The organism is Streptomyces chiangmaiensis (assembly GCF_036281785.1).
GTDB lineage: Bacteria > Actinomycetota > Actinomycetes > Streptomycetales > Streptomycetaceae > Streptomyces > Streptomyces chiangmaiensis.
Window position 1 is genome coordinate 1 of sequence record NZ_JAYWVC010000031.1, and the last position, 57,671, is coordinate 57,671.

At 70.2% G+C, this 57,671-nt stretch carries 46 protein-coding genes, 1 tRNA gene and 1 pseudogene (1 of these 48 running past the window's edge); 12 read left to right on the plus strand and 36 right to left on the minus strand.

Going from position 1 to position 57,671, the window contains the following annotated elements:
* Positions 1 to 21: 21 nt before the first annotated feature.
* The 6 genes from folE to dacB all read right to left on the minus strand — a co-directional run bounded on the left by folE (position 22) and on the right by dacB (position 7,871).
* Complete coding sequence (gene folE / locus VXC91_RS12825; RefSeq protein ID WP_329507276.1) at positions 22 to 627, minus strand: GTP cyclohydrolase I FolE; 606 nt, start codon at positions 625 to 627, stop codon at positions 22 to 24.
* A 145-nt stretch (positions 628 to 772) separates the two neighbouring features.
* Positions 773 to 2,797, minus strand: a complete 2,025-nt coding sequence (gene ftsH, locus VXC91_RS12830) for an ATP-dependent zinc metalloprotease FtsH (RefSeq protein WP_329507277.1) — start codon at positions 2,795 to 2,797, stop codon at positions 773 to 775.
* 222 nt (positions 2,798 to 3,019) lie between these two features.
* Positions 3,020 to 3,580, minus strand: a complete 561-nt coding sequence (gene hpt, locus VXC91_RS12835; protein ID WP_329507278.1) for a hypoxanthine phosphoribosyltransferase — start codon at positions 3,578 to 3,580, stop codon at positions 3,020 to 3,022.
* 228 nt (positions 3,581 to 3,808) lie between these two features.
* Entirely contained in the window at positions 3,809 to 4,840 is a 1,032-nt protein-coding gene (gene tilS / locus VXC91_RS12840; protein WP_329507279.1) for a tRNA lysidine(34) synthetase TilS, read from the minus strand.
* A gap of 190 nt (positions 4,841 to 5,030) precedes the next feature.
* Positions 5,031 to 6,155, minus strand: a complete 1,125-nt coding sequence (locus VXC91_RS12845; RefSeq protein ID WP_329507280.1) for a zinc-dependent metalloprotease — start codon at positions 6,153 to 6,155, stop codon at positions 5,031 to 5,033.
* Positions 6,156 to 6,248: 93 nt separating this feature from the next.
* Positions 6,249 to 7,871 carry a D-alanyl-D-alanine carboxypeptidase/D-alanyl-D-alanine endopeptidase gene (gene dacB, locus VXC91_RS12850; protein ID WP_329507281.1) on the minus strand — a complete coding sequence of 541 codons (1,623 nt, stop codon included), beginning with the start codon at positions 7,869 to 7,871 and terminating at the stop codon, positions 6,249 to 6,251.
* A gap of 79 nt (positions 7,872 to 7,950) precedes the next feature.
* On the opposite strand from dacB, the gene VXC91_RS12855 reads away from it, so the two are divergent.
* Both VXC91_RS12855 and VXC91_RS12860 read left to right on the plus strand, forming a co-directional pair.
* Positions 7,951 to 8,442, plus strand: a complete 492-nt coding sequence (locus VXC91_RS12855; RefSeq protein WP_329507282.1) for an inorganic diphosphatase — start codon at positions 7,951 to 7,953, stop codon at positions 8,440 to 8,442.
* A gap of 128 nt (positions 8,443 to 8,570) precedes the next feature.
* Positions 8,571 to 10,295 carry a threonine/serine exporter family protein gene (locus VXC91_RS12860; RefSeq protein WP_329507283.1) on the plus strand — a complete coding sequence of 575 codons (1,725 nt, stop codon included), beginning with the start codon at positions 8,571 to 8,573 and terminating at the stop codon, positions 10,293 to 10,295.
* Between the two features lie 46 nt (positions 10,296 to 10,341).
* Here VXC91_RS12860 and VXC91_RS12865 read toward each other — a convergent pair whose 3' ends face one another.
* Positions 10,342 to 11,364, minus strand: coding sequence for a DedA family protein (locus VXC91_RS12865; RefSeq protein ID WP_329507284.1), 1,023 nt, complete (start codon positions 11,362 to 11,364; stop codon positions 10,342 to 10,344).
* A gap of 260 nt (positions 11,365 to 11,624) precedes the next feature.
* A complete protein-coding gene (locus VXC91_RS12870; protein WP_329507285.1) occupies positions 11,625 to 12,383 on the minus strand; it encodes a MerR family transcriptional regulator in 759 nt (252 codons plus the stop codon).
* Positions 12,384 to 13,097: 714 nt separating this feature from the next.
* Between VXC91_RS12870 and VXC91_RS12875 the strand changes: the two genes are divergently transcribed.
* Positions 13,098 to 14,510, plus strand: a complete 1,413-nt coding sequence (locus tag VXC91_RS12875) for a glutamate decarboxylase (protein ID WP_329507286.1) — start codon at positions 13,098 to 13,100, stop codon at positions 14,508 to 14,510.
* Between the two features lie 67 nt (positions 14,511 to 14,577).
* On the opposite strand, the gene VXC91_RS12880 is transcribed toward VXC91_RS12875, so the two are convergent.
* The 6 genes from VXC91_RS12880 to VXC91_RS12905 form a co-directional block, all read right to left on the minus strand.
* Positions 14,578 to 15,306, minus strand: coding sequence for an ABC transporter permease (locus VXC91_RS12880; protein ID WP_329507319.1), 729 nt, complete (start codon positions 15,304 to 15,306; stop codon positions 14,578 to 14,580).
* Positions 15,307 to 15,383: 77 nt separating this feature from the next.
* Positions 15,384 to 16,340, minus strand: coding sequence for an ATP-binding cassette domain-containing protein (locus tag VXC91_RS12885; protein WP_329507287.1), 957 nt, complete (start codon positions 16,338 to 16,340; stop codon positions 15,384 to 15,386).
* Between the two features lie 73 nt (positions 16,341 to 16,413).
* Complete coding sequence (locus VXC91_RS12890; RefSeq protein WP_329507288.1) at positions 16,414 to 17,055, minus strand: PadR family transcriptional regulator; 642 nt, start codon at positions 17,053 to 17,055, stop codon at positions 16,414 to 16,416.
* 25 nt (positions 17,056 to 17,080) lie between these two features.
* The gene (locus VXC91_RS12895; protein WP_329507289.1) at positions 17,081 to 17,629 is read right to left on the minus strand and encodes a DinB family protein; all 549 of its coding nucleotides are present in this window, start codon (positions 17,627 to 17,629) and stop codon (positions 17,081 to 17,083) included.
* A gap of 130 nt (positions 17,630 to 17,759) precedes the next feature.
* Positions 17,760 to 19,220: an aldehyde dehydrogenase family protein gene (locus tag VXC91_RS12900; RefSeq protein ID WP_329507290.1), complete on the minus strand. Its 1,461-nt coding sequence runs from the start codon at positions 19,218 to 19,220 to the stop codon at positions 17,760 to 17,762.
* Between the two features lie 135 nt (positions 19,221 to 19,355).
* Positions 19,356 to 20,192 carry a helix-turn-helix domain-containing protein gene (locus VXC91_RS12905; RefSeq protein ID WP_329507320.1) on the minus strand — a complete coding sequence of 279 codons (837 nt, stop codon included), beginning with the start codon at positions 20,190 to 20,192 and terminating at the stop codon, positions 19,356 to 19,358.
* A 346-nt stretch (positions 20,193 to 20,538) separates the two neighbouring features.
* On the opposite strand from VXC91_RS12905, the gene VXC91_RS12910 reads away from it, so the two are divergent.
* On the plus strand, positions 20,539 to 21,027 hold the full coding sequence (locus tag VXC91_RS12910) for an ATP-binding protein (RefSeq protein ID WP_329507291.1): 489 nt from the start codon (positions 20,539 to 20,541) through the stop codon (positions 21,025 to 21,027).
* A 125-nt stretch (positions 21,028 to 21,152) separates the two neighbouring features.
* Here VXC91_RS12910 and VXC91_RS12915 read toward each other — a convergent pair whose 3' ends face one another.
* The 4 genes from VXC91_RS12915 to VXC91_RS12930 all read right to left on the minus strand — a co-directional run bounded on the left by VXC91_RS12915 (position 21,153) and on the right by VXC91_RS12930 (position 22,773).
* Positions 21,153 to 21,401 carry a DUF397 domain-containing protein gene (locus VXC91_RS12915; protein ID WP_059133632.1) on the minus strand — a complete coding sequence of 83 codons (249 nt, stop codon included), beginning with the start codon at positions 21,399 to 21,401 and terminating at the stop codon, positions 21,153 to 21,155.
* 172 nt (positions 21,402 to 21,573) lie between these two features.
* Complete coding sequence (locus tag VXC91_RS12920; RefSeq protein ID WP_329507292.1) at positions 21,574 to 22,035, minus strand: SRPBCC family protein; 462 nt, start codon at positions 22,033 to 22,035, stop codon at positions 21,574 to 21,576.
* The gene (locus VXC91_RS12925; RefSeq protein WP_329507293.1) at positions 22,032 to 22,391 is read right to left on the minus strand and encodes an ArsR/SmtB family transcription factor; all 360 of its coding nucleotides are present in this window, start codon (positions 22,389 to 22,391) and stop codon (positions 22,032 to 22,034) included. The genes VXC91_RS12920 and VXC91_RS12925 overlap by 4 nt, the downstream gene beginning before the upstream one ends.
* A gap of 10 nt (positions 22,392 to 22,401) precedes the next feature.
* Positions 22,402 to 22,773 (minus strand): VOC family protein, encoded by a 372-nt coding sequence (locus tag VXC91_RS12930; protein WP_329507294.1) that lies wholly within the window; start codon positions 22,771 to 22,773, stop codon positions 22,402 to 22,404.
* A 168-nt stretch (positions 22,774 to 22,941) separates the two neighbouring features.
* On the opposite strand from VXC91_RS12930, the pseudogene VXC91_RS12935 reads away from it, so the two are divergent.
* From VXC91_RS12935 to VXC91_RS12945, 3 genes and pseudogenes are all read left to right on the plus strand, one after another.
* Positions 22,942 to 23,239: pseudogene (locus VXC91_RS12935) on the plus strand (30S ribosomal protein S14).
* 49 nt (positions 23,240 to 23,288) lie between these two features.
* Positions 23,289 to 23,804 (plus strand): hypothetical protein, encoded by a 516-nt coding sequence (locus VXC91_RS12940; RefSeq protein ID WP_329507295.1) that lies wholly within the window; start codon positions 23,289 to 23,291, stop codon positions 23,802 to 23,804.
* Between the two features lie 128 nt (positions 23,805 to 23,932).
* A complete protein-coding gene (locus tag VXC91_RS12945; protein ID WP_329507296.1) occupies positions 23,933 to 24,439 on the plus strand; it encodes a DUF4232 domain-containing protein in 507 nt (168 codons plus the stop codon).
* A gap of 7 nt (positions 24,440 to 24,446) precedes the next feature.
* Here the strand turns inward: VXC91_RS12945 and VXC91_RS12950 are convergent, their stop codons facing one another.
* Positions 24,447 to 25,565 carry a DUF2786 domain-containing protein gene (locus tag VXC91_RS12950; protein WP_329507297.1) on the minus strand — a complete coding sequence of 373 codons (1,119 nt, stop codon included), beginning with the start codon at positions 25,563 to 25,565 and terminating at the stop codon, positions 24,447 to 24,449.
* Positions 25,566 to 25,713: 148 nt separating this feature from the next.
* Here VXC91_RS12950 and VXC91_RS12955 point away from each other — a divergent pair, with 148 nt between their 5' ends.
* A complete protein-coding gene (locus VXC91_RS12955; protein ID WP_329507298.1) occupies positions 25,714 to 26,448 on the plus strand; it encodes a Clp protease N-terminal domain-containing protein in 735 nt (244 codons plus the stop codon).
* 56 nt (positions 26,449 to 26,504) lie between these two features.
* Positions 26,505 to 28,202: a bifunctional 3'-5' exonuclease/DNA polymerase gene (locus VXC91_RS12960; protein WP_329507299.1), complete on the plus strand. Its 1,698-nt coding sequence runs from the start codon at positions 26,505 to 26,507 to the stop codon at positions 28,200 to 28,202.
* Between the two features lie 57 nt (positions 28,203 to 28,259).
* Here the strand turns inward: VXC91_RS12960 and VXC91_RS12965 are convergent, their stop codons facing one another.
* Complete coding sequence (locus tag VXC91_RS12965; protein ID WP_329507300.1) at positions 28,260 to 29,651, minus strand: tetratricopeptide repeat protein; 1,392 nt, start codon at positions 29,649 to 29,651, stop codon at positions 28,260 to 28,262.
* A gap of 275 nt (positions 29,652 to 29,926) precedes the next feature.
* Entirely contained in the window at positions 29,927 to 30,838 is a 912-nt protein-coding gene (locus VXC91_RS12970; RefSeq protein WP_329507301.1) for a glycosyltransferase family 2 protein, read from the minus strand.
* Between the two features lie 672 nt (positions 30,839 to 31,510).
* On the opposite strand from VXC91_RS12970, the gene VXC91_RS12975 reads away from it, so the two are divergent.
* Positions 31,511 to 32,341 carry an RNA methyltransferase gene (locus VXC91_RS12975; protein ID WP_408057377.1) on the plus strand — a complete coding sequence of 277 codons (831 nt, stop codon included), beginning with the start codon at positions 31,511 to 31,513 and terminating at the stop codon, positions 32,339 to 32,341.
* A gap of 504 nt (positions 32,342 to 32,845) precedes the next feature.
* Here the strand turns inward: VXC91_RS12975 and VXC91_RS12980 are convergent.
* Both VXC91_RS12980 and VXC91_RS12985 read right to left on the minus strand, forming a co-directional pair.
* Positions 32,846 to 33,331 (minus strand): MarR family winged helix-turn-helix transcriptional regulator, encoded by a 486-nt coding sequence (locus VXC91_RS12980; RefSeq protein WP_329507303.1) that lies wholly within the window; start codon positions 33,329 to 33,331, stop codon positions 32,846 to 32,848.
* Positions 33,332 to 33,603: 272 nt separating this feature from the next.
* Positions 33,604 to 34,815 carry a hypothetical protein gene (locus VXC91_RS12985; protein WP_329507304.1) on the minus strand — a complete coding sequence of 404 codons (1,212 nt, stop codon included), beginning with the start codon at positions 34,813 to 34,815 and terminating at the stop codon, positions 33,604 to 33,606.
* A gap of 168 nt (positions 34,816 to 34,983) precedes the next feature.
* Here VXC91_RS12985 and VXC91_RS12990 point away from each other — a divergent pair, with 168 nt between their 5' ends.
* Positions 34,984 to 35,643: an NADPH-dependent FMN reductase gene (locus tag VXC91_RS12990; RefSeq protein ID WP_329507305.1), complete on the plus strand. Its 660-nt coding sequence runs from the start codon at positions 34,984 to 34,986 to the stop codon at positions 35,641 to 35,643.
* A gap of 59 nt (positions 35,644 to 35,702) precedes the next feature.
* Here VXC91_RS12990 and VXC91_RS12995 read toward each other — a convergent pair whose 3' ends face one another.
* From VXC91_RS12995 to bldG, 13 genes are all read right to left on the minus strand, one after another.
* Positions 35,703 to 36,299 carry a hypothetical protein gene (locus VXC91_RS12995; protein ID WP_329507306.1) on the minus strand — a complete coding sequence of 199 codons (597 nt, stop codon included), beginning with the start codon at positions 36,297 to 36,299 and terminating at the stop codon, positions 35,703 to 35,705.
* Positions 36,300 to 36,350: 51 nt separating this feature from the next.
* A complete protein-coding gene (locus VXC91_RS13000) occupies positions 36,351 to 39,158 on the minus strand; it encodes an AfsR/SARP family transcriptional regulator (protein ID WP_329507307.1) in 2,808 nt (935 codons plus the stop codon).
* Between the two features lie 479 nt (positions 39,159 to 39,637).
* Positions 39,638 to 39,714: transfer RNA gene (locus VXC91_RS13005), tRNA-Thr, on the minus strand.
* A gap of 107 nt (positions 39,715 to 39,821) precedes the next feature.
* The gene (locus VXC91_RS13010) at positions 39,822 to 41,444 is read right to left on the minus strand and encodes an alpha/beta hydrolase (RefSeq protein ID WP_329507308.1); all 1,623 of its coding nucleotides are present in this window, start codon (positions 41,442 to 41,444) and stop codon (positions 39,822 to 39,824) included.
* A gap of 150 nt (positions 41,445 to 41,594) precedes the next feature.
* Positions 41,595 to 42,800 carry a DNA polymerase III subunit delta' gene (locus tag VXC91_RS13015; protein ID WP_329507309.1) on the minus strand — a complete coding sequence of 402 codons (1,206 nt, stop codon included), beginning with the start codon at positions 42,798 to 42,800 and terminating at the stop codon, positions 41,595 to 41,597.
* 188 nt (positions 42,801 to 42,988) lie between these two features.
* Positions 42,989 to 46,159, minus strand: coding sequence for a dTMP kinase (tmk, locus tag VXC91_RS13020; protein ID WP_329507310.1), 3,171 nt, complete (start codon positions 46,157 to 46,159; stop codon positions 42,989 to 42,991).
* A 144-nt stretch (positions 46,160 to 46,303) separates the two neighbouring features.
* The gene (gene topA / locus VXC91_RS13025; protein WP_329507311.1) at positions 46,304 to 49,162 is read right to left on the minus strand and encodes a type I DNA topoisomerase; all 2,859 of its coding nucleotides are present in this window, start codon (positions 49,160 to 49,162) and stop codon (positions 46,304 to 46,306) included.
* Positions 49,163 to 49,539: 377 nt separating this feature from the next.
* Positions 49,540 to 49,737: a hypothetical protein gene (locus tag VXC91_RS13030; RefSeq protein ID WP_329507321.1), complete on the minus strand. Its 198-nt coding sequence runs from the start codon at positions 49,735 to 49,737 to the stop codon at positions 49,540 to 49,542.
* Positions 49,738 to 50,109: 372 nt separating this feature from the next.
* On the minus strand, positions 50,110 to 51,639 hold the full coding sequence (locus VXC91_RS13035; protein ID WP_329507312.1) for a class I SAM-dependent methyltransferase: 1,530 nt from the start codon (positions 51,637 to 51,639) through the stop codon (positions 50,110 to 50,112).
* Between the two features lie 30 nt (positions 51,640 to 51,669).
* Positions 51,670 to 52,266 (minus strand): small secreted protein, encoded by a 597-nt coding sequence (locus VXC91_RS13040; RefSeq protein WP_329507313.1) that lies wholly within the window; start codon positions 52,264 to 52,266, stop codon positions 51,670 to 51,672.
* Positions 52,267 to 52,484: 218 nt separating this feature from the next.
* On the minus strand, positions 52,485 to 54,887 hold the full coding sequence (locus tag VXC91_RS13045; protein WP_329507314.1) for a sodium-translocating pyrophosphatase: 2,403 nt from the start codon (positions 54,885 to 54,887) through the stop codon (positions 52,485 to 52,487).
* 312 nt (positions 54,888 to 55,199) lie between these two features.
* The gene (locus VXC91_RS13050) at positions 55,200 to 55,640 is read right to left on the minus strand and encodes an ATP-binding protein (protein WP_329507315.1); all 441 of its coding nucleotides are present in this window, start codon (positions 55,638 to 55,640) and stop codon (positions 55,200 to 55,202) included.
* 105 nt (positions 55,641 to 55,745) lie between these two features.
* Positions 55,746 to 56,087 carry an anti-sigma factor antagonist BldG gene (gene bldG / locus VXC91_RS13055; protein WP_010986038.1) on the minus strand — a complete coding sequence of 114 codons (342 nt, stop codon included), beginning with the start codon at positions 56,085 to 56,087 and terminating at the stop codon, positions 55,746 to 55,748.
* Between the two features lie 79 nt (positions 56,088 to 56,166).
* On the opposite strand from bldG, the gene VXC91_RS13060 reads away from it, so the two are divergent.
* Positions 56,167 to 57,671, plus strand: partial view of a DEAD/DEAH box helicase gene (locus VXC91_RS13060; RefSeq protein ID WP_329507316.1) — the 5' portion only. It continues 1,108 nt past the right edge of the window; only the first 1,505 of its 2,613 coding nucleotides appear in the window; its start codon is at positions 56,167 to 56,169; the stop codon falls past the right edge of the window.

A 57,671-nucleotide genomic window follows, 5' to 3' on the forward strand; every position in this document is an offset into this window, starting at 1 on the left:
CGGCGGCGCCGGGTACGGGGCTCAGCGCGCCATGATGAGGCTCATCGCCTCGTTGCGCGTGGCCGCGTCCCGCAGCTGACCGCGCACGGCGGAGGTGAGAGTCTTCGCACCGGGCTTGCGGATGCCCCGCATCGACATGCACATGTGCTCGCACTCGACCACGACGATCACACCGCGCGGCTCCAGTATCTCCATCAGCGAGTCCGCGATCTGCGTCGTCAGCCGCTCCTGCACCTGCGGCCGGCGCGCGAACACGTCCACGAGCCGGGCCAGCTTCGACAGGCCCGTGATCTTGCCGCTGGTGGCGGGGATGTAGCCGACGTGCGCGACGCCCCTGAACGGCACGAGGTGATGCTCACAGGTCGAGAACACCTCGATGTCCTTCACGAGCACCATCTCGTCGTGACCGAGGTCGAACGTCGTCGTCAGGACGTCCTCCGGCTTCTGCCACAGCCCCCCGAATATCTCCCGGTACGCCCGGGCCACTCGCCCCGGGGTCTCCCGGAGCCCCTCTCGGTCCGGGTCCTCTCCGACCGCGATGAGCAGTTCCCTTACGGCGTTCTCCGCACGCTTCTCGTCGAACTCGCCGAAAGTGCCTTCGCCGTCCAGCGTCACCGGGTCGGTCATCTGGTGCCTCGTTCCTGCGCCTGTGACGCGCACGGATCACGCGTCTCATGTGCGGCTCTACGGAAACGCCGCGCCCCCCAGGCTAGAACCCTGGGGGGCGCGGCTGAAATTCCGGGCCTCATGAGGCCCTCGGGAAAGCGGTGGTTCAGCTCTCCCGGCGGTCCTCCGGAGTCTTCTCCGTGGAGACGGTCTCCGTAGCGTTGGCGATCGCCGGGGTCGCGCCGTTCGCGCCGTTCGTCAGTGCGAGCTCCTTGGGGGAGAGCACCGGCGGGCGGGTGGACGGCGTACGGCGCGAGGAACCGGTCCACGCGGGCCGCGGCGGGCGCTTGACGATGGGGGCGAAGATCTCGGCGATCTCCTCCTTGCCCAGCGTCTCCTTCTCCAGGAGGGCCAGGACGAGGTTGTCGAGGACGTCGCGGTTCTCGACCAGGATCTCCCAGGCTTCGTTGTGCGCGTTCTCGATGAGCTTTTTGACTTCCTCGTCGACGAGCGCGGCGACCTCTTCCGAGTAGTCGCGCTGGTGAGCCATCTCACGTCCGAGGAACGGCTCGGTGTTGTCGCCGCCGAACTTGATCGCGCCGAGACGCTCGGTCATGCCGTACTGCGTGACCATCGCGCGCGCCGTGGTCGTGGCCTTCTCGATGTCGTTCGCGGCACCCGTCGTCGGGTCGTGGAAGACGAGCTCCTCGGCCGCGCGGCCGCCCAGCATGTAGGCCAGCTGGTCCAGCATCTCGTTGCGGGTCGTGGAGTACTTGTCCTCGTCCGGGAGCACCATCGTGTAGCCGAGGGCACGGCCGCGGGACAGGATCGTGATCTTGTGGACCGGGTCGGAGTTCGGCGAGGCCGCGGCGACCAGGGCGTGGCCGCCCTCGTGGTACGCCGTGATCTTCTTCTCCTTGTCCGACATGATTCGGGTCCGCTTCTGCGGGCCCGCGACCACACGGTCGATCGCCTCGTCCAGCATCTGGTTGTCGATGAGCTTGCGGTCGCTGCGGGCCGTGAGCAGCGCCGCCTCGTTCAGCACGTTCGACAGGTCCGCGCCGGTGAAGCCCGGGGTACGGCGGGCGACGGCCGACAGGTCGACGTCCGGAGCGACCGGCTTGCCCTTCTGGTGGACCTTGAGGATCTCCAGACGGCCCTGCATGTCCGGACGGTCGACCGCGATCTGGCGGTCGAAGCGGCCGGGGCGCAGAAGGGCGGGGTCGAGGATGTCGGGGCGGTTCGTGGCGGCGATGAGGATCACGCCGCCCTTCACGTCGAAGCCGTCCATCTCGACGAGCAGCTGGTTCAGGGTCTGCTCGCGCTCGTCGTGACCGCCGCCGAGGCCGGCGCCGCGGTGACGGCCGACCGCGTCGATCTCGTCGACGAAGACGATCGCCGGGGCGTTCGCCTTGGCCTGCTCGAACAGGTCACGGACTCGGGAGGCACCGACACCGACGAACATCTCGACGAAGTCGGAACCCGAGATCGAGTAGAAGGGGACGCCCGCCTCGCCGGCCACGGCACGCGCGAGCAGCGTCTTGCCCGTACCGGGAGGCCCGTACAGCAGCACGCCCTTGGGGATCTTGGCGCCCACGGCCTGGAACTTGGCCGGCTCCTGCAGGAACTCCTTGATCTCCTGGAGCTCCTCGACGGCCTCGTCCGCACCCGCGACGTCCGCGAAGGTCGTCTTCGGGGTGTCCTTGGTGATGAGCTTCGCCTTGGACTTCCCGAAGTTCATGACCCGGGAGCCGCCGCCTTGCATCTGGTTCATCAGGAACAGGAAGACGACCACGATGAGGACGAAGGGCAGCAGGGAGAGCAGGATCCCGACGAAGGGGTTCTGCTTGGACGGCGAGACCGTGTAGCCGTCCGGGATCTGCTTGTTCTGGAACTTGTCCTGCAGGGTGTTGGCCAGGGACGCGCCCTGGTCGCCGATGTAGCTCGCCTGGATCTTGGAGCTGCCATCGACCTTCACGCCGCCCTTGAGCGAGACCTTGATGGTCTGCTCGTCGCCTGTGGTCAGCTTGGCCGACTGGACCCTGTTGTCATTGATCGCCGCCACGACCTGGCCGGTGTCCACCGTCTTGTAGCCGCCGGAAGAGCCGACGACCTGCATCAACACGACCACGGCAAGGACGGCCAGCACGATCCACATGACCGGCCCACGGAAGTATCGCTTCACGTCCATCCATACGGAGCGGAGCCGCCCCGTCCCTCCTGCCATAGTGAGTTTGATAAAGACAGTTCTTCTGACGGTACCCCAGGATTGTCACCCGAAGCCGCAGGGGACTGCGGGTATACCGTCCACGCATGCTCCAACGCCGAGAGACCCCCTGGGGTTCCCGCACCTCACGAAAGGCCCGCGACCTCGGGGTTCGCCCGCTGTGGAGCACGGCCGAACCCCGGAAGGTCAGCCGCCGTAGACGTGGGGGGCGAGCGTACCGACGAACGGAAGGTTGCGGTACTTCTCGGCGTAGTCGAGGCCGTAGCCCACGACGAACTCGTTCGGAATGTCGAAGCCGACCCACTGGACGTCGATGGCGACCTTGGCGGCCTCGGGCTTGCGCAGCAGCGTGCACACCTTGAGGGAGGCGGGCTCGCGGGAGCCCAGGTTGGAGATCAGCCAGGACAGCGTCAGACCGGAGTCGATGATGTCCTCGACGATCAGGACGTGCTTGCCCTTGATGTCGGTGTCGAGGTCCTTGAGGATCCGGACGACGCCGGAGGACTGGGTGCCCGCGCCGTAGGAGGACACGGCCATCCAGTCCATGGTGAGGGGGGTGGACAGCGCCCGGGCGAGGTCGGCCATGACCATCACCGCGCCCTTGAGGACACCGACGATCAGCAGGTCCTTGCCCGCGTACTCAGCGTCGATCTTCGCGGCCAGCTCGGCGAGCTTCGCGTCGATCTCTTCCTTGGTGATGAGCACCTTCTCGAGGTCGGCACCCATGTCTTTCGCGTCCACCTGCATCACTTTCGGTCGTCCCGCACTTGTCGCCCGCTCGCCTCCGGTATGCCGCCGCCGTCGGCGGCCGGCCCCACCCGGTCGTCCGCGCCGCGGCGGCAGCGATTCGGCTGCGCCCCGCGCGGCGTGAGCGCGCTCTCCCTTCGGCAGCGACGTGCCCTTTCGGCTCGCTCGCACGGCTGACCGATCCTTCCCCGATGGGGCGACCGGGCGCCTCCCGCAGGCGGCGCGATTTCAGCCTTGCCGAATCACCAGTCTGCCACCCTGGCGCTGGGCCACCACTTTGCCCGGGAGATTGATGACCCCCTGGCCGCGCCAGCCGGTGATCAGGCGGTCGACTTCCTCGATGTGGCGGGCGAAGAGCGAGCCGGCCGGAGCGCCCGCCTCGATGGCGGCGCGGCGCAGGACCCGGCGGCGCACGGCCGGGGGCAGCGCGTAGAGCTTGGCGCATTCCAGGAGGCCGGAGGCGTCGCGCACGGAGGTCTCCACCTGGCGGGCCCAGGCGTCGAGGGCGTCGGCGTCGTCGCGGGAGAGTTGCGCCGTACGGGCGAGGGCTTCGACGACGCCCTTGCCGAGCGCCTTCTCGAGGGCGGGCAGGCCCTCGTGCCGGAGCCGGGAGCGCGTGAAGGCGGGGTCGGTGTTGTGCGGGTCGTCCCAGACGGGCAGCGACTGCTCCATGCATGCCTTGCGGGCGGTGTGCCGGTCCAGGTGCAGGAAGGGGCGGCGGTAACGGCCGCCGGCCCCCGAGACCGCGGCCATCCCCGACAGGGAGCGGATCCCGGAACCGCGGGCGAGACCGAGCAGGACGGTTTCGGCTTGGTCGTCGCGGGTGTGCCCGAGGAGGATCGCGGCGGCGCCGTGGCGTTCGGCGGCGTCGTCCAGGGCGGCGTAGCGCGCGTCCCGGGCGGCTGCTTCCGGTCCGCCGTCGCGGCCGACGCTCACGGCGATGGACTCGATCGGAGCCAGACCGAGCTCGCGCAGGCGCAGGACGACTTCCTCCGCGCGCAGGTCGGATCCGGGCTGCAGACCGTGGTCGACGGTGATGCCGCCGGCGCGGATGCCGAGCTTGGGCGCCTCGAAGGCGAGGGCGGAGGCGAGCGCCATGGAGTCGGCGCCGCCCGAGCACGCCACGAATACGAGCGGCGCGAACGCGCGCTCGTGGGGGTTCCGAGCTCTGGTGTGCTCAGCGGTCTGCTCGGTGAGGATGTCGTGGAGGACGCGGCGCACCGCCAGGCGTATCGCCGCGACCGCAGGATGGGGACCCATGTCCGGTTCCCTTCTGAAGTTTTCGGGGGTGAGCCCGATGCCGGTCACTCAGAGTGTGTTGATGGTGACAGAAACGGGGCGTTCCCCGAGCATCGCACGCCTACCCATGCCTCACGGTCCCTCGGACGAGTGATTGGCGAGGCGTTCACCTGCCGAAGGCCGGATTCGTTTCCCTACGCACGCGCGGGTCTCACGACTCCGGCTTGCCGTGCACCCGTGCGACCCAGTCAGCCGGTGTGGCGATCTCCGCCTTGGTCGGCAGGGTGTTCGGGGAGGTCCACACCCGGTTGAAACCGTCCATGCCCACCTGCTCGACGACCGACCGCACGAACCGCTCGCCGTCGCGGTACTGCCTGAGTTTGGCATCCAGGCCCAGCAGTTTGCGCAGGGCGAGGTCGAGGCGGGAGGCGCCCTTGGCGCGCCGCTGCTGGAACTTCTCGCGGATCTCCGCGACGGACGGGACGGCATCGGGGCCGACGCCGTCCATCACGAAGTCGGCGTGGCCCTCCAGGAGGGACATCACCGCGGTCAGCCGGCCGAGGATCTCCCGCTGGGCGGGCGTCTGGACGAGTTCCACGAAGGAGTGCCCGTCGTCGTCCTGCTCGCCCTCGGGGCGGCCGCCCGCGAGCGACTGGGCCGCCTCCCTGATGCGCTCCAGGACCGTCATGGGGTCGATCTCGGTCTCCGCGAGGAAAGACTGGATCTCACCCTCCAGGTGGTCGCGCAACCAGGGCACCGCGGTGAACTGCGTGCGGTGCGTCTCCTCGTGCAGACAGACCCAGAGGCGGAAGTCGTGGGGGCGTACGTCCAGCTCGCGCTCGACGTGCACGATGTTCGGCGCGACCAGCAGGAGCCGACCGCCGCCGTTCTCACCCGCGGGCAGCTCGCGGGTGGCGGGGGCGAAGGTCTCGTACTGACCGAGGACCCGGGAGGCCAGGAACGACAGGAGCATGCCCAGCTCCACCCCGGTGACCTTGCCGCCGAAAGCACCAAGGACGGCTCCGCCCGGCGTGTTGCCGCGCCGCTCCTGCATCTTGTCGAGGAGGGGCTTGAGGATCTCCCGGAACCCGGCGACGTTGGCCCGCACCCAGCCGGGACGGTCGACGACGAGCACAGGGGTGTCGTGCACGCCCTCCTCGCCCAAACGAGTAAAGCCCCGGACGTGGTCCTCCGAGACCTTCGCATGCCGGCGCAGCTCCGCGACGACGGCCCGTGCCTCGTCGCGGCTCACCTCCGGGCCCGGCCGCACGAGCCGGGTCGCGGTCGCCACCGCGAGATTCCAGTCGACCATCTCGGCACCACCGATGCTCGTCATGCGTCAACGGTACGTGCTCGTGCGCGAGTGCGGTGAGGGTGCGACACCGGCGGGGCCAGGATGCCGGACTCCCTGGGGCCGATGGTGCGGCTGTCACCGGCAGCCGCAGCCCGCCAGCGCCGCCGCCGTACGGTCCAGTGCCGCTCTGGCCGAGGACTGGTCCATCGAGCCGTCCGTCAGGAACGCGAACGCCAGCAGGCGCCCGTCGGCGTCGACCACCGTCCCGGCGAGCGTGTTGACCCCGGTCAGGGAGCCCGTCTTGGCACGTACGACGCCGACCCCGGAGCGCTCGGACGCATCCTCGTAGCGATCGCTGAGGGTGCCCGTGAACCCGGCGATCGGCAGCCCCGTGAGGACCGGGCGGAGTTCGGGGTGCGCCGGGGAGCCGGCGCTCGCCAGCAGAACCGTCAGCAGGTCCGCGGTGAGCTTGTCCTCGCGGTCGAGACCGCTGCCGTCGTGGAACTGCGCACTGCCGACCGGGAGTCCGAGCTTCCGGAGCCGGTCGGCGATCGCGGCCGCACCCCCGGCGAAGCTCGGCTGTCCACCGGTGGCGAGGGCGGTCTGGCGGGCGAGGGCCTCGGCGATGTCGTTGTCGCTGTTGGTCAGCATCCGCTCGACCACGGCGGACAGGGGCGGGGACTGGACGGAGGCGAGGGTCTGCGCACGCGACGTGGCCTTCGCGGCGGAGGCACCGGGGGCCGAGATCCGGATGCCGCGCTCGTGCAGCAGGTCGCCGAACGACCGGGCCGCGTCACTCGCCGGGTCCGTGCTGCGTGGTGCCGGTCCGCTCGTGGAGCCGTCCGTGCGGCCCTCGTCCGCCATCAGGGCGGTGACCGGCGCGAGATTGGGGTTGGCACCGATCGGATGCAGCGCCGCACCGGTGAACAAGGAGGCGTCGTAGGCGAGGTGCACCGAGGTCATATGGCGCTTCTTCAGCGCCGCGGCGGTCCCGTCGGCGAGGGTGCGCAGGCTCGCCCAGCCCTCATCCTTCTTGCGGGCGGTCAGAGTCGGGTCGCCGCCCCCGACGAGCACCACCTTGTCGGTGCCGGGCTCGAGCACGGTGCGTGTGGTGAGACGGTGGTCCGTGCCGGCCGCGGAGAGCACGGCGACGGCTGTGGCGATCTTCGTGGTGGAAGCGGGTGTCAGCGCCTCGCCGGCATTCTTGTCGTACACGCGCTTGCCGGTGGCCACGTCCACGACGGCGGCGGTGCGCCGGGGGCCGAGGGACCCGTTGCCGAGCAGCTCGTCCAGGACGACGCCCAGGGGCTGTCCGAGCGGCGCGGACTCGATGGTGGCGACGCCGAGTCCGGCCAGCACGGGAGCGGCGCTGGGAGCGGCTGCTGGTGCCTCGGGCGCATCACCGGGACGGCGCCCGTGATCTGTGCCACCCTCGCGGCCCCATGCTGCGGCCCGGTCGCGCTCGGCCGTACGCTGACCCGAGGAGTCCCAGGGACCGGCAGCGGTCGCGGTGCCCACCGCGAGCGCCAGGCCCACGGTGGCGGCCAAGGCCGTCACCTGCGGGGTGGTGAGCCCTCCGGCACGCGGTGTCACCACCCCGGTGAGCTGTGTCACGCGCGGTCTCGCGGCCTCGGTGATCCGCCGCGCACGGGGTTTCACGGCCACGGCCACGCGCGCGAGACGCGGTTTCACGGCACGCGCGACCCACGCCAGACGCGGTTTCGCGGCCCGCCAGGCCCTCAGCTCCGGCACGACCACCAGCCCCTTTCGCGATCACACACCTGCGTGAGGGACACTTAACCACCAGAACTATGTGCTGATCATGGAGGAGCCACCGGTGGAGTTCGACGTCACGATCGAGATCCCGAAGGGTTCGCGGAACAAGTACGAGGTGGACCACGAGACCGGTCGGATCCGCCTGGACCGTCGACTCTTCACCTCGACCAGCTACCCGGCCGACTACGGCTTCGTCGAGAACACCCTCGGCGAGGACGGCGACCCGCTGGATGCGCTGGTCATCCTGGAGGAGCCGACGTTCCCCGGCTGTCTCATCAAGTGCCGCGCCATCGGCATGTTCCGCATGACGGACGAGGCCGGCGGCGACGACAAGCTGCTGTGCGTGCCGGCGTCCGACCCGCGCGTGGAGCACCTGAGGGACATCCACCACGTCTCCGAGTTCGACCGCCTGGAGATCCAGCACTTCTTCGAGGTCTACAAGGACCTGGAGCCCGGTAAGTCCGTCGAGGGTGCCAACTGGGTGGGCCGCTCGGACGCGGAGGCCGAGATCGAGCGCTCGTACAAGCGCTTCAAGGAGCAGGGCGGTCACTGACCCCCCGGTGTTCTGCGGGCCGCGTGATCCCCACCGGGGTGGCGCGGCCCGTTCGTCTTCGTGCGCATACTGAGGCGTACGTGAGGTGGGCAGGGAAAGCACGACGACGAAAGGCGGGGCGGGAACGGGTGGCGGAGCCGGACGCGGAGGACCGCAAGCCGCGGTCGGACGAGGCGACGAGCGCGTACCCACCTGTGCGGCGGGACGAGGGCGATGGCCTGCGCGCGCCCCCGGTGACCGGCACCGACTCGTCCACGACCTCCGAATTCGCCATCCCCGAAGGGCTCGATGTACCGCTAGCGGCCGGTACGGAGCCGGAGACGACGTCGGAGTTCGCCCTTCCGAAGGGTCTCCAGACCGCTCAGCCGCCTGCCGCACCGGAGGGGTCGGCGTTCAGCCCGCCGAGCACGTACACCACGGGGCAGGCACCGCCCGCGTTCACACCGCCGTCGGGGATTCCCGCGGTCCAGCTGACAAAGGAAGCGCCCTGGCAGGACCGGATGCGCACGATGCTGCGCATGCCGGTGGCCGAGCGGCCCGCCCCGGAGCCGGTGCACAAGGGCGACGAGGCGGGTCCCGCCGTGCCGCGCGTGCTCGACCTGACGCTCCGCATCGGTGAACTGCTGCTGGCAGGCGGCGAGGGCGCCGAGGACGTGGAGGCGGCCATGTTCGCGGTCTGCCGGTCCTACGGCCTGGACCGCTGCGAGCCGACCGCCACCTTCACTCTGCTGTCGATCTCGTACCAGCCATCCCTGGTCGACGACCCCGTGACGGCCTCCCGGACCGTTCGCCGCCGCGGCACCGACTACACGCGTCTGGCGGCCGTGTTCCGGCTCGTGGACGACCTCAGCGACCCCGAGACGGCAGTCTCCCTGGAGGAGGCCTACCGGCGGCTCGCCGAGATCCGCCGCAATCGGCACCCCTACCCCGGCTGGGCACTGACCGGGGCGAGCGGACTGCTCGCCGGTGCGGCCTCCGTGCTGGTCGGCGGCGATCTGATCGTGTTCGTCGCGGCCGCGCTGGGCGCGATGCTCGGCGACCGGCTGGCCTGGCTGTGCGCGGGGCGCGGGCTGCCGGAGTTCTACCAGTTCACGGTCGCCGCGATGCCCCCGGCCGCGATCGGTGTCGCGCTCACGGTCGCCCATGTGGATGTGAAGGCGTCCGCCGTGATCACCGGTGGGCTGTTCGCGCTGCTGCCCGGGCGGGCCCTGGTGGCGGGCGTCCAGGACGGGCTGACCGGCTTCTACATCACCGCGGCCGCACGCCTGCTGGAGGTCATGTACTTCTTCGTGGGCATCGTCATCGGCGTCCTGGTGATCCTGTACTTCGGCGTGAAGCTGGGCGCCCAGCTGAACCCGGACGCGGCCCTCAACCTCTCCGAGCGGCCGGTCGTGCAGATCGGCGCGTCCATGCTGCTGTCCCTGACCTTCGCCGTGCTGCTCCAGCAGGAGCGGTCCACCGTCCTCTGGGTGACTCTCAACGGGGGCGTGGCCTGGACCGTGTACGGCGCGATGCACTATCCGGGCGGGCTCTCGCCGGTCGCCTCCACCGCCGTCGCCGCGGGTCTGGTGGGCCTGTTCGGCCAGTTGCTCTCGCGCTACCGGTTCGCGTCCGCGCTGCCGTACACGACCGCCGCGATCGGGCCGCTGCTGCCCGGATCCGCGACGTACTTCGGGCTGCTGTCGATCGCCCAGAACAGCGTGGACAAGGGCCTGGTCTCGCTGGCCAAGGCCGCCTCGCTCGCCATGGCCATCGCAATCGGCGTGAACCTGGGGTCGGAGATCTCGCGGCTGTTCCTGCGGGTGGGCTCGGCCAGGGGGCGGCGGGCGGCCAAGCGGACGCGCGGATTCTGACCCCCCGGGACCCGCGCCGGGCGCCCCCGACGCGCGCGTGCGCGGATCAGTTCTGCGGGTGGCCCTGGCCGTACGGGTACTGCTGGGGCTGCCCGTAGGCCTGGTCGGTGTCGTACGGCTGCTGCTGCGGCCGGTGGCCCTGGAATGGGGACTGCTGGGCGTACGACCGGCCCTGGCCGTGGTTCTGGCCGTAGCCCCGGTTCGGGTCATAACCCTGATTCGGGTCATAACCCTGATTCGGGTCATAACCCTGATTCGGGTCGTACGGCTGCTGGTTCCGCGGCTGGGCCTGGCCCTGGTCGCCGTACGACCCGTACTGGTTCCGGTCCTGGTAGGCAGGTGCCACGGGGCGCAGCCGGGTCGTCGCGTCGTCCATGAGCGGCGACTGCTGCTGCAGACCCTGCACCGGCTGCTGCCGGGCCGGGTCCTCCAGCCGGCTCGGATTCTTCTTGGCCTTGGAGCGGGCGCGCAGGAACTCGATGGCGATCGGGATCACCGAGATGAGGACGATCAGGATCAGGATCGCCTCGATGTTGTTCTTGACGAAGTCGATCTTGCCGAGCCAGGAGCCGAGCAGGGTGACGCCCGCACCCCACAGGGTGCCACCCAACATGTTGAAGATCAGGAACGAGCGGTACCTCATGCCGCAGACGCCCGCGATGATCGGCGTGAACGTGCGCACGACCGGTACGAAGCGGGCCAGGACCAGGGACTTGGGGCCGTACTTCTCGAAGAACTCGTGGGCCTTGGTGACGTTCTCCTGCTTGAAGAGGCGGGAGTCCGGGCGGTTGAAGAGCGACGGGCCGACCTTCTTGCCGAACATGTAGCCCGCCTGGTCGCCCAGGATCGCGGCGATACAGATCAGGACGACGGCCGCCCACAGCGGGAAGTCCAGCTGGTTCGACGTGATCAGCAGGCCGCACGTGAACAGCAGCGAGTCACCCGGCAGGAAGAACCCGATGAGCAGGCCCGACTCCGCGAAGACCACGAGGAGCAGGCCCCATATCCCGAAGTTGTCCAGCAGGCTGTTCGGATCCAGCCAGCTCGGTCCGAGGGCAAGCGTCGTCACGGTTCCGGGCTCCTGATGGTGAGGGGAAGTGCGGCGTCCTGAGGGCGGCCGGCACGACGATGGCCGCACAAAGCTATCAACGCACAGTTTCCGCCTCAGGTTCCACCGGTGACCGCAGGATGGACGATGTGCGAGCCGGGGCACACCGTGTGGGCCAGGGGCGCCGAAGGGCACGATGGGGCCGGGCTCGGCCCCGGATCCGCGGCGGCGGAGCGGCGGCCGTCCCGGCCCGGGCGTGCGCCGCCCGAGCCGGGAGTCCGTCAGGTGCGGCGAGCCGCGTTGGCCGTGATCGCATCCCTCAGATGCTCGGCGAGGCCCGGTCGCATGGACTCGTAGAACTCCTTGAACCGCTCGTCGGAGACGTACATCTCGCCGAGCCCACGGTGGAACTCGTACGAGCACGCGTAGAACCACTCGGTGATGTGCTGCCGGTGTTCCTCGGCCATGTCCATGGCCCGCTCCCCGGACGGGGGCTCCCCCTCGGCCATCAGGGCGACGTAGCGCTCGCCCCAGGAGGCCACCTGCGCCTGCATGCGCTTCCAGTCGTCCTTGGTGTAACGGGCGGCACGGCGTTGCGACTCCGCGTACTGCTCCGTGCCGCCCCAGCGGCGCTCGGCCTCCTCGGCGTGTGCCTCCGGGTCCTTGTCCCCGAAGACCTCGAACTTCTCCTCGGGCGTGAGGTTGATGCCCATCTTGCGTGCCTCCATGGCGTGCTCCACGGCCGCCGCCATCTTCTGCAGTCTCTCGATCCGGGCGGTCAGCAGTTCGTGCTGCCGGCGCAGATGCGCGCGCGGGTCCGCGTCCGGGTCGTCGAGCAGGTCGGCGACCTCCTCGAGCGAGAAGCCGAGTTCTCGGTAGAACAGGATCTGCTGCAGCCGGTCGAGGTCCGCGTCGCCGTAACGCCGGTGGCCGGCATGGGTGCGCTCACCGGGCACGAGCAGACCGATCTCGTCGTAGTGGTGAAGCGTGCGCACGGTCACACCGGCGAATCCGGCGACCTGGCCCACCGAGTAGCTCACTTCCGCTCCCTTCTGGGTACGCACTTCAGGCTGGGGCCTCACGTCGCGTGAGGTGCAAGCCCTGTTCCTCCGGGTGTCGCGGCGCACCTGGGCTCTCCGTGCGCCAGGGAGCGTTGTGCCCGTTCTGCGCCCTCAGGGTGTGCCCACGGCCCAGGACACCGCGCAACAGGGGACCGCCACCCCGGCGACCCCCGCACGGGGCCTGCCGCCGTTGGCCCTCCCGGCGCTCGTCGTCGGTGCCGGCACCAGTCTGCTCCACCTGGGGGCGAGCGGGCTCGCCACACAGCTCGAGCACGTCCTGTGGTGGACCCTGCCCGACACGCTGGGCATCGGGCGCTACTCCGTGCCTGGATGCTCGCCGTGCTCACCTCGACCGGTGTCCGCGTCGGCCCGGTCGTCTGCAAGCCACCCGGGGCACGCGGGCCCCGACCCGGCGCCCCGATCCGTGGGGAGGCGGGGATCCATGAGCCGGCCTGTGGCGGGGAACCCATGGAGCAGCAGGAGGAGAACGCATGGACCGAGGGGCTCGGACCGGTCGGCGCACGGCAGACGAGGGGCCGGAGTCGGTCGAACGGGTGATGGCCCGGCGACCGATGAACCGGCGAGCCCCGCCGGTCCGATGAACCATCAGGGCGTCCGGATCCGGTGATCCGGCCGGCCGGATCCGCAGGAACTACACGCGCGCAGCACCGACGCGACGGGAGACGAGACACCATGCCGCTGCACACCGGCCCGGGGAAGCCCGACGAGCGCCCCATGTCGATGAACCCCTTCTTCGGGGAGGCGAACCCGGTCGTCGAGATGACCCAGGCGCCGCCCAAGCACCGGCTCCCCGACGGGCCGATGCCGCCTTCGATCGCGTATCAACTGGTTCACGACGAACTGATGCTGGACGGCAACTCGCGGCTCAACCTCGCCACGTTCGTCTCCACGTGGATGGAGGACCAGGCCGACAGGTTGATGTCGGAGTGCCGCGACAAGAACATGATCGACAAGGACGAGTACCCGCGCACGGCGGAGCTGGAGCGACGCTGCGTGGCCATGCTCGCCCACCTCTGGAACGCGCCGGACCCGGAGTCCGCGGTGGGCTGTTCGACGACCGGCTCCAGCGAGGCCTGCATGCTCGCCGGGATGGCGCTGAAGCGGCGCTGGGCCCGGCGCAACGCGGACCGCTACCCGTCCGCGGACGCCCGCCCGAACCTGGTCATGGGCGTGAACGTGCAGATCTGCTGGGACAAGTTCTGCAACTTCTGGGAGGTCGAGGCGCGCCAGGTGCCCATGGAGGGCGACCGGTTCCACCTGGACCCACAGGCGGCCGCCGACCTGTGCGACGAGAACACGATCGGGGTCGTGGGCATCCTGGGATCCACCTTCGACGGGTCCTACGAGCCGATCGCCGAGCTGTGCGCGGCCCTGGACAACCTTCAGGAGCGCACGGGCCTGGACATCCCCGTGCACGTCGACGGCGCGTCCGGCGGGATGATCGCGCCCTTCCTCGACCCGGATCTGGTGTGGGACTTCCGGCTGCCGCGGGTCGCGTCGATCAACACCTCCGGCCACAAGTACGGGCTGGTCTACCCGGGCGTGGGCTGGGCGCTGTGGCGCGACAAGGAAGCGCTCCCGGAGGAACTGGTCTTCCGGGTCAACTACCTGGGCGGTGACATGCCGACCTTCGCGCTCAACTTCTCCCGGCCCGGAGCCCAGGTCGTGGCGCAGTACTACACGTTCCTGCGCCTCGGCCAGGACGGCTACCGCGCGGTCCAGCAGACCACGCGGAGCGTGGCACGGGAGCTCGCCCACCGCATCGAGGCGCTGGGGGACTTCGAACTCCTCACCCGGGGGGACGAGTTGCCCGTCTTCGCCTTCACCACCGCACCGGACGTGGAGGCGTACGACGTCTTCGACGTCTCCCGGCGCATGCGTGAGTTCGGATGGCTGGTGCCCGCGTACACGTTCCCGGCCAACCGCGAGGACCTGTGCGTGCTCCGGATCGTGTGCCGCAACGGCTTCTCGACGGACCTCGCCGATCTCTTCCTGGAGGACCTCAGCCGTGCGCTTCCAGGACTGCGGCGGCAGCCTCACCCGTTGACCCGTGACAAGCAGAAGGCCTCCAGCTTCCATCACTGAGAGCCGGCACGGCCGCCCACGCCCACGGCGAGAGCGGCCGTCGGACCACCGCCCGGGGATGGCGCGGCTACCGGTTCAGCCGCCCGAACCTCCGTACCGCCCACGGGAAGAAGACCACCAGCAGGGCCAGCGGCCACGCGACAGCGGCCCAGACGTGCCCGGACTCACCACCCGGGCCGCCGAACAGGTCGCGTACGGCCGTCGCCGTCTGCGACATCGGATTCCACTGGACCACCGCGCCCAGCCATCCGGGCATGGAGTCCGGGGTGGCGAAGGCGTTGGACAGGAAGCCGACCGGCCAGACCAGGATCTGCACGGCCTGCACCAGCTCCGGCTTCCCCGCCACCAGCGCCAGGTGGATCCCGATCCACAGCATCGCGAAACGGAACAGCAGCAGGAGGCCGATGGCGCCGAAGAAGGCGACGGTCCCGCCGTGCACACGCCAGCCGAGCGCGAACCCGACGCATGTCAGGGCGGCCAGACCGAGTGCGGACTGGAGCATGTCCGCGGTCGCACGGCCCACGAGGACCGCACCCGTGGCCATGGGCATCGCCCGGAAGCGGTCGATCACGCCTTTGTCGAGGTCCCGGGTGACGGCAAGCATGGTGCCCTCCAGACCGAAGGCCATGGTGAGCGCGAGCATCCCGGGGACGAGGTAGTCGACGTAGTCACCGGTGACACCGCGGCCGCCGCCGACCAGATAGCCGAACATCAGCAGCAGCATCACGGGGAAGACCAGGCCGACCAGCACCTGGATCGGCTGCCTGGCCCAGTGGGCGAGTTCACGGCGGGTCATGGTCCAGCAGTCGGCGAGGACGTGCGAACCCGGCACCTGAGCGGGGCGGGCGGGTCCCCGGGGGGCGTAAGTCGTGGTCACGCGGCCTCCTTCACGTGCCGGTCCTCTCCGGTGAGGTGCAGGAAGACCTCGTCGAGCGTCGGGCGGCGCAGGGCGATGTCCTCCGCCTCGATACCGGCCGCCTCCAGGGTGCGTAGGACTCCGGAGAGCGCGGCCATACGGTCGGTGACCGGGGCGCTGAGCAGGCGTCGGTCCGCGTCCACCGTGACCTCGTCCTCGGGCAGGGGCAACAGGGCAAGGGCGGCGCTCAGTTGACCGGCGTCGCGAAGGACGACGTCGATCCGGTCGCCGCCGGTGCGGGCCTTGAGTTCACCGGCCGTGCCGTCGGCGATCACACGGCCGTGGTCCACGACCGAGATGCGGTCGGAGAGCTGATCGGCCTCCTCGAGGTACTGGGTGGTGAGCAGGACCGTCGTACCGCCGCCCACCAGGGAGCGGACGGCCGACCACACCTCGGCGCGGCCGCGTGGATCGAGGCCGGTCGTCGGCTCGTCCAGGTACAGCACCTCGGGTTCGGTGATGAGGGACGCCGCGAGGTCCAGGCGGCGCCGCATGCCTCCGCTGTACTGCTTGACGGCCTTGCGGCCGGTGTCCTCGAGGCCGAAGCGCACGAGGAGTTCGTCGGCGCGCAGTCGCGCCCCGCGAGCACCCAGGTGGTGGAGACGCGCGAACATCTCCAGGTTCTGACGGCCGCCGAGTTCCTCGTCGAGGGCCGCGTGCTGCCCGAGCAGACCGATGCGGAACCGCACCTGGCGGGCGTCGGTGACCACGTCGTGCCCGGCCACCTCGACCCGGCCGCCGTCCGGTCGCACCAGGGTGGACAGGATCCGGACCAGGGTCGTCTTGCCCGCGCCGTTCGGACCGAGGATCCCGTGCACCGTGCCGCGCGCGACCAGCAGGTCGAGCCCGTCCAGTGCCGGTGTGCCGCCGTATCTCTTGCGTACCCCTTCGACAGTGATCGCCGTTTCGGCCACCCGCTGCTCCTTTACTAGTCAAACTTGACTACCAACGGAAGGTAGCGCGGCCGACGGCATTGGTCAAACTTGATTAGCGTGCATCCCCCGGATGCGGCTCTCCCGTCGCGTACGGGTTCTCCTGCCCCTCCGCCAGAACACCCACGAACGGCTCCCCCTCCCCCGCGAAGGTGTACGCCCCGGCCTCGATCCGCTCGATGAGCCCTCGGGTCCAGGTTGCGTCGGAGTCCGCGGTGTGGACCCAGAGGTTCATGATCTCGCCGATGTGGCCGAGCTGTTCGGGGCCGTCCTCGGGGATGTAGTGCTCGGTGACGGCGGCCCGCCACTCCTCGATCCGCCGGATCCGCTCCTTCAGCAGGTCCACCACCTCCTGCCGCCGCAGGTCGACGATGAAGCCGATGGCCGCCGACTGGATGTCCATCTTCTGGTCGTAGGCGACCAGCGACTCGCGCAGGAGGCGCAGGAACTCCTCCGTCCCCTTGTCGGTGATCTCGTACTCGGTGCGGGGCGGGCCGCCGGCCGTCGACGGGGCGACCTCGTGCGCGTGCAGCAGTCCTTGCTTCGCCATCTGCTTCAGGGCGTGATAGATCGAGCCGGGCTTGGCGTTGGACCACTCGTGCGCGCCCCAGTACTCCAGGTCGTTGCGCACCTGGTAGCCATGGGCCCGCCCGTGCTGACGGACGGCGCCCAGCACGAGGAGACGGATCGCTGACATACGCTCCAGCGTAGGACCCGCGAGGTCAGCCCCAGGACGTGCCCTGCTCCATGGCCACCAGCTCGAGGGCCGTCTTCCCGTCCAGCGACTCCCGGATGATGTCCGCGTGCCCCGCGTGCCGGGCCGTCTCGCGGATCAGATGGAGCAGCAGCCAGCGCATCGAGACCCGCCCGTCCGGCGGGAACCACGGGTCGTTCGGCAGCGGGAACGTGTCGTCGAGACTCGGCACCGAGTGGATGAAGGCCTCGGTCTCGTCCGCGACCTTCTCCCAGTACGCGAGCTGCGACTCGACCGTCTCGTCGCCCATGAGCCGGAAGCATTCGTGCCAGTTCGACTCGTCCCGCCGAACAGTGGGGGACTCGCCCTTGGCGCGGGCGACCCAGCCCTGCTCCACCTCGGCGACATGCTTGAGCAGCCCGGACAGGGACAGCTCGCTGGCGCTGGGCCTGCTCGCGGCCTGCTCCTCCGTCAGACCGAGCAGAGCCCGACGGATACCGCCGCGCTGCTCCTCCAGGAAGGAGAGCAGTGCTCCACGCTCGTTGCCCTGCGCCTCTGCACGCACATGAGTGACCATGACAATCCGCCTTTCCTCGGTTCCGGCTGGTTCGCCCGCTGCCTGACACCGACGAAACTACGGGCCCTTGCGGTCAGATTCTGTCCGCAAGGGCCCGCGGGAACGAGAAGACATCACGAGGCGGTGGGCATCAGAACGGGAAGCCGCTCCGCCCGTGCTGCACGGAGATCCACTTCAGCGTGGTGAAGGCCTCCAGGGTCGTCTCTCCGTTCAGCCGGCCGACGCCCGAATGCTTCTCTCCGCCGAAGGGGACGAGCGGTTCGTCGTGGACGGTGCCGTCGTTCACATGGAACATTCCCGTGTCGATCTGCTTGGCGAAGTTGACGCCGCGCTCGATGTCGCCGGTGTGGACGGCGCCGCTCAGGCCGTACGGGGTGTCGTTGACGATGCGTACGGCCTCCTCCTCGCCGTCGAACGGGATGAGGAAGGCGACCGGGCCGAAGATCTCCTGCTGCAGCAGGCCGGAATCGGACGGGACGTCCGTCAGCACCGAGGGCTCGACAAGGTTGTCGGTGGTCCTGCCGTGCACCAGCGCGGTCGCACCCTCGGCGATGGCCTGCTCGACGACGCCCGAAACCGCCTCCGCCTGCGAGGAGTTGATCACGGGGCCGATGACGGTGCCCGGGTCCCGCGGGTCACCGACCTTGAGGGACTTGACCTTGGCGACGAACTTCTCGGTGAACTCCGCCTGCAGCGAGCGGTCCACCAGGACACGGTTGGCGGCCATGCAGACCTGGCCCTGGTGCACATACCGGCTGAAGACGGCCGCGTCGACGGCGTAGTCGACGTCCGCGTCGTCCAGGACCACGAGCGCGCTGTTGCCGCCGAGTTCAAGGACGGACCGCTTGAAGAGCGAGGCGCAGACGGTGGCGACATGGCGGCCGACCTTGTCGGAGCCGGTGAAGGAGATGACCTTCGGGATCGGGTGCTCGAGGAACGCGTCACCTATCTCCGCTATGTCCGTGAGCACGACGTTCAGCAGACCGCCCGGCAGCCCCGCGTCCTCGAAGATCTTGGCCACCAGGGAACCGCCGACGACGGGCGTGTCCTGGTGAGGCTTGAGGACGACGCCGTTGCCGAGCGCGAGCGCAGGGGCGACCGACTTGATAGACAACAGGAACGGGAAGTTGAACGGGCTGATCACGCCGACGACACCGACGGGCACGCGGTAGAGGCGGTTCTCCTTGCCGTCGACCGGCGACGGAAGGATCTTGCCCTCCGGACGCAGCGTCAGCTGGATCGACTCGCGCAGGAACTCCTTGGCAAGATGCAGCTCGAAGGCGGCCTTCACACGCGTTCCGCCGAGCTCCGCGATGATCGCGTCGGTGATCTCGGTCTCGCGCTCCTCGATGATCGCGAGGGCCTTCTCGAACACCGCGCGCCGGCCGTACGCGCTGATGGCCGCCCACTGCTGCTGGGCGGCCGCAGCGGCCTTGTATGCTTCGTCGACCTCGTCCACCGTGGCGATGGTGATCGACGCCAGCTTCTCGCCGTCATACGGATTGAAGTCGATGATGTCCCAGGAGCCGGTTCCCGGGCGCCACTCACCGCCGATGTACTGCCGAGCCAGATCGGTGAAGTAGGACGACATGTGATCCCTCAATCCCTTACAGCCGAAGCAGACACCCGTTCACCTGCCCATGATCACGGCATGGTCTGATCTCGCGTCATCGTACGCATGTCCAAGGGGAGTTGGAGAACACCTCGGGATACTCCGTGCGGACACTCAGGAAAGCTGAAGCAGTCCCCGCAGCAGATCGCGGCTTTCGTCCGGACCGGGGCTGTCCTGCTGCAGTTGCTTCATGGCTGCCTCGTACTGGGCGACGTCCTCACGTTTGTCCAGGTACAGCGCGCTGGTGAGCTGCTCCAGATAGACCACGTCGGACAGGTCGGACTCGGAGAAGCTCAGAATGGTGAAGGAGCCGCTCTCACCGGAATGCCCGCCGAAGCTGAACGGCATGATCTGAAGCCGTACGTTGGGGCGCTCCGAGATGTCGATCAAGTGCTGCAGCTGCCCCCGCATCACCTGCCGGTTCCCGTAGGGCCGGCGCAGCGCGGCTTCGTCGAGCATGACATGGAACTCCGGAGCGTTCTCCGCGACGAGGTACTTCTGGCGCTCCAGGCGCAGCGCCACCCGCCGGTCGATGTCCGCGGCGCTCGCGCCCTTCATGCCCCGGGCGACGACCGCGTGCGCATACGCCTCGGTCTGCAGCAGGCCATGCACGAACTGGACCTCGTACGAGCGGATCAGATGGGCCGCCCCCTCCAGACCCACATAGGTCGGGAACCAGTTCGGCAGGACGTCCGAGTAGCTGTGCCACCACCCGGCGACGTTGGCCTCCTTCGCCAGTGACAGCAGGGACGTTCGTTCGGCCTCGTCGGTGATCCCGTACAACGTCAGCAGATCCCCGACATCGCGTGTCTTGAAGCTCACCCGTCCCAACTCCATGCGGCTGATCTTCGACTCCGAGGCCCGGATCGAGTAGCCCGCCTGCTCCCTGGTGATGCCGCGCGCCTCCCGCAGGCGCCTGAGATGGGATCCCAGCAGAATGCGCCGCACCACCGACCCGCTCGAGTCCCCAGCGCTCACGTTCGTCAGCCTCCCCAACCATCCTTCAGATCGCGCAGTCTGCCACTAAAACACTTCGAGCAGTACTCGTACGGTTACAGAAATGGAAAGCAGCCAAAGGAGAGTCGCAGGTGAAGATCGGAAAGTGGCAAGCATGCGAGAAGAAAGCGTCAGAAGAAATAACCAGAAAGCGGTACGGGAACATCCAATTCCGGCGCGTGCACGTGCATCTGCCCTTGCATCTGCCTGGCTCATCCGAAACCATGGTCCCGCGCCACCGCTGCATCGCCACGACCGCGAACACTCGGGAGTGCCTCGCATGGGGACGAATGGATCGACCATGCTCGAGCCCTTACGGCAGGGACTTCCGCCGCTCGACCCCGCGGCCGTGTCCAACTCCGCATCCTGCGCCCTGCCCGCCCGCCTCGAAGCGGTGCGCGAGGCACGGCAGTTCACCCGCAGAACCCTCGACCAGTGGGATGTGGACGAGCGGTTCGACGACGTCTGCCTCGTGGTCTCCGAACTCGTGACCAACGCGCTGCGGCACGCGCTGCCCTCGCCCGCGAGATGCGGAAGCGAGCAGGACGCGCCGGTGCGACTGCATCTGATGCGCTGGACCTCGCGCCTGGTGTGCGCCGTGCGCGATCCCAGCCACGACGGACCGGTCGCCGGCGACTCGGAGGACTTCTCGGCGGAGTCGGGCCGCGGGCTGTTCCTCGTCGACTCGTTCGCCGACAGCTGGGGCTGGCATCCGCTGGCGGGCACCCTGAGCGGCAAGGTGGTCTGGGCGCTCTTCCGGCTGCCGACCGGGTCCGGGTCCGCGGAGTGACGCCCAGGCTCATTTTCTGAGGCCGCGGTTCTACGCGTGTTGCGGCCCGTGACGTATCGGCACGCCACGAGCCCACGGCACCCCCGATCCCCACAGCACCTCGAACCGGTCCCGGTCCACGTGTGTCACGCGATCAGATGGTCGAACTCGCCGTCCTTGACGCCCAGCAGCATCGCCTCGATCTCCGCACGGGTGTAGACCAAGGCGGGCCCGTCGGGGAAGCGCGAATTCCGTACCGCCACGTCTCCCCCCGGCAGCCGGGCGAACTCCACGCAGGACCCCTGCGAGTTGCTGTGCCGGCTCTTCTGCCAGGCCACTCCGCTCAGCTCCGCGGCAGCCATGCCGTTGTACACGTCGTACACGTCGTGGTCCACAGGTCGCTCCCCGGACAGTGCATTGGCTGGTGTGGCCATTGATGCAGTGGTCAACTGCCCCGGATCATAACTCCGTTCACATGCAGCTGCATGGGCAGATGCACGTGCACGGGGGGTGTTCCTGCGGTTACAGCTTTTACAGTCCCTTGACTACTGCTCGACTGCGGCCTGACTACAGTCGGTCAAGCGTCTGCCCCAGAGCTCGCGTTACATGCGACCTCCAGCCCCCGTGCATGATCGTCCGCGCCATCATCTGTGCCGGGTCGTCCGGGTCGAACCCTTCATGCACTAGGAAGAGACGCGTACCGCGGCCTTCCTGTTCCAATGTCCATGTGATGGTCCAGTCCGCGGGATTGGCGGGGTCGGCGTCGGCCCACCTCACGCGCAGCATCCGCTCGGACTCATAGGCGAGAATCTGCACGTCGACGGTGCCGGAGAACCGGGAGTTCGGCCGTGGCACCGAGGTCATCGTGTACCGGTGCCCCACTTCGAGCCGGAAGTTCTCGGAGCCCGGCATCTGCCACTGGGCCAGCAGTGCGGGCTCGGTCAGGGCACGCCAGACCTTGGCCGGCGGATGCGGCAGGAACTGGTCGACGCGGATCGTGGTGAGGTCGTCGTCGGGCGCGGTGCTCATGGCCAGTCATCGTCGGGCATACGGTCGAGCAGCTCGCCGAGCCCGCGCAGCCGCTGCCGCCAGAACCGCTCGTACGGATGGAGCCAGTCCTGCACCTCGGCGAGCGGTGCAGCCTCCAGACGGTAGATGCGCTGCCGGCCGTAGCGCTGTTCGGAGACGAGGCCGGCCTCTCGGAGCACCTTGAGGTGCTCCGAGAGGCTCGGACGTCGTATGTCGAAGCGGCCGGCCAGGGCCTGGACGGGCTGCGGCCCCTCTTCGCGCAGCAGGCGCAGCACCTCACGGCGCGTGCCGTTGGCGAGCGCGGCGAAGACGCGGTCCTCGGCGGCGGTGTCCGCCCCGGCCCCGGTCGTGGTCATGCCGGACTCCCTATCCCTGAGCCTCCGTCAGCAGCATCAGACCGTTGCCGTCGGGGTCCTGGAAGGACGCCATCCGGCCCCACGGGAGATCGTCCGGGCCGTGCACGGACACCCCCGCCTCGGCCAGCCGTGCGCAGTCGGCGTCGACATCGGTCGTGACCAACATGATCCCCCGGGTCGAGCCGGGCTCGAAATCGCCCATTCCGGGACCGGAGAGCGTGAAGACGGTCTGCGCACCCTTGGGGGCGACCTGAAGCCACCGCCCCTGTGGCATGTGCAGGTCGGCGGCGATCTCGAAGCCCAGGACCTCGGTGTAGAAGCGCAGGGCGCGGTCCTGGTCGGTGACAGGGAGGGTGACGAAAGAGGCGTGTGTGACGGTCATGCGGCCACATTAGGTAGGGAATTCCCTACCCGTCAAGCGTAGGAAAACTCCTACCCATGGGCCTGCCACACGAGCAGGGCGGCAGCGCCGGGCTTCCGGAGATGCCGAAGCCGCCGGGGCCCGGATTCGTGCCCATGGCGTGAAGATCCGAGGGGGCGCGGGGTCGGTATGGCGAAGAAAAGCAGATTCGCGTGGATCGAGAAGCGTCGCGGCGGTCGTCGCGCGGTACGCCGAGGGATGGGCCCGACCGCAGCGGATCACCGGCCGTGCGTCGGCGGCGGAGGCCTCGCGGCTCGCCGGCCGGCGGGAGTTGTGCAGGCAGCCGCGCGACGCGAGTGCCACCAGGGTGCTCGAGTGGGACGGCGGACGACGCGACCGCACCCTCGCCTTCAGCACGTATCAGGTCGGTCCGCGTGAGCAAGCGCACGCCGGACACCTCCCCGGCGTCCAGACGTCCGGCTGGTAGCTTGCTGCGACCGTCCCCATGACCTCATCGGCAACCTTGGGAGACTTCAGTGACAGCGACCCCCGTCACGCGCCGGCAGGCGCGCATCGCACTGACGGCCGCCGCGGGTCTGGCGACCGCTCTCGTGCTGACCGGCTGCAGCGGCGACTCCGAGGGCAGCGGCTCCGCGAGCGGTGAGGCGTCCACGCCGAGCGCGTCCGCCTCCACGGCGGACACCGGCGGGGGCTCCGGCACGCCGGGCGCCAAGGCCGGGAAGCTGGAGGGCAGCTGGCTGGCCACGACGGGCGGCAAAGCCGTGGCACTGGTGATCACCGGCGAGCAGGCGGGACTCTTCGAGACGGGCGGCTCCGTCTGCACCGGCACCGCGGGCGAGGAGGCGGGCAAGCAGACGATCCGCCTCAAGTGCACCGGTGGCACGGACAACCGCGGGACCGGGACGGTCGACTCGGTCAACTCCCAGAACATGAAGGTGACGTGGCAGGGCGGCATCGGCGCCGAGATCTATATGAAGGCCGAGGGCGGCACACTGCCGAGCGGGCTGCCGACGGCGAGCCTGGGATCCTGACCTCCGACGTCGGGCAACGGGCCGCGGGATCCGGGACTCAGGGCGCACGCGGCGACAGGGGGCGCGCAACCCCGCCCCGCCCGTCTGCGTGATGATCCATGCACATCGTCACGACCCAGAGGACCTTCATGCGCACCCTTCACGTCCGCCTCACCGTCACCGCCGTCGCCGCGGCCATGGCCCTGACCGCCTGCGACAGCGAGAGCGGTGACGACGGCAAGGACGCCGCCGCCTGTCGTATCGCCGTCGAGGTCGGTCCCGGCAATGCCGCCACCAGCGCGGGCGACACCGGCAACGTCCCGGTCACCCTCACGAACCGCGACAGCAAGACGTGCACCTTGAAGGGCTTCCCCGGTGTCGAACTGAGGGACGGCGACTCCGCCTGGACCGTTGCCGACGAGGAGGGCGCGCAGCCGGCCGAGGTGACGCTGCAGAAGGACGAGACGGCGACCTTCACCATCACGTACGTCCGCGGGAACGGCGGGTCCCGAAGCGCCCCGGTCAAGACCGTGAAGATCACCGTCCCGGGCGCCGGCGACGCGGGGAGCCACCCGTGGTCGTACGGCGATGTGGCGCTGAAGGGCGCAAAGACCCCGGACGCCACGGTGAGCCCCGTCCAGGTCGCGGGAGACTGACCCGCACTCAGGCGAGCCGGGGCCGCCCCGCCACCTGCGCCCGGTCGGCGGCAGCGGCCCCCTGTTCCCATCCGACCGCGTCGCCGGCCCCGCGCAGCCGAGTGGTGACCGTGTCCGGGAACATCCGCTCCATCCGGTCGGCGACGGCCACGTCCCGGGCCGCGAGCACCGGCAACAGGTCGCCCTCGCTCTCCGCGACCTGCCCCTCGGCGGCGGCCCGCAGCCGGTCGCCGATACGGTGCGCGTAGGCGGCCAGGAACGACTGCCGGAACGTCTTCGTACGCTTCCGACCACCCTTGCGCTCCGCCGCCTCCGCCTTCGCCATCGCCGCGGTGGCCTGCACGAGCAGCGAGGTGTAGAGGAGTTCGACGGCCTCCAGGTCGGGTTCGAAGCCGATGACCGTGGAGAAGGCCAGGGCCTCGTGCCACACGGCCCGGCAGCGGTTCGCCGTCGCCACCGCGTCCAGGAGCACCGCCTTGGCCGTCTCGTACGGCGGCTCGACGCCGATACGGCAGGCGCCGGGGGCGTCCCCGGCATGCGTACGGGCCGCGAGCAGTGCCTCGTCGATGCTGTGCCGCGCCATCAGTTCCTGCGCCTTGGCACTGAGCGCCTCCGCCTCCTCGGGGTAGCCGGTCGCCTCCGCCTTCGCGAGCAGGGCCCGGATACGGGTGAGCATGCGTGTCTCCGGCTGCTGCGGTGCGGCGTCCTGCCGGAGCGCCTCGAGGGGTTCGAGGACGGGCAGCCGCAGGAGCAGGCGGTACAGCTCCAGAACGGCGGTGGCGTGCGAGAAGCGGTCGGGGGCTCCCGGGGGCTCCGCGTCGAGGTCGCGCAACTGGGCGGCCCAACGCGGACCGGGAGGTGTGCGCTGCCCGGCCTCCTGAAGGATCAGAGCCGACACGATACGCACATGGGGTGCGTCCAGTTCGCGGCGCACGATGCGTACGACGTCGGCGGGCTGCCAGCCGCGCTGCCAGGCCCCGGCCACGAACTGCTCACCTCGCCGCGCGAGTTCGGCGTCGGCCGCGGGGTCGGCGGCGAGCAGCGAGGCGCCGGTGTCCAGGGCCGCGTCGCTGTCGTCATAGAGGGCGGCCCGGAAGGCGCGGTCCACGGTGGTCGTCGTACTCACGCGTTCGATCGTGACACGAAGTGCGCCGGGACCCGTCGGCGTCCTCCCCCGAGACCGTCGACGGCTCGCCACCGAAGGGGCACAGACAGGTCGCGCAGGGTGTCAACTTCTGATTGACACTCATGGGGTGTCAACCTACGGTTGACATATGACGGAGAAGCCGAACAGCACAGCGAACCTGCGTCTCGACGACCTCATCGCAGCCATCAAGAAGGTCCACACGGACGCGCTCGACCAGCTCCAGGACGCGGTGATCGCCGCGGAGCACCTCGGAGACGTGGCCGACCATCTGATCGGCCACTTCGTGGACCAGGCCCGGCGTTCGGGCGCGTCCTGGACCGACATCGGCAAGAGCATGGGCGTCACCCGGCAGGCGGCCCAGAAGCGCTTCGTGCCCAAGGAGTCCGCTGACCTCGATCCCAACCAGGGGTTCAGCCGGTACACCCTCCGCGCGCGCAACGTGGTCATCAGCGCGCACAGCAAGGCGAAGTCCGCAGGCAACGCCGAGACCGTCCCCGAACACCTCGTCCTCGGGCTCCTCACCGAGCCGGAGGCGCTCGCGGCCAAAGCGATCGTCGCGCAAGGGGTCTCGCTGGACGCGGTGAGCGAGGCGGCGACCGCCGCCCTCCCGCCCCGCGCCGACGACGCCCCCGAACTCGTGCCGTACTCCCCCGCCGCGAAGAAGGCGCTCGAACTCACCTTCAGGGAGGCGCTCCGCCTGGGGCACAACTACATCGGCACCGAGCACATCCTCCTCGCGCTCCTCGAGCTGGAGAACGGCGAAGGCCTGCTGGCCGGCCTCGGCATCGGCAAGGACGCGACGGAGGTGCAGGTGCTCAAGGAGCTGGACGACATCCGCAAGCAGCTCTCACAAGAGGGCTGAGCTGTCCGGACAGCACATCCCGGCCCGTTGTCAGACCCCCCTGCCACACTCGCAGCATGACCGGGCGCTGGGCTCTCGCTCCGGCCGAGGACGGTGGCGCGGAGGTCGCCGCCCTCGGCCCGGACGGGCTGCTCGCCGGGCCCGTGGTCAAGGAGGGGGATCTCGTCGAGGCCGTCCGGGCGCGGCCTGAGGTCACCCGGTGGGTGTGGCGGTCCACCGCCGACGTCCAGCCGCGTCTGCTCGCCACGGGGGTGCGGGTCGACCGGTGCTACGACGTCGAGGCCGTCGAGACCCTCCTCCTGGGCCACGAGGGACGCCTCGGCGAGCCCCGGTCGGCTGCCGCCGCGCTGGCCCGGCTGCGCGGCGGCCCCGTACCGCCGGACCCCCCGCCGCGGTCCGCCGAGCCCGGCTCGCAGTCCTCCCTCTTCGAACCCAGCCCCGTCCACCTCCCCCTCCGGGACCTCGTCGAGGTGTACGCGGACCAGCAGCGCCGGCACGAGACCACCGCGCACCCGGACCGCATGCGTCTGCTCACCGCCGCCGAGTCGGCCGGCATGCTGGTGGCCGGCGAGATGAACCGGTCCGGGCTGCCGTGGAGCGCGGACGTCCACCGCGAGCTGCTGCACGACCTGCTCGGCGAGCGCTACGCGGGCGGCGGTGAGCCTCGGCGGCTGGCCGAGCTGGCCGAAGAAGTGTCGGCCGCCTTCGGCCGCCGGGTCCGGCCCGACCTGCCCGCCGACGTCGTCAAGGCCTTCGCCCGGGCCGGTGTCCGGGTGCAGTCCACCCGCCGCTGGGAGATCGAGTCCATCGACCATCCCGCCGTGAAACCCCTGCTGGAGTACAAGAAGCTGTACCGCATCTGGGTCGCCCACGGCTGGTCCTGGCTGCAGGACTGGGTACGCGACGGTCGTTTCCGGCCCGAGTACCTGCCGGGCGGCACGGTCACCGGCCGCTGGGTCACCAACGGCGGCGGCGCCCTGCAGATCCCCAAGGTCATCCGGCGCGCCGTGGTCGCCGACCCGGACTGGCGGCTGGTCGTGGCCGACGCCGCCCAGATGGAACCGCGTGTCCTGGCCGCCATCTCGCGCGACCCGGCGTTCATGGAGGTGGGGGGCCGCGACGAGGACCTGTACCAATCGGTGTCCGACCGGGCGTTCTCCGGGGACCGCGCCCAGGCGAAACTCGCCGTTCTGGGCGCGATCTACGGCCAGACCTCCGGTGACGGCCTGAAGAACCTCGCCGCTTTGCGCCGCCGCTTCCCCAAGGCCGTCGCGTATGTCGACGACGCGGCCCGCGCGGGCGAGGAGGGCCGTCTCGTCCGCACCTGGCTCGGACGCACATCACCGCCGGCCGCCGGGGCCTCGGAGGACGCGACGGAGGAGGCGGGCATTCCGCAGGAGGGTGGCCCCTCGGCGGCGACCGAGGAATCCCAGCAGTGGATACCGGGGTACGCCTCCACCAACTCCCGTGCCCGCGGCCGCTTCGCGCGCAACTTCGTCGTGCAGGGCAGTGCCGCGGACTGGGCCCTGTTGATGCTCGCCGCGCTGCGCCGTGCCTGCGCGAGCCTCGCCGCCGAGCTGGTCTTCTTCCAGCACGACGAGGTCATCGTGCACTGCCCGGCCGAGGAGGCGGACACGGTGGTCGCGGCGATACAGGAGGCCTCGGACCTGGCGATGCGGCTGACGTTCGGCGAGACCCCGGTACGGATTCCGTTCACGACGGCCGTCGTGGAGTGCTACGCGGACGCGAAATGACGAGGCGCACACGGTCTGCGGGGGCGTCCGTGCAGCGGACCCGCCGTCCCGCCCGGCTCAGCCTTCCGCCAGCAGTTCCCTGAGCTCCCCGGCCACCGGGCTGTCTGTCGCGTCCAGCGCGACGAGGGCGGACTCCCACTGCCGACGGGCCTCCTCGGCGTCACCCTCCGCCCGGTGGAGCAGGCCCCGCTGGTGCCGGGCGAGCCCCTCTGTGTAGCAGTCGCCGTGTCGGGCGGCGAGGGTCAGCAGCACATCGCACTCGTGCGCGGCCCGCCCGGCGTCCCCCCGCCCCCGCAATGCCCGCACCAGCCCGAGCCGGGTCTGCGCCTCGCCCTGCCAGTGCCCGTGCCCGTGCCCGCCGAGCACGCGCAGACTCTCCTCGAAGTGCGGTAGGGCGGCGTCCGGTTCGCCGAGAGTGAGATGGGCGAAACCGATGTTGCAGTGCGCGGAGTGGCGAACGATGACATGCCCGATCCGCTCCCCGATCTCCAGGCTCCGGCGGTGGTGGCCGATGGCGGCCCGCGGGTCCGTGTGCTCGTACAGATTGCCGAGGTTGCTGTAGGTGATGGCCTCCTGCATCGGGTCGTTCAGGACACGCGTGTACTCCAGGCACTGCCGCAGCGCCTCGCCGGTCTCCTCGTACCGGCCGAGGCTCTCCAGGAGCAGGGCCCGGTTGTTGAGGCCGCGGCACAGGCAGGAGAGGTGGTCCAGCCGCCGCCAGATCTCCAGCGCCTGGTCCAGCAGGGCGAGTGCGTCTCTCCCGTGGCCCTTCAGGAAGTGCACCCCCGCCAGGTCCAGGAGCGCGTATGCCTCCGCGGCCGTGTCCCCCAGCCGGCGCGCTCCGCGCAGGGCGGCATCCACCGGCACCTCCAACTCCGCGACCCGCCCGCGGCGTTGGAGGTGCGAGGCGATCCTGCGGACGAGCAGGGGCACTTGTGCGGAGGTGTCCGCGTGGCGCTCCACGAGCGCGACCATGTTCTCCAGCTCCAGGCCGATCCAGTCGGCGGCGGCCTGTGCGGAGCCGAAGGCGGCGACGGCCGCCACGTCCGCACGGTGCGTCTCGGGCTGTGACGGTGTCACCCGGAGTCGGTCCTCGCGCTCCGCGCCCGGCTCGACGATGGCTTCGAAGGCCCGTGCGGCCACGGCGCTGTACCAGCGCAGGGCGAGATCGGCGGCCGTGCGGTCTGTCTCCGCGGCGCCCCCGCCCCTCGCGGTCTCGCGAGCGAAATCCCGGACGAGGTCGTGGGGCGCGTAGCGCCCGTACGCGGTCTCCTCCAGCAGCGCGACGTCGACGAGCCGGTCGAGGGCGGCCTCGGCACGGCGTTCGTCCGTGCCGAGGAGGTGAGCGAGCAGGGGCGCCCCGTAGGCAGGGAGGTCCAGGACGCCGATACGGCCGAGGGCGTGTGCCGCGTCCCGGTCGGGCTCCCGGTCCGAGGCCGTCCGGCTCACGGCTCCTCGGAAGCCGTTGGCCATATGTTAGCGATCCGTTGGCGTGGCCTGATGTGATCCCTTCATCGGATCTGGCCCGACGGCGCGCGCGTAGACGCGTAGCTCGGGGGAGTGTCGCCGCCGTGGCCGGATCCGGGACCACACAAGGACCCGGTCGGCAGAGGTGAACGACCGGGCCCTTCGCCGTCCCGTGCCCGCGCGTCCGTGCGTCGTCGCCCCGCCCCCGCGGTACCGGTGCTCGCGGAGCCGCATACGCGGGACCCGGCACTCGTCGGCTATATCACCGGCGGCCGGCCGAGCCTGGTGAGCCGCCACACCGTGCGCCACCGTATCGGACGCCGCTCGCCCGCCGGGGTCCGCAGCCCCTCCACGAACCCGCCGAACCACGCCTTCAGCCCGCCCACCGATCGGGTCCTCAGAAGGGTCACCGCGATCCACACCCCGAGGTGGACGGGGATGAGGGGAAGGGGCAGACGCCGCCGCACGAGCCACACACGGTTCCGTGCCGTCACCCGGTAGTAGATGGCATGCCGCGCGGGCGAGGTCTTCGGGTGCTGGAGCAGCAGTTCGGGCGCGTACAGCACGGTCCAGCCGCCGTCGACGGCCCGCCATGCGAGGTCCGTCTCCTCGTGTGCGAAGAAGAACTCGGCGGGCCAGTCACCGATCTTTGCGAGCATCGCCATGGACAGCGCGTGCCCGCCGCCGAGGAAGCCGGTCACCGGACCGCCGCGCATCGGGTCGGCGGCCCCGACCCGCGGCACGTGCCGGCGCTGGGTCTCGCCGTGCTCGTCGGCGATACGGAACCCGACGATGCCGAGCCTCGGGTCGTCGGCGTACAGATCCCGTACGCCTCGCAGTACGTCGGCGTCGACGAGCAGCCCGTCGTCGTCGAGTTCGACCACGACGTCGACATCTCCGAACTCCCGCAGCCGGGCGAGGGCCACGTTACGGCCGCCCGGGCAGCCGAGGTTCTCGTCGACCTCCACGCAGGTGATCTCACCGGGCAGGCCGAGGCGCTCGGCGAACTCGGGCAGGGGGCAGCCGTTGCCGACGACGATGATGCGGGAAGGGGCGAGGTCCTGCTTGGCCACGGACGTGAGGAGGGCGTCGACCTCTGCGGGCCGGTTGCCCATGGTCACGACGGCGACGGCGATTCGAGGTCTCGGCTCCGGCTCCGTCTGTGACACGACACCCACCCCATCCCGGCCGACGATTGTGGAACGCGATGCTAACCGTTCACTGAGAGGACGCCTCACGGACGCCGGTTCTCCTTGCTGTGGATGATTTTCAGGGCGGACCGCGGGGTTCGCCATCCCCGTGACGCGGCCTTCTTTCGCCGGCTCTGCGTCCGACGGGTGCCGAACTCGCCCTGCCGCCGCACGCCGCACCGCCCGGTTCCACGGGAAGGGGCCGCGCTCGCAGCACCTGCGGAGGACGCCGTCGTGCGGCCGGATGGCCCGCATTCCGCGCCGGACGCGCACAGCCGTCCCACCGCAGCCTCCACAGGACTCGCATTCCACCGGCCTTGCCTTCCGCCTTCCGCCTTTCTTCCCGTCCACGCCGGCGGTCTTTCCCGGCCGCCTCTTGTCCCGTCCGTCATCCGGAACAGGACTCGGTGAATTCGCCGGCGAATACGACTCATCACGGTGCGCCGTGCACACCCCGTGGAATTCGCCCTGGGCCGGACGGCCTTGCGGCCGTGTCCTGCGCAAGCGACCCGGTCAGGCGGCCAGTTGGCGGGCGCGGAGCGGCCCCCCAACGGGTCGGGTACCCTGGCCACGACCGCGCGCAGTGCACAGGAAACACGAGAAAGGGGGCGGAGGATCGGAGCCGGAAAGGCGCCGTGATTCCCACCACCGATGCCGTCCATCCCGCGGGTTGGTTCGCCCAAGGAAATTTCCAGCCCGAGCAACCCTCATGTAAAGGAACTCGCCGCTCTTCGTCGCCGACGGAACAGGCAGAATTCCGGAGTGACCCTCGTGGAAGGTTATGAGGAACTGGATCTCGCTCTGCGAGCCGGCGTCCGTCCCCGCGAGCTGTATTTCTGCCCCGCCCTGACCGGCGGGTCCGACCCCCGCGACGTCGTGGCCCGTGCGGCCGAGCGCGGGTCCGCCCTGTTCAGCCTCAGCCGGCAGGCCTTCGACAAGGCCGCCTACCGGGAGGGCCCCGACGGCTGGCTCGCCGTCGTGCCGGACATCGAGACCGATCTCTCCCGCATCGAGGTCGACGACCGGGCCCTCTTCCTCGTCTGCGAGAGCGTCGAGAAGCCCGGCAACCTGGGCTCGATACTGCGCACCGCGGACGCGGCCGGCGTGAGCGCCGTCATCTCGGCGGACCCCGTGACGGACTGGGGCAATCCCAACGTGATCCGGGCCAGCAAGGGCACTGTGTTCGCCGTCCCGATCGCCTCGGCAGAGTCGGAGGACGTCGTGCGCTGGCTCGCCGAGCACGCGGTGAACGTCGTCGCCACGACCCCCGACACGGACCTCATGATGGCCGACGTCGACATGACCGGGCCCACGGCGATCCTCGTCGGCAGCGAGAAGTACGGCCTGTCGGACCGGTGGCTGGGGGGCCGCCACACCAAGGCGAAGATCCCGATGTTCGGTCAGGTGGACTCGCTCAACGTGGCCGTGTCGGCCGCCCTCTTCACCTACGAGGCCGTGCGGCAGCGCATGGCGTCCCGGTAGCGCGGAGAATCCGTTCACCGAGGCCGGGCGCGCGCGGAGAGCGCTCGCATCACCGCCCGGCGGGCCGTGGGTCCGGATGGCAGTCGGCGGTGGCGGGGGCACACCGACCGTGACGGCTCACCACCGTCGATGATCGAGGGTGGGTCCGGGTGGCCGGTCCTGCTCTCTTGTCGGTCGTCGCGCAGGCGAGACCGCCTGCCTGCGGTGAGCTGCAGTGGCCCGCGACGAGCGGCAGCCGCGGCGGCGATGGGACGGTGTCCGATGCGTGGAGTGTCCTGGCTTCGGGTCGTGATCGCTGCACTGGTCGTACTGACCGCGTTTCCCGGCACTGCCAGTGCGTCACCGCCGGGCAGAACACCCGTCGTGCTGTTTCCCGCGTTCCGTCCGACCGAGCTCAAGGTCGTCCTCGTTCACCAGACGGCGGCGCCCGAATGCCCCGGTCGGGCAGCTTCGTACGGACATCGTCCATGTCACGGTCGGCCGGCAACCGTCATACGGGTGCGCTTACGCCCCTTTGTCCGCGGGATGAGCAAACCGGGTCAGCAGATCCGTGAGTTGCTCGGAGTCGCCGGGCTCCAGTCCGGCGACCAAACGCACGGCCAGCGGCTCCGCCGCCACATGTGCCGCATCGAAAAGCTCGAGGCCCTGAGGCGTGATCTCCACTGCCCGCGCCCGTCGGTCCCCCGGAACGGACTTGCGTATGGCCAGTCCCTTACGCTCCAGGTCGTCCACGACTCGCATGATTCCCGCCTTGTCCGTCCCCGTCGCCGCCGCCAAGTCCCGCTGCACCGTGGGCCCGCGGTCGACCAGCACGATCAGCACGGCGAAATGCCGCAACTCGATGCCGAGCGGCCGGAGCGCCTCCGTCATCACCGTGGCGGCGCGCCAGTGCGCCCGACGCAGCAGCAGACCGAGAGCGAAAGGCGAGGCGTCCCCGGGGCGGTCGGTCGCACGCACGGGGGTGGTGGGGTGAGGAGCGTCAGCGGTCATGAAGCCACACTACAACCGCCCTTTCATTCGATACAGTATCGCCTGAAACAACTGGGAGTCGTCGTCCACAGAGGTGGTCGGCACCAGCACGGCGCTGTCCGGCGGCCGGCATGCCCCTTCGATCACGTCAACAGTGCCGCCAGGCCACAGCGGCCTGCGGAAAGCTCAACGAAAGACCCCGGCCAGGAGCCCTTCTGGCCGGGGTTTCCGACGGAGCCGCTTCCGGAATTCGAATTCGAGACCTACGCATCTCTCACGAGTTGTCGGACGCATCACGAGTTGTCGGATCTCGGTCCGGGGACGGTTCTATCGTTCTGCTCCTGGGAGCGCGCAGAACCCTGGGTGGACGCCATAGCCCCGGTCGCCTCAGCACGGTCCGCGGCGAGCCGCAACGTCACGGCGGCCGCGCCTCCCGCCACCAGGCCGAAGGTCAGCGCCGCCGGGACGCCGTCACCGATGCCGGCGGGCAGGTGGATCAACCCCCAGTGCAAGCCCGTCCCGTCCGTGGCCATCCGCAACAGTTGGCTCGCCAGCAGCCCCAGGACGGTCGCGCACACCGCGCCGAGGGCCATCGCCGGTACGGTGGCTCGAGTCAGCAGGAGGGGCAGCCGCCACAGTGCCCACCACACCACGGCGAGCAGCAGCACGTCGGCGCCCCGGTACAGGAGCCAGTCGCCGAGCGGAGTACCCGCCGGACCTGTCCAGGCGCCGAGCAGCAGCCACTGGCGCAGCAGGTCGCCCGGTTCCGCGAGCAGCCCGTTGTGCAGGGAGATCGACTGGAGGCGAGCGGCGACCGACTGGTGCGAGAGGACCACGAGGGACACCGCGACGACCGCGGTCCCGACGGTGGCGGCCAGACGAGCGGTGCGCGCCGAGACGGCCTCCTGCACCGGCGCATCGGCGCCCTTCGCGGTGACCCGGGCCACGAGCACCGTTCCCACCGCCGTGACCAGCGCGGTCACCACCAGGATCTGCCGCCCGGACGAGATCACGCTCGCCAGTTGCGGCAGCAGGCGGTAACTGCCGTGCCCCTGCGAAGCGATCAGCCACGGCGCGGAGACGGTCACCGCCAGCGTTCCGGCCACCAGACCCCAGGCCCACACCGCCGACAGGGTGGCGAACCACCGACTGTGCACCGGCGGCAGCCTGCGGACCAGGAGCAGCACCCCGGCCACGAAGAAGACGAAGACCGCGCCGAACCGGATCTGCAGCGCCGTGCGATAGAGGGCGAGGTAGCGAGTGCCGTCGGTGCCGGCTGGGTCCCCGATGCCGCCGGACACCTCGGGGCCGAACCGGAGTGATGCGGGAGAGTCGTACGACCATGGGGTGAGCCAGCGTTGGAGCTCGGCGGCACTCTGACCGCCGAGCACGTCGACGGTGCCCGGCAGATACAGCGCGTGCGCACTCGCCCCCGCCCACCACAGAAGCGCCGTGATCAGCAGACCTCCGACCGGTGCGGATATCGCAGCGCGCCCATATGTCATGACCGTCCCCGTCTTTGATCGCGCATCCCGCACGTCCCCCAGCAGGTGGAGACTACGGGTCTTTGATCACATACGAATCACGGTCGCAGGGCGGCCCGCACGGAACCACACTGGTCAGTGGGGTGCCCCGCCCGGGGCGCGTGCCCACGACGGAAGGAGGACCGAGCCATGCCCGCGGACGCACTTCCCGGCCCGCTACGGGTCCTGGTCTTCGGCGCGGCACTGCGGGCGGATTCGACCAACGTCCGCCTCGCCGCCCTCGTGGCCCAGCTCGTCTCCGACACCGGTGCCACCGTTGACCTCGCCGCCATGCGCGACTTCGACATGCCCTTGTACGACGGCGACATGGAGGTCACCAAGGGATTGCCGCAAGGCGCCCTCGCCCTGCGTGACCGACTCGAGCAGAGCGACGCCTTCGTCATCTCCTCGCCGGAGTACAACGCCTCCGTGCCAGGAGTGCTGAAGAACGCGATCGACTGGGTCTCCCGTGTCCGGCCGCAGCCGTTCAAGACCAAGCACGCCCTGCTCGTCTCCGCCTCGCCGTCCCTGATCGGCGGCAACCGCGGGCTGTGGACTCTGAGGATTCCCCTGGAGCACCTGGGCACCCGCGTCTACCCGGACATGTTCAGCCTGGCCGATAGCTACCAGGCCTTCGCCGAGGACGGAACGCTGGCCGACCCGGGGCTGCAGCAACGTCTCACCGATACCGTGTCGGCTTTCCTCAGCCTCGTCGAGGCGGACGTACGTTACGTCTGTCTGGAACGCCGGTGGTACGAGTTCCTGGGGGACCGCACCGAGGCAGCCATCACCCAACGGGCCGAGGATTGATCCCGGGATGCCGTGAGGCGCGATGTTGCGCTGAAACCCCACAGCAGCTCGCGCGGGGCTCAGCCGGTGCCTGACGCCGTCTCCGATTCGTTCTCTGCCCGCCGGGTCGCCTCGGGCGAGGCGGCCACGAGGACCAGAAAGCCGCCCGTTGCGTGGAAGACGGCGGACAGGGAGGCGAAGATGCGGGCCTGGGCCTTGTTGGCCTCGTGGTACTCGTTCTCCGTCAGCACGACCTCTTCGCTGCGCCGCTCCGACTTGTCGTACCGGGTGTAGTAGTAGCCACCGTGCCCGTCGGTCTTGGCGTCGTGCGCGGTACCACCTCCGGTCGCGACGGCCGACAGCGCCACGAGGAACACCGCCACGTACGAGCACTTCAGGCCGATCGACAGGCTCCGCACGAACCGGGACATACGCCGGCTGTTCGCCGTGCCGAGCAGGTTTCTGCCGCCGTCGGAGATCAAGGCCCGCAGCAGGGCGGCGCCGAAGACGGGAAAGATCGCGACGAACACGAAGCCCACGGCAGCGAAGGGGACCTTGTTGGGTCCGGGCAGCCAGGTCGCCGCCGTGAGCAGCAGCGCGAGCACGCACAGGACCCAGGCGAGAAGGAAGTGGACTCGGCTGCCGCCTCGCAGTCCGGACAGCCTTACCCGAGCCATGCGCTGCTCCTCCCTCTGCGTGTGTGAAGGCCCCAGTCGCCATGTGCGCGGTCAGCGCGGTGCGCGCGGGCGGCTGTGCACATCGAGCACGGCCTGGAACTGCTCGTGCGCCGCGCGGACGCGGCCTGTCGCCACGTACGCGCGGCCCAGACGGCTACGGATGTCCATCTCCAGCCAGTCGCAGCTGGGTTCGGTGAGCGGGTTCAGCAACTGGTGCTGGAGGATGGCCTGGTGATGGAGGGCTATGGCCGCGTTCAGGTTCCCCTCGCCTTGCTCCGCCGTGCCCAGTCGGGTCAGGCTGCGCGCACAGAGGAAGATGTCCCCGACCCGCTGCCCCAGCTGAACCGCCTCGCGGAGCCGGCTCTTGGCCTCACGGTAGTGGCCGAGGCGGAGGTGGACGTCGGCGGCGCAGCTCAGGACCCTGCCGAGCATGCGCGGCCTGCCGTCCGCCTCGGCGTGGGTATAGGCGTCGGCAAAGCAGGCCAGCGCCTCCTCGTTCCGTCGCCTCAAGCAGTGGACGAGGCCGAGAACGACGAGTGCCATCCAAGCGAGCCAGTCGTTGTGCAGCCGCCGGGACAGTTCCACCGCCGCGGTGAGATGGGGAATGGCCCGGTCGCCCTCGCCCACACTCAGGTCGACAGCCCCCAGCCCGGTCAGAGCCCCGGCCTCTCCGCCCGGGTCGGAGTGACGCCGGCTGAGGTCCAGTGCCTCGGTGAACAGGCTGTGGGCCTGCCTGTACTGGCGTTGGTGTACGCCGGTGTAGCCCAGGCAGATCCGCACCGCGGCGGCCATCCGCCGGTCGGTGGCCTCGTCCACGTGCGTGAGTGCAATCTCCAGAGCCGTCTGGCTCTCGTGGTACCGACCCTGCCGTACGAAGTAGTCACACAGCGCCTCGGCAATCCAGCAGGCGTAGTCGGCCTCGCCGAAGGCCGCAGCGTGTGCGACGACGTCGGCGAGCTCTCCACCGGCCGCGTCCAGCCAGGCCTCCGCGTCCTTCCAATGCGTGAACGGTGCTTCAGTGGGTCGGGGTCCGGTGGGGAAACCGGCGGGGTCCCAGTCGCTGGCGAGCCGGGCCGCGTCCAGGTAGAGGCGGAGTGCGGCCGAGTGTGCGGCGGCGGCTTCGGCGGGCGTGGCTTCCGCGAGGCGTCGTGCGTGCACGCGAACCAGGTCGTGCATGCGGTAACGGCCCGGACGCGGCTGCTGCAGAAGACTCGTGTCGACCAGGCTTTCCAGGATCCGCTCGGTGTCGTGGACCGGCCCATCGAGCATGGTCGCCGCTGTCAGCACGTCGAACTCCACCGTCGGTGCCATGCCCAGGGCACGGAATCCGCGCTGCTGCTCGGGTGCGAGCTGTTCGTACGACAGGCTGAAGGCCGCCTCCACGCTGCGATCCCCGACGCTCAGTTCACCGAGCCGGCGCTCGTCGCCCGCCATGCGGCCCACCAAGTGCTCCACCGTCCAGGTGCTGCGGTTCTGCAACCGCGACCCGGCGATGCGCAGTGCCAGCGGCAGCCCGTCGCACAGCCCGACCAGCCGCCGCGTCGCCACCGGCTCCCTGCCCGCGCGCTCCTGACCGATGATGTGCGTGAGCAGGGACACCGCGTCCCGGCTCTCCAGGGGCTCCAGGGTGACCCGTCGGTCAGCGTCCAGTTCGGCCAGCCGCCGTCGGCCCGCCACCAGCACCCTGCTTCCTGCTCCCGCGGGCAGCAGCGGCCGTATCTGTTCGGCGTCCAGGGCGTCGTCCAGCACGAGGAGCAGTCGTAGTGGGCTGGTTGCCGCGCGCCAGGCGGCGGTGAGTTCTTCGAGGCTGCTCGGCAACTCGCCTTTGACCGCGCCGAGCGATCGCAGCAGTCGCTGCAGCGCCTGCTGCGGCGATTGACGCCGCTGCGTACTGTGCGCGCGGAGGTCCACGAACAGGCAGCCGTCCGGGTAATCAACGCTGAGCTCACGGGCCGCGCGGACGACGAGCGCAGTCTTGCCGATCCCGGCCGTACCGTCCACTGTCACGATCGACACGGATCCGGGCGCGGACGGCGCGATCAGCTGTGCCAGTTCGACTTCCCGTCCGATCAAGTGGCCGGCGTCGCCCGGCAGTTCGTTCACCGTGCGGCGAGACTGGGGCCGGGGCCGGTCGGGAGGCGCTGCGGCCGGGCCGAGGAGGCGTACGTCGTCCCGGCGCAGCACCGCTTCGTGTACGCGGCGGAGTTCAGCGCCGGGATCGACCCCGAGCTCCTTTCGCAGACGCTCGCTCGTGTCCCGATAGATCTTCAGCGCCTCCGCCTGACGCTCGCTGCCGTACAGGGCGCGCATGCGCAGCATCGCGAGCGACTCGTCGTACGGACTGGACGCCGACAGGGCGGCGAGTTCGTCCAGGGCATCGGTGAACCGGCCGAGCAGGACCAGGCATTCGAGCCGTGCCACGCGCACCGTGCGCAGGCGCTCGGACAGCCGCTGCCGTTCGACGTCGGCGAACGGGCCGGGGAGACCGGCCAAAGGATCACCGCGAAACAGGCCAAGTGCCGCGGAAAAACAGTCCAGTGCGGTGGGCAGATCGCCCGCCGCCTGCGCACGCTGAGCGCCGTCGAGCCACTCGGCCAGATCCGTCACATCGAGCCGGAGGCCGTCGGCGACGAAGCGGTAGCCGCCCTGTCCGCTGCGGATCACCGAGACCGGACGGTCGGCGGGATCGAGCGCTCTTCGCAGCGCATAGACATAGCTCGGCAGCACGCTCCGCCCGGTTTTCGGAGGATTTTCCCCCCAGATTCCGTCGAGCAGTTGTTCGTGACTGATCAGGATGCCAGGACGAAGCGCCAGTGCGGCCAGTACGGCCTGCCGCCGGACCGGCCCGAGGTCCAACACCGTACTTCCGCGCCACGCCCGTACCGGCCCGAGCACCGCGAGCCGAAGCCCGTGCGAAGACGCACCGTCCACCCGAAGCCTCCGCTTCGCCGCGCATCATCGAAATTTCATCTGCATTGCAGCGCCTCGCGTGACCGTTTGCAAGTGACCATCGAGAACGTCCGGCGGCGGCTGTACGAGGGGAGGGCCGCCGCCGGACCGATGGACGGGCGACGTGTGCGGAAGTCGTCAATTCCATGAGCAATCGAGATACAAGGTGTGAGACAGAGGTTCTGTCCCTGGCGGCCCTCACGGCGACCGCGCGGGGCGAGGGTGTCAGGTTCCTCTACGCGCAGACGGGCGAACTCCTGGGCCGCCATCGCCGGCGTGCGGCCACGGACCTGAGACCAAGGACCGTCGCGCGGCCCGTGCTCAGCGTCGCCACCGCCTCCGCTGAACGAAAAACCCCAGCTCAGAGCTACTCTGGGCTGGGATCTGGGTGGAGCCGCTTTCGGGATTCGAACCCGAGACCTACGCATTACGAGTGCGTTGCTCTGGCCATCTGAGCTAAAGCGGCACGCTGTCCGCACTATGGTGCGATCAGCAACGTCGGTAAGTCTACACAGTTTCCGGGAGTGCTCCGACCACGCCTTCAAAGCGCCGCTCCAGGCCGTGCCGCGACCTCTATGAGCAGCGCTTTCCCTCCTCCGGCTGCGTGCCCCGCAGCAGATATGCGTCGACCGCCGCATCGATGCACTTGCTGCCGCGGCCGTACGCCGTGTGGCCGTCGCCGTCATAGGTCAGGAGCCTGCCGGAGGTGAGCTGGGCGGCGAGGGACTGCGCCCAGGGGTACGGGGTCGCCGGATCGCGGGTCGTGCCCACCACCACGATCGGCGCCGCTCCCTTGGCCTGGATGCGGTGCGGCTGCCCGGTCGCCCTGACCGGCCAGTACGCACAGCTCAGAGACGACCATGCCAGCACCTCCCCGAACACCGGTGACGCCTTCTCGAACGCCGGGAGCGCCCGTTCCACGTCCTGTGGGTTCGAGAACGCAGGTGGCAGGTCCAGACAGTTCACGGCCGCGTTCGCGAACATGAGGTTCGAGTACCTGCCGTCCACGCCCCGCTCGTAGTAGCTGTCCGACAGCAGGAGCAGCCCGGCGCCGTCCTTCTTCTTCATCGCCGAGGTCAGCGCCGCCCGCAGCTGGGGCCAGGCCGCCTGGTCGTACATCGCGGCGATCACTCCGGTGGTGGCCAGGGCTTCGCCGAGCTTGCGGCCGCCGGCGTCGCCGGTGGGGACGGGGGACGCGTCGAGCTTCTTGAAGAACGCCTTGAGGTTGTCGCCGACCTTCGCCGGTGGGGTGCCCGGGCCGCCCAGCGGGCAGTTCGGCTGCCGTACACAGTCCTTGGCGAAGGACTGGAACGCCGTCTCGAAGCCCGCCGTCTGGTCCTCGTTCGTCCTGAGCGCGGACAGGGACGGGTCCATCGCGCCGTCCAGCACCAGTCGACCGACCCGCTCCGGGAACAGTCCCGCGTACGTCGCCCCGAGAAACGTCCCGTACGAGGCCCCGACGTAGTTCAGCTTCTGGTCGCCGAGCACCGCACGGAGGATGTCCATGTCACGGGCCACCTCGACCGTGGAGACATGGCGCAGCAGGTCCGCGGAGTGCCGCCCGCAGCCCTCCGCGAAGAGCCGGTACGCCTCGACCAGCAGGTTCGTCTCCTTCTGGTCGTCGGGAGTCATGTCGGTCCGCGCGTAGGCATCCATGTGGGGGCCGTCGAGACACTCGACCGGCTCGCTGCGGGCCACACCGCGCGGGTCGAAGGCGACCATGTCGTAGCGCGCGCGGATCTCCGCGGGGTAGCCGACCCCCGCGTACTGCTGCAGATAACCGACCGCCGACCCGCCCGGCCCGCCCGGATTCACCAGCAGGGAGCCGAGCGGCTTGCCCTGGCCCGTGGCCTTCTTGCGGGTGACGGCCAGCTTGACGTCGCCCGAAGCGGGTTCGTCGTAGTCGCGCGGGGTCTTCAGCGTGGAGCACTCGAAGCCGGCGACTCCACAGCTGCGCCAGGTCAGCTTCTGCGCATAGTAGGGGGCGAGCGCCGACGGCGTGAACCGGGGCAGCGCGGGCAACGCCACCTCCGCCGTCGTGGTCGTCGAACTCCCCGGGGAGCATGCCGAGACGAGCAGAGCGGCGGCGGCCAGCAACGTGCTGTGCGTCCGCGTCGGATGGAACGGGCGGAGGGACGACAGAAGGCGGGAAGGGTGGGGACGGCGGGACGGTCCGTGAATGCGCCTGGTGTGCATCCCGTGAGCGTAACCCTGTGCGATCGATTGGTCACGCTAAGTGGAATAGGCACTTCGTACGAGTGACCTCGGTCCGCTGCAAGCCATGTTTGCTGTTCCAGGGGGCACGCCGTCCCCAGACGCACCTCGTCGTTCTCCTGGCGCCTTTCCTCACCCCGCCCGCAGTGCCATCGTCATCGCCTCCACCGCCAGCAAGGGCGCCACATTGCGGTCCAGGGCGTCCCGGCACGCGGCGATCGCCTCGATACGGCGCAGCGTCGACTCCGGCGTGCTGCCACGTGCCAGGCGGTCCAGGGCGTCCTCGGTGTCCATGTTGGCGACGGCCACGCGGGAGCCGAACTGGAGGGCGAGGACGTCGCGGTAGAAGCCCGTGAGGTCGGTGAGGGCCTGATCCAGGCTGTCGCGCTGGGTACGTGTTCTCCGGCGCTTCTGTTTCTCCTCCAGCTCCTTCATCACGCCGGCGGTACCGCGTGGCAGCCGACCGCCCTGCGCCGCGCCGAGCGCTGCCTTGAGCTCCTCGGTCTCCTTGACGTCGATCTCTTCCGCGAGTTCCTTGGAGTCCTCTGTGGCCGCGTCGACCAGCTCCTGGGCGGCCCTGAGGCAGCCTCCGATGTCGTCGATCCGCAGCGGGAGTCTCAGCACCTCGGCGCGTCGTGCGCGGGCACGCTCGTCCGTGGCCAGCCGGCGGGCCCGGTCCACGTGGCCCTGTGTGGCGCGGGCGGCGGCTGCCGCGATCTTCGGTTCGATGCCGTCGCGCCGCATGAGAGTGTCCGCGACCGCCTCCACGGAGGGCGTGCGCAGGTTCAGGTGGCGGCAACGGGAGCGGATCGTCGGCAGGACATCCTCCAGCGATGGGGCGCACAGCAGCCACACTGTCCGGGGGGCGGGTTCCTCGACCGCCTTCAGGACCGCGTTGGCCGACTTCTCGTTCAGGCGTTCGGCGTCCTCGACGAGAATCACCTGCCAGCGGCCGTTCGCCGGCGAGGTGAACGATTTTCGCACCGTGTCGCGCATGTCGGCGGCAAGAATCTGAGCGCCTACGGCGGCGACCGTGGTCACGTCCGCGTGCGTGCCGACCAGGGTGGTGTGGCAGCCGTCGCAGAAGCCGCAGCCCGGGGCACCCCCGAGCGCACGATCCGGGCTCACGCACTGGAGTGCCGCGGCGAACGCCCGCGCCGTCTGCGAACGCCCCGCCCCGGGCGGGCCCGTGAACAGCCAGGCGTGCGTCATCCTCGACGCCTCGGGCGGCGGGGCGTCGGTGGCGGCCGCGGTGACCAGGGCGTCGGCGTCACGGGCAGCCGCGTCGAGCTGCTCGCTCACCTTCTCCTGGCCCACCAGGTCGTCCCACACGGTCACGGGACACCGCCCTTCCGTCGCGCTTCGCCCTATCGGCGTCCATTGTGCGGCTCACCACTGACATCACACGGACGCACCCACACCGAGGGCCAGGCGGATTCGCCGCCGGGACGAACGGCGGGCGCCATGGTTCTCTGCCGCACCACGGAGCCCGAGAGTCCCCGGCACAGGCCGAGGGCGCCTCCGTCTCAGCGGCGTCGTCCCCGGCCCATGCCGTCGTCCCAGTCCTCGTCCTCCGGCGGGCCGAGCAGCTCGTCCGCCAGCGTCGGAAGGTCGTCGAGCGGCGTCTCCTCCGCCCAGTCCGGACGGGAACGGTGCAGGGGGCGGCCCTCCGCATCCATCTGCGGCAGCTCGCGCGTGCGGTCCTCGGCCCCGTCGGGCCGCGGCGCCGGACGCTCGTCACGGAAGAAGCCCGGCGGCACCCGGTCCACCGGATCAACAGCACCGTCGTCCCGTACGGGCGGCAGGACCGCCGTCTCGTCCGACGCACCCGGCACCACGGGCGGCTTCGGCAGCTTCGCCGTGGTCTCCGCATCGGTCTCGCGCGGGCGCACCGGCGGCAGGACGGCGGTCTCGTCCACCGGCCTGCCCAGCCCCTCGTCCGGCGTCACGAGCGGCGTCGGAACGGTGATCTCGTTGTCCGGCGAGGTTTCGGCCGAGGAAGCTGCGCCGGCCTCGCCTGAAGCGGACGAGGAGACGCCCCCCGTCCTGCTGGTTCCGGGACCGGCCGGACCCGACACCCCCGCGGCGGCCGAAGCCGCCGCCTCGGACGCGGTCCGGCGTGCCTCCTCGGCCCGCAGCAGCGCCTCCTCGGCCTTCCGCTGCTTCTCCAGGCGGCGCGCGTCGGCCTCGGCCCGAAGCCGTGCCTCCTCCTCGGCCTGCTTGCGCCGTCGCTCCTCCTCGGCCTTCCGGCGCGCCTCCTCGGCAGCCCGTGCCTGTTCCTCCACGAGCAGCCGCGCCTGCTCCTCCTCGGCGCGCCGACGGGCTTCCTCGGCACGCTGCCGAGCCTCCTCCGCCTGCCGCTCGGCCTCGCGGCGCTGCGCCTCCTCCAGCTCGCGCCGCTTGCGCTCCTCCTCCTCGGCGCGCAGCTCGGCGAGCCGCTCCTGGCGCTCACGCTCCAGCCGCTCCTCCTCGGCCTTGCGCGCGGCCTCCTCCTCGGCTCTGCGCCGGGCCTCCTCCTCGGCCTTTCTGCGCGCCTCCTCCTGAGCCGCCACCTCGGCCTCGGACAGCGGGAGCATCTGGTCGAGCCGGTGCCGGATCACGGTCGTGACCGCCTCGGGCTCCTGCCCGGCGTCGACGACCAGGTAGCGCCCGGGGTCGGCCGCGGCCAGCGTGAGGAATCCGGATCGCACGCGCGCATGGAACTCGGCCGGCTCCGATTCCAGCCGGTCCGGAGCCTCCGTGAACCGCTCACGCGCTGTCTCCGGCGCCACGTCCAGCAGGACGGTCAGATGAGGCACGAGACCGTTGGTCGCCCACCGGTTGATGCGGGCGATCTCGGTCGGGGACAGGTCGCGGCCCGCCCCCTGGTAGGCCACGGACGAGTCGATGTAGCGGTCCGAGATCACGACCGCGCCCCGCTCCAGTGCCGGCCGTACGACCGTGTCCACGTGCTCCGCGCGGTCCGCCGCGTACAGCAGCGTCTCCGCGCGATGCGACAGACCGGCGCTGGAGACGTCCAGCAGGATCGACCGCAGCCGCTTCCCGACCGGCGTCGCGCCGGGCTCCCGGGTCAGCACGACCTCGTGCCCCTTGGCGCGGATCCACTCGGCGAGCGCCTCGGACTGGGTGGACTTGCCGGCACCGTCGCCGCCCTCCAGGGCGATGAAGAATCCGTTCGTACCCGGCGCCTCCACCGGGTCGTCTCCGCCGCGCAGCGCGTCGCGCAGGTCGTGCCGCAGTGGCACCCCGGAGCGGTCGTCGACCTTGGCGAGGACGAGCGCGGCCACGGGCAGCAGCAGCGCGCCGACCAGCATCAGCGTGAAGGCGGCGCCGCCGTGCGCGAAGACGAACCTGCCGTTCTCCAGCCGGTGCGGTCCGATCGCCCCGGCCACGACCGGAGCCACCAGCGCGCCCAGGGCCACGACGACCCGGACGACCGCCTGCAGGTGCTCGGTCGTCCGCGCCCGCCGGTGATCCTCCGCCTCCTGGTCGAGCAGCGTGTGCCCGGTGTTGGCGGCGACGCCGGCGCCGACGCCCGCGAGCGCCACGATGAACAGCACGGTGGTGACGTCCGGGACGAGCCCGGCGGCAAGCAGTGCGACGCCACTGAAGGCGGTCGCCAGCGCGAGCAGCCGGCGCCGCGACAGCGACGGCAGCATGCGGGGTGCCGTACGGATACCGGCGACGGTGCCGCCGGTCAGCGCGAGGACCAGCAGGCCGTACATCACCGGACCGCCGCCCAGGTCCTTGGCCTGAAGGACGGAGACCGCGACGACGGCCGCGACCGCTCCGGCGACGACGGCGCAGGCGAGTACCAGCAGCGGGATGGCGCCCGTACGGCCCTTGTCGGCGCCCGTGCCTGTCCGGGGAAGGCGAAGGCCCTCAAGCGGCGACCGCGGGCGCGGGGTGCGGATGTCGGGAAGTTCGAGGGAGGTGACCACCGACAGGGAGGCGGCGAACAGACCGGCCGCGACGTACGAGGCGAGGGCCACCTGGTGCTGGGCGAACCAGGCGACGCCTGTCCCCAGCAGGTTGTTCACCAGCGACACGACGACGAGCACCGCGGCGGCCAGCGGGACCGCGACGAATCCCGTGCGCAGCGACAGGCGCCGCAGCGCGTCCATGTGGTCCGGCAGAGGGCGTACGGTCGCGCCCTCCAGGGGCGGCGCGGGCAGCAGTGCGGGCGCCGCGCTCTCGCGGCACACCGTCCAGAAGCGCTCGGCCACACCGGTCAGGAAGGCGGTGACCAGCAGGACCGCGAGCGCGTTGTCCGGGGTCCAGTCGATCCACAGCGGGGCGACGATCAGCAGGGCAGCCCGCAGTCCGTCCGCGCCGACCATGGTCCAGCGGCGGTCGAGGGGGCCCTCCTGGGACGTCAGCGCGCTGAGCGGGCCGAGCAGGACGGCCCCGAAGAGCAGGGTGGCAAGGAGCCGCGCGCCGAAGACGGCCGCGATCGCGAACGCCACGCCCCGGTAGCCACCGCCGAAGGAGCCGACGGCGATGGCCGCCTGGAGGGCCAGCGCGACCAGGACGAGCAGGGCAAGGAAGTCGCCGACACCGCCGACGAGCTGGGCACTCCACAGCCGCTTCAGCTGCGGCCGGCGCAGCAGAGCGTGGACGGCGCGCTCGCGGGAATCGGCGACCAGGGCGTCGTCGGGGGCCGGGTGGTGGGCCGTTGGCTGCTCGGCTCGCGTCATGCTTTCAGCCTATCGGCAGCCGCGGACAGCCCGGGGCAGCCGTCCGAACGTACGCCCGCCCCGACACCAAACTGATGCCTGAGCGGGCTCCGTGCGCTCGGCCCACGACGTGTCCGGTCCGCGCAACCGGCGCGGACCGCACGCTCACTCCTCGGCCGCGTCCTCCGGCGCCGCCGTCCTCGCGACGGCGGTCTTCCTCGCCGTCGTCTTCGCGGCCGCCGTCTTCTTCGCGGTGGTCTTCTTCGCGGTGGTCTTCTTCGCGGCCGTCTTCTTCGCCGCCGTCTTCTTGGCCGGCGCCTTCTTGGCGGCGGTCTTCTTGGCGGCGGTCTTCTTCGCCGTCTTCTTGGCGGGTGCCTTAGCGCGCTTCTCCGCGAGCAGCTCGAAGCCGCGCTCCGGGGTGATCGCCTCGATGCTGTCGCCGGAACGCAGGGTCGCGTTGGTCTCGCCGTCGGTGACGTACGGCCCGAAGCGACCGTCCTTGACGACGACGGGCTTGCCGCTGACCGGGTCCTCGCCCAGCTCCTTCAGCGGCGGCTTCGCGGCCGCACGGCCACGCTGCTTGGGCTGGGCGTAGATCGCCAGCGCCTCCTCCAGCGTGATCGTGAAGAGCTGGTCCTCGGACTGCAGCGACCGCGAGTCCGTGCCCTTCTTCAGGTACGGCCCGTAGCGCCCGTTCTGCGCGGTGATCTCCACGCCCTCCGCGTCCGTGCCGACGATTCGCGGCAGGGACATCAGCTTGAGCGCGTCGTCGAGGGTCACCGTGTCCAGGGACATCGACTTGAACAGCGAGGCCGTGCGCGGCTTGATCGCGTTCTTGCCCGTCTTCGGGGTGCCCTCGGGGAGGATCTCCGTGACGTACGGACCGTAGCGGCCGGCCTTGGCCACGATCGGCCGGCCCGTCCCCGCGTCGGTGCCCAGCGGGCGCTCGCCGCTCGGCTGGGCGAGCAGTTCCTCGGCCAGCTCGACGGTCAGCTCGTCGGGTGCCAGGTCGGCCGGAATGTCGGCGCGCTGGTGCTGTTCGGTGTCCTTCTCGCCACGCTCGATGTAGGGGCCGTAGCGGCCGACCCGCAGCACGATGTCGTGTCCGACGGGGAACGACGACACCTCGCGCGCGTCGATCGCGCCCAGGTCGGTCACCAGTTCCTTGAGGCCGCCGAGGTGGTCCCCGTCGCCGTTCCCGGCATCCGCGGCGCCGCCCGCACCCGTGCCCTCGCCGAAGTAGAACCGCTTCAGCCACGGCACGGCCTTCGCCTCGCCGCGGGCGATGCGGTCGAGGTCGTCCTCCATCCGGGCGGTGAAGTCGTAGTCGACGAGCCGCCCGAAGTGCTTCTCCAGAAGGTTGACCACGGCGAAGGACAGGAAGGACGGAACCAGCGCCGTGCCCTTCTTGAACACATAGCCGCGGTCGAGGATCGTGCCGATGATCGACGCGTACGTGGACGGACGGCCGATCTCGCGCTCCTCCAGCTCCTTGACCAGCGATGCCTCGGTGTAGCGGGCCGGGGGCTTGGTGGAGTGACCGTCGGCGGTGATCTCCTCGGCGGTCAGCGCGTCGCCCTCGGCGACCTGCGGCAGCCTGCGCTCGCGGTCGTCCAGCTCGGCGTTCGGGTCGTCCGCGCCCTCGACGTACGCCTTCAGGAAGCCGTGGAAGGTGATCGTCTTGCCGGACGCGCTGAACTCGGCGTCCCGGCCGTCGGCCGCGGTGCCGCCGATCCTCACCGTGACCGAGTTACCGGTCGCGTCCTTCATCTGGGAGGCGACGGTCCGCTTCCAGATCAGCTCGTAGAGCTTGAACTGGTCACCGGTCAGACCCGTCTCCGCCGGGGTGCGGAAACGATCACCCGAAGGCCGGATCGCCTCGTGCGCCTCCTGGGCGTTCTTGACCTTGGCGGCGTAGGTGCGCGGCTGCGCGGGCAGGTAGCCGGCGCCGTACAGCTGTGTGACCTGGGCGCGGGCGGCGGCGACCGCCGTGTCCGACAGGGTTGTGGAGTCCGTACGCATGTACGTGATGAAGCCGTTCTCGTACAGCTTCTGCGCGATCTGCATGGTGGCCTTCGCGCCGAAGCCGAGCTTGCGGCTGGCCTCCTGCTGCAGTGTCGTCGTACGGAACGGCGCGTACGGCGAGCGACGGTACGGCTTGGACTCGACCGACCGGACCGAGAACCGCGTGTTCTCCAGGGCGGCGGCCAGCGCGCGGGCGTTCTGCTCGTCGAGGTGAAGGGTGTTCGCGCTCTTCAGCCCGCCCAGCGAGTCGAAGTCCCGGCCCTGGGCGACCCGCATGCCGTCGACCGACGCGAGCCGTGCCACCAGGGTCGACGGATCGGACGCGTCGCCGGCGCGGCCGGTGCCGAAGGTGCCGGTCAGGTCCCAGTACTCGGCGGAACGGAACGCCATGCGCTCCCTCTCCCGCTCCACGACGAGCCGGGTCGCCACGGACTGGACGCGGCCGGCCGACAGGCGCGGCATGACCTTCTTCCACAGGACCGGCGAGACCTCGTAGCCGTAGAGGCGGTCGAGGATGCGCCGGGTCTCCTGGGCGTCGACGAGCCGCTGGTTCAGCTCGCGCGGATTGCGGACGGCCTGCTGGATCGCGTCCTTGGTGATCTCGTGGAAGACCATCCGCTTGACCGGGACCTTGGGCTTCAGCACCTCCTGGAGGTGCCAGGCGATGGCCTCGCCCTCGCGGTCCTCATCGGTGGCGAGGAAGAGCTCGTCGGAATCCCGCAGCAGATCCTTGAGCTTCTTGACCTGCGCCCTTTTGTCGGCGTTGACGACATAGATCGGCTGGAAGTCGTGTTCGACGTCCACACCGAGCCGGCGCACCTCGCCGGTGTACTTCTCGGGCACCTCCGCGGCGCCGTTCGGAAGGTCGCGGATGTGCCCGACGCTCGCCTCGACGGTGTAGCCGGGGCCGAGGTAGCCCTTGATCGTCTTCGCCTTGGCAGGCGACTCGACGATGACGAGTCGGCGGCCGCCCTGTGCGGTCTCGCTGGTCGGGGACAACTTCGCTCTTCTCTCCGGTCGGCTGGGCCTCCCCAGGCCTTCTTCCCGGGGTGGGGTCGTTCTTTCCCGGCTCGCTCGCCTCCGGGGTGCTGCGGCCGATGTCGACAAGGCGATCGCGCCCAGCCCTTGGGGCTGAAGCGCCTTCGCCCTCTCGACACCGGCGCGTCCGTTCGGCTCACTCGCTGGTGACGCTGCGGAGTGTGACGGTACATCCCGCCCCCGTGTCAAACGGGAAAAGCCCGCAACGGCCACTCGAACGGTAACCCGACTACCGGCATTCCTGCCGCCTGGACTGGCGAGCAGCCCTTCCGGCCCTGTCCGGAGGGTGATCTCCCGGTTACTGGAGCCCCGGCCGCCCGGCGATCGGGAACGTCACGTCACAGGCGCATGAAGCACCACACGCCCGCGGCGAGCGCGGCCACCGCGGCGAGGCTCGCGAGGGCGGCGGATGCGACGGGGCTCACACCTTCGGCGACGGGTTCGCGACCGCGCAGCCGCGTCGCCGTCCAGATCAGCAGCCCACCACCGAAGAGGGCGAACACCGTTCCCGCGAAGATCGCCGGTCCGCTCTCCATGTCCCGTTCCTCCTGTTCCTGGGCCGTCCAGCGACGGGAGGCTGACACGCGCGGACGGCAAAGTGGCGAACCCGGGGTGAACGTGCGACGGACGACCTTCCATGCGTCGGCCGCGCACCGCCTCGCGGGCGACGACCCTACGCCGCGGCCGGCGCCCCGTCGCACCAAGGCGGCTGGAACTCGCCGTCACGCCGTCCTCCCGCCGTCCATTCTTTCCCCGCCGATCACGGCAGGTGGATCGAGTACGGGACATGACGTACCGCCACTCGTCGCTGCGGTCCCTCCCGGGTCGGTGCGACGCGTAGACGCCTGAGCCCGAAAGGGCGTCAGCCGCGAGCAGGCGTCCGGGCGGGCCGGCACGCCACGCCCCGGCTACCGCGCAGGCTCCAGAAAGCCCTGTTCGACCAGCATCCGGATCTGAGCGGGCGTCCGGTCGCGCAGCAACACTGGATCCTCGCCGACCAGTTGGGCGATGGCGTCGAGGATCCGCCCCGCGCTCAGCGAGCCGTCGCACACACCGGCGAAGCCCGCACCGACCGTGTCCACCTTGGTGGCACGGCGCATTCCGCGGTTCTGGCGCAGCACCACGTGCTCCGGGTCCTCGGCGCCGGGCAGTCCGACCTGCTCCTGGACGACCTCGGCGGCGAGCCTGAAGTGCCCCGCGAGCAGCGCCGCGTCGTCGTGCGCCCGCAGATAGTCGATGCGGTCGAAGTACGCGCGGATCGTGTCCCCGATCGGCTGTTCGACCGGATGCGGCCACTCCTCGACCGTGATGTTGGGCTCGGCGGCCTCCGTCCGGTGCAGCGCGATCCAGCCGAAGCCGACCGCCCGTACCTTGCGTGCCTCGAACTCGTCCAGCCACGCGTCGTACCGCGCCTGGTACTCGGCGGTGTCATCGCGGTGGTCGCCCGCGTCCCGCAGCCACAACTCCGCGTACTGCGTGATGTCCTGGACCTCGCGCTGCACGATCCAGGCATCGCAGCCGCGTGGTACCCACGAGCGCAGCCGGTCCTGCCAGTCCTCCCCCTCCACGTGCTGCCAGTTGGCGAGGAACTGCGCGAACCCGCCCTCGTTCAGCCGCTCCCCCGACTGCTGAACGAGCGTCCGGCACAGATCGTCCCCGCCCATGCCGCCGTCGCGATAGATGAGACGGGCGCCGGGCGAGATCACGAACGGCGGGTTGGAGACGATCAGGTCGAACGACTCCTCGTCGCGGATCGGCTCGAAGAGCGAACCCCGGCGCAGATCTGCGGCCGGGGCGCCGGACAGCGCCAGCGTGAGCGCGGCGATGTGCAGGGCACGCGGGTTGACGTCGGTCGCCGTCACCCGCGTGGCGTGCCGGGCGGCATGCAGCGCCTGGATGCCGGAGCCGGTGCCGAGGTCGAGGGCGGAGCCGACGGGGGTGCGGACGGTGATTCCCGCGAGCGTGGTGGAGGCGCCGCCGACCCCCAGGACGACTCCTTCGTCCCGGCTGCCGATGCCGCCCGCCCCGCCGACCGCGCAGCCGAGGTCGGAGACGATGAACCAGTCCTCGCCGCCGGGTCCGCCGTACGGCCGGACGTCCACGGTCGCGGCGACCTCGTCCCCGCCGGTGCGGACGAGCCAGCCGGCGTCCACGCACGCGTCGACGGGCAGGACGCCTGTCACACGCGCCTGCGCAACGGGTTGTTGCAGCAGGAACAGCCGTACGAGCGACTCCAACGGCGTGTCCCCGCGTGTGGCCCGGAGCGCAGGCACGGTCTCGCTCCGCGCGAGCGCCGCGTACGCGGGCGCCCCGAGCAGGTCGAGGAGCCCGTCGGCAGTGAAGGAGGCCGCGAGGAGGGCGTCCCGCAGTCGCAGGGTGACATCGGCGCGGTCGGTGGACGGCAGCGTGGCCGGACTGGAGTTGCTCACGCCCCCCATTGTGGCGTGGGCAGGCGTTCGACGCGCCGCTCAGCCGGCCGTCGGCGAGGCCGAGGCGGACGCGGCCTTGCAGCTCGCCTGCTGCGACATCGCCTCCCCGACATCACCCGCCTCCAGCTCCTTCAGCGCGTCGTTCCCGCTCTTGCTCAGCGTGTCGAGCTTGGTCGCGATCCCCTTGAGACCGTCGGCGAACTTCGCCTGGTCCTTCGTGTCGAGCCCGTCCACCTGCTTCTGCAGATCGCCATAGGCGGTGGCGATGCCGTTGAGCTCCTGGACGGCGTTCTTCTGCTTCGTCGCACCGTTGCCGACGTCCGGCGCGCCCGCCTTTTCGACGGCCGCTCCGATCGCCCGGTAGGCGTCGGCCATGTCCCGGAAGGCCTGGGAGTCGGTCTTCTGGACCTGCTCCGGCGTGCTGTTGTCCGAGGTCTCCTTCTGGATCGCGGCGCTGGCGGCCGCGATCTTCTTGGCCTGCGGCTGCACCGCGACGCACACCTGCTTGGCCCAGGAGACCAGCTTGTCGTCGACTGCGCCGCTGCCGCTGGTGCATCCCGACAGCGCCAGTACCAGTACCGCACCGCCGGACAGTGCGACCGCGAGCTTCTTGTTCACCGGATCGGTCCCTTCCATGGCTCTCTCGGCCCCGGAACATACACGCCAACCGGTTCACAGCCGCATGCCGAATATTACTTATCTCAGCTGTTGCGATGATTTGCATCAGGCGAGAGAAGGCTCACGAAGGAGGCCCGAACACGGACAGGGCGGGCACACGGCATCTCGAAGAGTGCCGTGTGCCCGCCCGTCGACCCGTACCTGACCAGGTGGAAGTACGGGTGCTGCCGAAGCGGCTAGGAAACCACCGCCGGATCCGCCGACTTGGACACCTTCTCGGCGTTGTCTTCGTCACCCACGGCGATCCCGCGGCGCTTGGAGATGTAGACCGCCACCACGATCACCAGGATCGCGAGCACGGCGATCAGGATCCGCACGGCGAGACTCTTGTCACTGCCGTACGAGAACTTGATGACCGCGGGCGCGATGAGCAGCGACACCAGGTTCATCACCTTCAGCAGCGGGTTGATCGCCGGTCCCGCGGTGTCCTTGAAGGGGTCGCCGACCGTGTCGCCGATCACCGTCGCGGCATGCGCCTCGCTGCCCTTGCCCCCGTGGTGGCCGTCCTCCACGAGCTTCTTGGCGTTGTCCCAGGCACCGCCCGAGTTGGCGAGGAACACCGCCATCAGCGTGCCGGTGCCGATCGCGCCCGCCAGGTACGCGCCGAGCGCACCGACACCGAGCGTGAACCCGAGGGCGATGGGTGCCATGACGGCGAGCAGGCCGGGTGTGGCCAGTTCCCTGAGGGCGTCCTTGGTGCAGATGTCGACGACCTTGCCGTACTCCGGCTTCTCCGTGTAGTTCATGATCCCGGGCTTCTCCCGGAACTGCCGCCGCACCTCGAAGACCACCGCGCCCGCGGACCGCGACACCGCGTTGATCGCCAGACCCGAGAAGAGGAAGACGACCGCGGCGCCCACGATGAGGCCGACCAGGTTGTTGGGCTGGGAGATGTCCATGACCAGGTTCAACGGCCCGCCGTTCCCGACCTTCTCGCCCACGTCCTGCGCGGCCGTGGTGATCGCGTCGCGGTACGAGCCGAAGAGCGCCGAGGCCGCGAGGACGGCGGTGGCGATGGCGATGCCCTTGGTGATCGCCTTGGTGGTGTTGCCCACCGCGTCCAGGTCGGTCAGCACCTGCGCGCCGGAGCCCACCACGTCGCCGGACATCTCGGCGATGCCCTGCGCGTTGTCGGAGACCGGACCGAAGGTGTCCATGGCGACGATCACGCCGACCGTGGTGAGCAGGCCCGTACCGGCCAGCGCCACCGCGAAGAGCGCGAGCATGATCGACGTACCGCCGAGCAGGAACGCCCCGTACACGCCGAGCCCGATCAGCAGCGCGGTGTAGACGGCCGACTCCAGACCCACGGAGACGCCGGCGAGCACCACGGTGGCGGGGCCGGTCAGCGAGGTCTTGCCGATGTCCCGCACCGGACGGCGGTTCGTCTCGGTGAAGTAGCCGGTCAGCTGCTGGATCAGGGCGGCGAGCACGATGCCGATGGCCACCGCCACCAGCGCGAGGATCCGGGGATCCCCGTCCTTGGCCCGGATCGCCGCGTCGGAGATGCCCTTGAGGTCGGCGTACGACGACGGCAGATACGTGAACACGGCCACCGCAACCAGCGCCAGCGAGATCACCGCGGAGATGAAGAAGCCGCGGTTGATGGCGGACATGCCGCTGCGGTCGGCGCGGCGCGGGGCCACCGCAAAGATGCCGATCATCGCGGTCACCACCCCGATGGCGGGCACGATCAACGGGAACGCCAGTCCCGAGTCGCCGAACGCCACCTTGCCGAGGATCAGCGCGGCGACGAGTGTCACGGCGTACGACTCGAAGAGGTCGGCTGCCATACCTGCACAGTCGCCGACGTTGTCGCCCACATTGTCGGCGATGGTCGCGGCATTGCGCGGGTCGTCCTCCGGAATGCCCTGCTCGACCTTGCCGACCAGGTCGGCGCCGACGTCGGCGGCCTTGGTGAAGATGCCGCCGCCGACACGCATGAACATGGCGATCAGCGCCGCGCCCAGGCCGAAGCCCTCCAGGACCTTCGGCGCGTCCGCCGCGTACACGAGCACCACGCAGGAGGCGCCCAGCAGACCGAGCCCCACCGTGAACATGCCGACGACGCCACCCGTGCGGAAAGCGATCTTCATGGCCTTGTGTGAGACGGCGGTGAGATCCTTTTCCGGCTCGCCTTCCGCCGGCGTCGCTTCGCGCGCCGCCGCAGCAACCCGCACATTGCTCCGCACGGCGAGCCACATGCCGATATAGCCGGTGGCCGCCGAGAACGCCGCTCCGATCAGGAAGAACACCGATCGTCCGGCGCGCTGATTCCAGTCGTCCGCGGGCAGCAGCATGAGCAGGAAGAACACGACCACGGCGAATACGCCGAGCGTGCGGAGCTGCCGGGCCAGATAGGCGTTCGCGCCTTCCTGCACGGCTGCCGCGATCTTCTTCATGCTGTCGGTGCCCTCGTTCGCCGCGAGCACCTGCCGGACCAGGGTCCCGGCGACCACGAGGGCCGCCAGGGCGACAACCCCGATGACCACCACGATCAGTCGGTTGCTGTCGGTCAGTACTGCGGCTGCGAGGGTTGTGGGGTGATCAAACTGTTGAGGGGTAGAAAGCCCCGCCATTCGTCCTCCTTGACGCTTGGGCTGAGCTCAAGATGTGGACGGATTGTAGGGACCGGAACCTGATCAAAACAGTGCTCGGTAAACGGAATTGGCCTTCACCTGCTCTTCAGCAAAAGATCGCACGCGCGCCACAGAACCCGAAAGAGGTAATGCCTCAAAACCATTGACCGGGTGGGCACTTGATCAAATCATCGCGCGATCGATCGTGAAGCAATTCACGAATTTGTGCGACTGGACAAAAAGTAGGGCCCTGCACAGGCAGGGCCCTACAAAACCGTGCAAAAAGCACGAGGAGGGGGCGTACGAGGAAGGTCAGGCGGAGAGCGTGGCGGGCGGCACGGTCGGCCAGCTCATCCTGATCCGTCCGCCGCTCTCCCCGGCGGTGACCTCGACGTCGTCGACGAGACCGCTGATGACCGCGAGGCCCATCTCGTCCTCTTCGGCTTCCGCGTCCGCGTCGCCGGCGCCCGGGGTACCCGGCGTTCTCGCGCCGAGCACCGCATGTGGCGCCTCGTCGCCGACCTCGATGGAGAACTGCTTCTCCTCCTCGGTCAGCAGCACCCGCACCGGCGCCGAGATGCCGTTGCTCTGGTGCAGTCCGACAGCCCGGGTGCAGGCCTCGCCGACGGCCAGCCTGACCTCGTCGAGTACGGCCTCCTCCACTCCAGCCCGGCGCGCCACCGCGGCCGCCACGAGTCGGGCGGTCCTGACATGTTCTGGCAGCGCGCTGAAGAGGAGTTCAACGGTGGCCATGCATCCCCCTCGGAACTTCGGGCGTGCGGTCAGGGGGCCAGGCCGCAAAGGCCCGGTCCCCGTCTCTTGCTTCTGCCGTCCGGGCACTGCGGCCCGGGAACGGGGTCAGTCGGTGGCCGCCACCGCTTCCTCGACCGAGGTGTGAATGGGGAACACCTTGGTGAGACCGGTAATGCGGAAGATCTTGAGAATGCGCTCCTGGTTGCACACCAGCCGCAGGGACCCCTCATGGGCCCGAACGCGCTTCAAGCCGCCCACCAGCACGCCGAGCCCGGTGGAGTCGAGGAAGTCCACGCCCTCCATGTCGACGACGAGGTGGAAATTCCCGTCGTTCACCAGCTCGACCAGCTGCTCGCGCAGCTTGGGCGCGGTATATACGTCGATTTCGCCACCGACCTCGACGACCGTACGATCGCCGACGGTACGGGTCGACAGGGACAGGTCCACGGATCCTCCAGCACCTTGCTATCGAGCGGTCGCCCCACGGAACATCTCGGCAGAGCCCCAGGACGGTTCGCCAGCCGCGATGGCATTCAATCACTTACCGGCAGGCGTGCACGACGCCTTGACCCCATTGTCCGTCACGCCAGTGACACACTCGGTGCCGATGGCCAAGAATCACCGATCCGATCGCCCCCTGTCGGGCCCCGTGTCCCGCGTCTCGCCGAGCACGGTCCTGGACCGGCTCGCCTCGGGACCGAGCCGGGCTGCGCGCATCACTCATACGGAGCACTTGCCCCCGAGAGAGGGCCGCCATGCCGTCTGGCCGGACCGGATCCGTTCCGAGGTCATAGCCGCCGTGCAGGCCGCCGGTATCGAGCACCCTTGGGCCCACCAGGCGCTCGCCGCCGAGCACGCGCTGGACGGCAGCTCGGTCGTCGTCGCCACGGGCACGGCGTCGGGCAAGTCGCTCGCCTACCTCGCACCGGTGCTCTCCCGTCTGCTGGACGGCTCGGAGGCCCCGAACGGCCGCGGCGCGACCGCCCTCTACCTCGCCCCGACCAAGGCACTCGCGGCGGATCAATGCCGATCCGTGAAGAAACTTTCACAACCCTTGGGCACGGCGATCCGCCCAGCGGTGTACGACGGCGACACACCGCCCGAAGAACGCGAATGGGTGCGTCAGTACGCCAACTACGTCCTCACCAACCCCGACATGCTGCACCGCGGCATATTGCCCTCACATCCACGCTGGTCCTCCTTCCTGCGCGCCCTGAAGTACGTCGTCATCGACGAGTGCCACACCTACCGGGGAGTCTTCGGCTCCCACGTCGCCCAGGTCCTGCGCCGCCTGCGGCGTCTGTGCGCCCGCTACGGCGCCTCGCCCGTCTTCCTGCTGGCCTCCGCGACCGCCGCCGAGCCCTCGGTGGCGGCACGCCGTCTCACCGGCCTCCCCGTCGTCGAGGTCGCCGACGACGCCTCCCCGCGCGGCGAGCTGGTCTTCGCCCTGTGGGAACCCCCGCTCACCGAGCTGCACGGCGAGAAGGGGGCGCCCGTCCGGCGTACGGCCACCGCCGAGACGGCCGACCTGCTGACCGACCTGGCCGTGCAGGGCGTCCGCTCGGTCGCCTTCGTCCGCTCGCGCCGCGGCGCCGAGCTGATCTCGGTCATCGCCCAGGAGCGCCTCGCCGAGGTCGACCGCTCCCTGGCCCGGCGCGTGGCCGCCTACCGCGGCGGCTACCTTCCCGAGGAGCGCCGCGCCCTGGAACGCGCCCTGCACTCCGGAGAACTCCTCGGCCTCGCCGCCACCACCGCCCTCGAGCTCGGAGTCGACGTCTCGGGCCTGGACGCCGTCCTCATCGCGGGCTACCCGGGGACGCGGGCGTCGTTGTGGCAGCAGGCGGGCCGCGCCGGCCGCGCGGGACAGGGTGCCCTCGCGGTGCTGGTCGCCCGGGACGACCCGCTGGACACGTTCCTCGTCCACCACCCCGAGGCCCTCTTCGATCAGCCGGTGGAGTCCACCGTCCTCGACCCGGACAACCCGTATGTCCTGGCGCCCCATCTGTGCGCGGCGGCGGCGGAGCTCCCGCT

Coding starts and splice junctions, on each gene's coding strand:
- folE (WP_329507276.1), bottom strand. CDS start 627: ATGACCGACCCGGTGACGCTGGACGGCGAAGGCACTTTCGGCGAGTTC.
- ftsH (WP_329507277.1), bottom strand. CDS start 2,797: ATGGACGTGAAGCGATACTTCCGTGGGCCGGTCATGTGGATCGTGCTG.
- hpt (WP_329507278.1), bottom strand. CDS start 3,580: ATGCAGGTGGACGCGAAAGACATGGGTGCCGACCTCGAGAAGGTGCTC.
- tilS (WP_329507279.1), bottom strand. CDS start 4,840: ATGGGTCCCCATCCTGCGGTCGCGGCGATACGCCTGGCGGTGCGCCGC.
- VXC91_RS12845 (WP_329507280.1), bottom strand. CDS start 6,155: ATGACGAGCATCGGTGGTGCCGAGATGGTCGACTGGAATCTCGCGGTG.
- VXC91_RS12875 (WP_329507286.1), top strand. CDS start 13,098: ATGCCGCTGCACACCGGCCCGGGGAAGCCCGACGAGCGCCCCATGTCG.
- VXC91_RS12880 (WP_329507319.1), bottom strand. CDS start 15,306: ATGACCCGCCGTGAACTCGCCCACTGGGCCAGGCAGCCGATCCAGGTG.
- VXC91_RS12890 (WP_329507288.1), bottom strand. CDS start 17,055: ATGTCAGCGATCCGTCTCCTCGTGCTGGGCGCCGTCCGTCAGCACGGG.
- VXC91_RS12895 (WP_329507289.1), bottom strand. CDS start 17,629: ATGGTCACTCATGTGCGTGCAGAGGCGCAGGGCAACGAGCGTGGAGCA.
- VXC91_RS12900 (WP_329507290.1), bottom strand. CDS start 19,220: ATGTCGTCCTACTTCACCGATCTGGCTCGGCAGTACATCGGCGGTGAG.
- VXC91_RS12910 (WP_329507291.1), top strand. CDS start 20,539: ATGCTCGAGCCCTTACGGCAGGGACTTCCGCCGCTCGACCCCGCGGCC.
- VXC91_RS12920 (WP_329507292.1), bottom strand. CDS start 22,035: ATGAGCACCGCGCCCGACGACGACCTCACCACGATCCGCGTCGACCAG.
- VXC91_RS12925 (WP_329507293.1), bottom strand. CDS start 22,391: ATGACCACGACCGGGGCCGGGGCGGACACCGCCGCCGAGGACCGCGTC.
- VXC91_RS12930 (WP_329507294.1), bottom strand. CDS start 22,773: ATGACCGTCACACACGCCTCTTTCGTCACCCTCCCTGTCACCGACCAG.
- VXC91_RS12945 (WP_329507296.1), top strand. CDS start 23,933: ATGCGCACCCTTCACGTCCGCCTCACCGTCACCGCCGTCGCCGCGGCC.
- VXC91_RS12955 (WP_329507298.1), top strand. CDS start 25,714: ATGACGGAGAAGCCGAACAGCACAGCGAACCTGCGTCTCGACGACCTC.
- VXC91_RS12960 (WP_329507299.1), top strand. CDS start 26,505: ATGACCGGGCGCTGGGCTCTCGCTCCGGCCGAGGACGGTGGCGCGGAG.
- VXC91_RS12975 (WP_408057377.1), top strand. CDS start 31,511: ATGCCGTCCATCCCGCGGGTTGGTTCGCCCAAGGAAATTTCCAGCCCG.
- VXC91_RS12980 (WP_329507303.1), bottom strand. CDS start 33,331: ATGACCGCTGACGCTCCTCACCCCACCACCCCCGTGCGTGCGACCGAC.
- VXC91_RS12985 (WP_329507304.1), bottom strand. CDS start 34,815: ATGACATATGGGCGCGCTGCGATATCCGCACCGGTCGGAGGTCTGCTG.
- VXC91_RS12990 (WP_329507305.1), top strand. CDS start 34,984: ATGCCCGCGGACGCACTTCCCGGCCCGCTACGGGTCCTGGTCTTCGGC.
- VXC91_RS12995 (WP_329507306.1), bottom strand. CDS start 36,299: ATGGCTCGGGTAAGGCTGTCCGGACTGCGAGGCGGCAGCCGAGTCCAC.
- VXC91_RS13010 (WP_329507308.1), bottom strand. CDS start 41,444: ATGCACACCAGGCGCATTCACGGACCGTCCCGCCGTCCCCACCCTTCC.
- tmk (WP_329507310.1), bottom strand. CDS start 46,159: ATGACGCGAGCCGAGCAGCCAACGGCCCACCACCCGGCCCCCGACGAC.
- VXC91_RS13030 (WP_329507321.1), bottom strand. CDS start 49,737: ATGGAGAGCGGACCGGCGATCTTCGCGGGAACGGTGTTCGCCCTCTTC.
- VXC91_RS13035 (WP_329507312.1), bottom strand. CDS start 51,639: ATGGGGGGCGTGAGCAACTCCAGTCCGGCCACGCTGCCGTCCACCGAC.
- VXC91_RS13040 (WP_329507313.1), bottom strand. CDS start 52,266: ATGGAAGGGACCGATCCGGTGAACAAGAAGCTCGCGGTCGCACTGTCC.
- VXC91_RS13045 (WP_329507314.1), bottom strand. CDS start 54,887: ATGGCGGGGCTTTCTACCCCTCAACAGTTTGATCACCCCACAACCCTC.
- VXC91_RS13050 (WP_329507315.1), bottom strand. CDS start 55,640: ATGGCCACCGTTGAACTCCTCTTCAGCGCGCTGCCAGAACATGTCAGG.